This window comes from Murinocardiopsis flavida, from assembly GCF_003014485.1.
GTDB lineage: Bacteria > Actinomycetota > Actinomycetes > Streptosporangiales > Streptosporangiaceae > Murinocardiopsis > Murinocardiopsis flavida.
This window is the reverse complement of record NZ_PYGA01000005.1, coordinates 1-57,289: the sequence shown is the minus strand read 5'-3', so window position 1 is coordinate 57,289 and position 57,289 is coordinate 1. Positions and strand designations below refer to the sequence as shown.

Sequence of the window (57,289 nt, the reverse complement as noted above, 5' to 3'; positions counted from 1 at the left end):
TCTCGCGGCCCGACGACCGGTCGGACGCGGGGGGTGTGGCGGCGCTCGCGCCGCTCCCGCTCGCCAGCATCCGGTACGTGACCACCGAGGCGCCGAGCAGGATCAGCACGGTGGCGACCGCCAGGGTGACGAGCAGCGTCGTGCGGCGGCGGCGGAACCCCTTTGGCGCCGCGGGCGGTGCCCCCGCCGGGGACGCCGCGGGCGCCGCGGGCACCGCGGCGGCGGGAGCCGGTGCCGCGGGCGGCGCCGGCGATGCCGAACCGGTCAGGTCCCGCAGCCACTGGGCCGCGGGCGGCCGCGCGGCGGGGTCGTCGCCGAACATCGCCAGCAGCCGCGCGTGCCGTTCGGGGGCAGCACCGTCGACCGGCGGCAGCGCGGCGAACCGCTCGCGCAGCCCGGCGGCATCGGGCGGCGGCTCCTGGCCGGTGAGCGCGAAGAAGCAGGTGGCGCCGAACGCGTAGCGGTCGCTGCCGGCGGAGTACCCGTGCTCGGCGACCTCCGGCGCGACATAGCCCGACGTCAGCCACCGGCCGGGGGGCAGCGCGGGGTCCTGCCGCGGGCCGAGGCCGAAGTCGACCGGGACGCCGTCGGACTGCGGCAGGGCCATGACGGTGCCGGGGGACAGGGAGCCGACGACCACCGTGCGCCCGTCAGGGTGGGCCTGCCCGCTGTGCAGGGCGTCGAGCGCCGCCGCGACACCGCGCATCGGGTCGAGTGCCGTGCGCATGTCCTGCACGGGGCCGCGCATCAGTTCGGCGCGCCAGGCGCGCAGGCCGACACCGCCCGGGTACTCGGCCACCAGGACCAGCGCGCGCTGCGGGGCGGCGCCGGGCGGCGCGACCTCGGCGGTGAACCGCTCCAGGAACCCGGCCACGCCGCTGCTCGCGCCGCGCACCTGGTCGGCGGGCGCGCCCGCCGGTGCGGCGTCGGCGGCGGGGACCACGCGGATCAGCACGGCCTCGACGGCGTCGGCCACCTGCTGCTCGGCGAGGAGCAGCGGGGATTCGTCGGGGGTGCTCAGCAACCGCACGGGTCGGTAGCGGTCGGGGGCGGATTCCGGGCCCAGCGGGGGGTGGGGATGCACGTCGCACACTCGTCGTCTCAGTCGGGCAGGGGCCCGCGGCGTCGCAGGGCGTGTCTCGCGGAGCAGTCCGGCACGCCCTAAGGGGCGGGCCCACTCTAGGGCCCCGGCCCGCCGTGCGGCACGCGCCGTCCGCCTTCAACGCCGGCACCTGGCAGGATGGCGCGGGTGACCGACTCAGCGACCCCCGGCGACGCCCGCCTGCTCACCCCCGCCGACGTGCGCGTCCTGGCCGGCCGCCTGGGCGTGCGCCCGACCAAGGTCCTCGGCCAGAACTTCGTGGTCGACGCGGGGACCGTGCGCCGCATCGTGCGCGCCTCGCAGGTCGGCGCCGAGGACGTCGTCGTGGAGGTGGGCCCCGGCCTGGGCTCCCTCACCTTGGCGCTGCTGCCGCACGTCGGCCACGTCACCGCCGTGGAGATCGACCCCGTGCTCGCCGAGGCGCTGCCCCGCACGGTCGCCGAGCACGCCCCCGCGGTGGCGGACCGGTTGTCGGTCGTCACGGCCGACGCCGTGCGCATCCCCGGACTCCCGGGCCCCGCCCCCACCGCCCTCGTCGCGAACCTGCCCTACAACGTGGCCGTGCCCATGCTGCTGCACCTGCTGGAGCTGCTGCCGTCGCTGCGCAGCGGGCTGGTCATGGTGCAGGCGGAGGTGGCCGACCGGTTGGCGGCCGGGCCGGGCGGGCGCACCTACGGCGCGCCGTCGGCGAAGGCCGCCTGGTACGCCGATGTGCGCCGCGCCGGTGCCATCGGCCGCAACGTGTTCTGGCCGGCGCCCAACGTCGACTCCGGGCTGGTGCGGTTCGTGCGCCGCGACGCCCCGGTGTCGACGGCGCCGCGCGAGGCGGTGTTCGCTGCGGTCGACGCCGCGTTCGCGCAGCGGCGCAAGACCCTGCGCGCCGCACTGGCGTCGTGGGCGGGGTCGGCGCCCGCCGCCGAGGCGGCGCTGCGCGCGGCGGGGGTGGACCCCTCGGCGCGCGGCGAGGCGCTGGGCATCGCCGAATTCGCCCGAATCGCCGAGAACCGCCCCGAATCCTGAGGGGGCGGCCCAAGCCACGGCGAGCGCCCCGCGCGGCGCCCTGCGAGCGGCTGAGGGCCGTCCGGGGCGCGTCCTACGCCGGGCGGCCGCCCTGGGACCGGGTCCCGTTCCCGCGGAGGGGCACCTCAAGGCCCTCGCTGGAGTCGGTGCCGCGGAGGATGAGGGTCGCGGGGTCGAGGCCGTCGAGCACCATGAAGACGAGTTCGCCCTCGACGCTCCGGCCGGCCTCGATGGTCTCGAACAGCCGCTCCGGGCGGCCGCTGACGGGTTCGAGCGGCATGTTCGGCGAACCGCCGCTGGAGTCGCGCAGCGCCTGCCACTGGGGGTCGATGCGGGTGGTGTCGTCCGAGGTGTTGCGCGCCTCGACCCGGAAGGTGCAGAACCTGCCGTTCTCGGGCTGGGCGACGCGGTCCTCGTCGGTGCCGCGGCAGTCGTAGCCGTGCACGACGAAGAAGATCGGGCCGTCCTTGCCGCCGCCCACCGCGTCGGCGGGGACCTCGGGCCCGGCCTTGGGGGCCTCGCCGCCCTTCTCGCCGGTGTCGGCCTCGCTGCTGCCGCTGGTGATCCCCGCGACGCCGCCGGGCCCCATGTAGTTCAGCACCCCGTACAGCACGAGGAGCAGCACGATGGCGGCGACCACCGCGGCGGCCAGCCATTTGAGGCGCCGTTTCGCCGTGGGCTGCACAGGGGCGTGCGGCGGCGGCGGGACCGGGGGGACGTAGGGCTGCGCCTGCGGCCGCGCGCCGGTGGGCGCCTGGACCGGGGGCGCGTTGGGGCCGGGCACCCGCGGGATGGGGCCGGTGTGCGCCGGGTTCGGGGGGACGGCGGCGAATTGGCCGGTCTGGTGCACCGGCCGCTGCATCGGCTGGCTCTGCAACGCCGGGTTGGGCATGGGCGGGCCCGGGGGCGGCGGCGCGGCCTGCTGGTGCGGCTGCCCCGGGTAATGCTGCTGGTTGGGCGGCGGGTGCGGCGGCCCGACGGGCGGAACGGGCTGCGGGCCGGGGCGGTGCAGCCCCGAACCGGTCTGGTTGGGGTTGGGCTGATTGGGGTTGGGCTGGTTGGGCGGCGGGCCCTGCGGGTGCGGACCCTGCGGCGGGCCCTGGGGGTGGCCCTGCGGCGGCATGGGCGGCATCGGGGGCAGGTTGGGCCGCCACGACCGGTACAGCGCGCTGCTCACCATGTCGTGGGCGTCGCTGGCCTCGGGGCCGCCCCCGGCGAGTTCGAGCAGCAGGTCCTGGGCGTTGGGCCGGCGCTCGCGCTCCTTGGTGAGGGCCTTGGGGACGAGCCGGTCGAGCGGGCTGTCGAGCCCGCTGATCTGCGGCTCGGCGAACAGCACCCGCTTGCCCAGCGTCATCGCGTCGCCGTTGCCGAACGGGTGCGCGCCGGTGCCGGCGAACGCGACCAGGCAGCCCCACGCGAAGATGTCTGCGGCGGGGGTGACCTTCTCCTCGAGGAGCTGCTCGGGCGCCATCCAGCCGGGGCTGCCCATGACGATGCCGGTCTGGGTGTGGTTGGTGGCGGTGTTCATCGCACGGGCGATGCCGAAGTCGATGACCCGCGGCCCGGAGATCGACAGGATGACGTTCGCGGGCTTGAGGTCGCGGTGCACCAGGCCGGCCTTGTGGATGGCCGCGAGGGCCGCCGCGACACCGAGCGCGAAGCCGTGCAGGGTGCTGGAGTCGAGCGGGCCGTTCTTGGCGATGTGCTCGGCGAGCCCGGTGCCGGCGATGTACTCGGTGACCATGTACGGCCGGTTCTCGAATGTGCCGTGGTCGAGGACCTTCGCCGTGCAGAACGAGGCGACCCTGCGGGCGTTCTCCATCTCGTCGTGGAACCGCGCCCGGGTGGCCTCGTCGAACGCGAGCTCCGGGCGGATGACCTTGATCGCCACTTGGGCGTTCTTCTCGGGGGAGCGGCCAAGGTAGACCGTCCCCATCCCCCCGCTGCCAAGGCGTCCGGACAGCACATAGGGACCGATGGACGCCGGGTCACCGGCGTTCAGCGGTTCGAGATCCTTCGGGAGCCCATCCGACGGCAAGCGACCCTCCCCGACGGTTACCAAACTCCGCCTGGCCCCAAAGGTAGCGGGCATTGCGCCCCGATACCCACCCGCGCAGGCCAGTGGAGCCGTAGGGAGTTTCCGGTGGATGCGTGCGGAGCGGCCGTGCGCACGGACCGGCGCCGCGGTCCGGGGGCGGCGCGGCCGCACGGAGTCCGTTGCGAGGCCGCGCGGGAACCGCCGGGCGGGAGGGGGAACGGCCGTGGGCGGCCCGGCCCCCCGCGCGTCTGTGGGTTCACTGGTGGAGTGCTTCCTTTACGATCTAGGACTCGTGACCGCTATGACCACCGTGACCGTCCGTGTGCCCGCGAAGGTGAACCTCCAGTTGGCGGTGGGTCCTCCGCGAGCGGACGGATTCCACGGGCTGGTCAATGTCTTCCACGCCGTCTCGCTCTACGACGAGGTTACCGTCACGACCGACCTCGGTGCAGAACCGCATGCGCAGCGACGCCCCCTTGTGACCCTCAGTGTGGCGGGCGATTCCGCCGAGCACGCCGCCCGCGTCCCCCTCGACGGCAGCAACCTCGCCGCGCGCGCCGCCCACCTGGTGGCGCGGCGGAGCGGCGCGTCCCACCCCGTCCGCATCCACCTGGACAAGGCCATCCCCGTCGCCGGGGGCATGGCCGGCGGCAGCGCCGACGCCGCCGCGGCCCTGGTCGCCTGCGACGCGCTGTGGGGTGCCGGGTTGGGCCGCGCCGCGCTCATGGAGCTGGGGGCCGAACTCGGCAGCGACGTCTGCTTCCCGCTCCTGGGCGCGACCGCCGTCGGCACCGGCCGCGGCGAGCGGCTCGACCCGCTGGACTGCCGCGGCCGCTTCCACTGGGTGTTCGCGCTCGCCGACGGGGGGCTGCCGACCGGGTCGGTGTTCGCCGAGTACGACAGGATCCGGCCGGACGCGCCCGACCCCGCGCTGGACCCCGCCCTCGTCCGGGCGCTGGCCGAGGGCGACGCCCGCGCGCTCGGCGCGGCACTCGGCAACGACCTGGAGCCTGCCGCGCTGTCGCTCCGCCCCGGCCTGCGGCACACGCTCGACGCCGGCCGCGGCGCGGGCGCGCTGGGCGCCATCGTGTCGGGTTCGGGGCCGACCTGCGCGTTCCTCGCCGCCGACGAGGGGGCCGCCGAGAAGATCGCCGCTGTTGTCGCGGCGTCGGGCGCCTGCGCGCGCACCGTGCGGGCCCACGGCGAGGTGCCCGGGGCCGCGATCGTCGCGGGGCACTGAGCGGGGCGGGGGCGCGGCGTCACATGCCGCCCTCGCTCGCCGGGCGCAGCATCGCGGACCCGGGGCCGTAGGCGGCCATGGCGTCGTCGTCGTTCTGGAGCCCGCAGGACTTCAGCGACAGGCAGCCGCAGCCGATGCAGGAGGTCAGCCGGTCGCGCAGGCGCTGGAGGGCGTCGATGCGGGTGTCGAGCTCCATCCGCCAGTCGTCGGAGAGCCGTGTCCAGTCGGCGACGGTGGGGGTGCGCCCGTCGGGCAGCTCGCTCAGCGCCTCGTGGATGTGGTTGAGGGTGAGGCCGACCCGCTGCGCCGCGCTGATGAACGCCAGGCGCCGCAGGGTGGCGCGGTGGTAGCGGCGCTGGTTGCCGGCCGTCCGTTCGGAGTGGATGAGCCCGCGGTCCTCGTAGAAGCGCAGCGTGCTGTGCGGGACCCCGCTGCGCTCGGCGAGCTGGCCGATGGTCAGCCGGACCGGAAGGTGACTCATATCACTTCTCGCTCTCCGTTGCGTCCTCGGTATTGACCTCAAGTTAACTAGAAGTATCAGGGTGGCGCCATGACCACCGCCACATTCTCCCGGTACGCCGACCTCCCGGCGCTCATCGGGCTCATGACCGGCGACCGGAAGCACCAGGCCGCGTCGGCGTCGACACTCGACGTCCTCTGGGTGCTCTACGACCAGGTCCTCGACGTCGCACCCGGCCGTACCGACGACCCCGACCGCGACCGGTTCCTGCTCTCGAAGGGCCACGGTCCGGCCGCCTACTACGCGGTCCTCGCCGCCAAAGGCTTCATCGGCGTCCGATCGCTGCGCGACTGGGCCGCGTTCGACTCCTCGCTCGGCCACCACCCCGACCGTGCCCTCATCCCCGGTGTGGAGATCGCCAGCGGATCACTCGGCCACGGCCTCGGACTCGGCCTGGGCACCGCCCTCGGGCTGCGCGCGCAGGGCCGCACCGCACCCCGCACCGTGGTGCTCGTCGGCGACGCGGAACTCGACGAGGGCAGCAACCACGAGGCCATCGCCGTCGCGGGCCGGCTCGGGCTGGAACGCCTCACCGCCGTCGTCATCGACAACCAGTCGGCCACCCACGGGTGGCCCGGCGGGATCGCCGACCGCTTCACCCGCGAAGGCTGGGCCGCCCGCACCGTCGACGGGCGCGACCACCGCGCGCTCGCCGAGGCGTTCGGCGCACCCCACGCCGGCCGCCCGCTCGCCGTCGTCGCCGCCGTCGCACCCCGATGAACACCCGATGAACAGGAGCCCCGCGATGACACTCGCCGCAGGCGAGATCCCCGCCGCAGTGACGGCCCAGCCGATGCGCGACGCGTTCGCCGCGACCGTCACCCAGGCCATGGCGGACGACCCCCGGATCGCGGTCCTGCTCGCCGACATCTCCGCCGACCGGTTCGCCGAGGCTGCGGCCCGCCACCCCGGCCGGGTCGTCAACGTGGGGATCCGCGAACAGCTCCTCATCGGCGCCGCCGGCGGATTCGCCCTCACCGGGATGCGGCCCGTCGTGCACACCTACGCGCCGTTCCTGATCGAGCGCCCGTTCGAACAGATCAAGCTCGACCTCGGCCACCAGGGCGTCGGCGCCGTCCTGGTCGGCATCGGCGCGTCCTACGACGGCGCCGAAATGGGCCGCACCCACATGGCGCCCGGCGACGTCGCCCTGCTCGACACCCTGCCCGGCTGGACCGTGCACGTCCCCGGCCACGCAGCGGAGGTCCCCAAGCTGCTGCGCCCCGCGCTCGCCGGCGACGGCCGCGTGTACGTGCGACTCACCGAGCGCGGCAACGCCGCGGCCCGCCCGGTCGGCGAAGGCCTCGTCGTCGTGCGCGCCGGCTCGGCGCGCTCGCTCGGCACCGTCGTCGCCGTCGGCCCCATGCTGGACCGCGTGCTCGCGGCGACGGCAGGGCTCGACGTCACCGTCTGCTACGCGGCGACCGTCCGCCCGTTCGACCGCGCCGGCCTCAACCGGGTCGCGGCCGCCGCCGGCCACCCCGACGTGCTGATGGTCGAGCCCTACCTCGAGGGCACGTCGAGCCGCGAGGTCGCCGAGGCGCTCGCGGACCGCCGGCACCGCCAGGCGTCCCTGGGCGTGGCCCGCGACAACGAGGTGCGCGGCTACGGCACCCCCGCCGACCACGACCGCGCACACGGCCTCGACACGGCGGCGATCGCCCGCTCCGCACGGGAGTTCTTCCTCACCTGACCCCCCTCACCTGCCCCCCTCACCCGACCCCCTCAACTGCCCCCGGAACCGCCGCGGCCCCCTGCCGTCGCCGGGCCCACCGCGCGGCCCGGCGGCGCCAGGGGGCCGCGGCGCGTTCGCCGCACTGCCCGCCGCCCAGCACAATGGGAGGCAGCATGAATCTCATCAATCTTCAGGACGTCTCCCTCGCGTACGGGCCGCTGGTGCTGCTCGACGACGTGTCGCTCGGCATCGACGAAGGCGACCGGATCGGCGTCGTCGGCCGCAACGGCGGCGGCAAGTCCACCCTCGTCTCCCTCATCGCCGCGCGCACCGAGCCCGACACCGGGCGGGTCATCCACAACCGCGGCCTGCGCGTCGGCTTCCTGCACCAGCGCGACACCTTCCCCGGCTCCACCGTCGGCGAGTTCGTGCTCGGCGAACGCGCCGAGCACGAGTGGGCCGGCGACGCCCGCGTGCGCGACGTGCTGCGCGGCCTCCTCAGCGGCTGGGACCTCGACTCCGCCATGGCGAACCTGTCGGGCGGCGAACGGCGCCGCGCCGCCCTCGCCCGGCTGCTCATCGAGACCCACGACCTGATCGTGCTCGACGAGCCCACCAACCACCTCGACATCGAGGGCATCGCGTGGCTCGCCCAGCACGTCACGGGGCGCAGGGAGGCCCTCGTCGTCGTCACCCACGACCGCTGGTTCCTCGACGCCGTCACCAACCGCACCTGGGAGGTCGTCGACGGCCGGGTCGAGCGCTACGAAGGCGGCTACGCGGCCTACGTCCTCGCGAAGGCCGAACGCCAGCGCCTCGCCGCCGCCGCCGAGGAACGCCGCCAGAACCTCATGCGCAAGGAACTCGCCTGGCTGCGCCGCGGCCCGCCCGCCCGCACCTCCAAGCCCAAGTTCCGCATCGACGCCGCCAACGAGCTCATCGCCGACGAACCGCCGGTGCGCGACTCCGTGGAGCTGGTGCGCTTCGCCAGCTCCCGGCTGGGCAAGACCGTCATCGACATCAAGGACGCCACCCTCAAGGGCGGCGAGCACACCCTCCTCGACGACCTCACCTGGCAGCTCGGCCCCGGCGAGCGCGTCGGCCTGGTGGGGGTGAACGGCTCGGGCAAGACCACCCTGCTGCGGCTGCTCGCAGGCGAGAGCGAGCCGTCGGCCGGCTTCGTCCGGCACGGCAAGACCGTCAAACTCGCGCACCTGTCGCAGAACATCACCGAACTCGACTCCGCGCGCCGCCCACTGGAGGCGGTCACGGAGGTCCGCGAGCACATCACCCTGGGCAAGCGCGAGTTCACCGCCGGCCAGATGCTGGAGCGGTTCGGCTTCCGCGGCGAACGCCAGTGGACGCCCATCGGCGACCTGTCCGGCGGCGAACGGCGGCGGCTGCAACTGCTGCGGCTGCTCATGGCCGAGCCCAACGTCCTGCTCCTCGACGAACCGACCAACGACCTCGACATCGAGACCCTCACCGAACTGGAGGACCTCCTCGACGGCTGGCCCGGGTCGCTGGTGCTGGTCAGCCACGACCGCTACTTCCTGGAGCGGGTCTGCGACCGGGTCCTCGCGCTGCTCGGCGACCGCCGCCTCGCGTTCCTGCCCGGCGGCGTCGACGAGTTCCTCGCCCGCCGCGCCCAGACCCCCGACGCCCGCGTGCCCGAGGGGCGCAGCGAACAGCGCGCCGCCGAGGACACCGGCGCGGCGCGGCCCGCGGCGCTCTCCGCCGCCGAGCGGCGCACCGCGCAGAAGGACATGCAGCGCGTCGAACGGCGCATCGACCGCATCACCGCGCGGGAGGCCGAGCTGCACGAACTCATGGCGCAGGCCGCCGACGACTACACGCGGCTGGCCGACCTCGACGCCGAGCTCAAGGCGCTCACCGCCGAGAAGGACGAACTGGAGGAGGCGTGGCTCGCCGCGGCGGAGCGGATCGGCGACTGAGCGGGGCGGTCAGCGCCGGACCTCCGCCTCGAACACCCCGGCGATCTCGCGCGCGCCCGCGGCGTTCGTGTGGATGTCGGGGCCCTGCGCGACATCGCACATCCAGGTGAAGTCGCAGATCTTGGCGACGTTCGCGGGCACGTCGCCCTCGCTGCCCGCCGGCACGTCGAAGTTCCCGGAGTCGAACGCCGCGGAGACGTCGGCGACGTCGATGTCCTGCGCCCCGTAGGCCTTGGTGAGGGTGCTGTTCAGGTCGGTCAGCACCCCGTCGGCGTAGCGCGCCAGGTCCTCGCTGGTGCCCCCGCCCCCTTCCAGCGCCTGGTTCACGTCCTCCAGCAGCAGCGCGGCGAGGAACGGGTTGTAGTAGGTCATGCCGATGATCTGGACGTCGTCGCCCGCCGCGGACCGCAGCCGCTCCGCGATCGCGGGCAGCTCCTCCTCGGCGCGCTCCAGGCCCTCCTGGACGCAGGACCGGTCGATGTCGGTGGCGACCTCGCCGTTGTCGTCGTAGGCGCAGCCGGTGAAGTTGTTCCCGCCGATGTCGACCGTCACCAGGTCCACCCGGCCCCGGTTCTCGCGCAGGAACTTCTCGGCCTCGGCGAGCTGGGACCCCGCCGGGTACTCGCAGCCCTGCATGCCGCCGCGGGCGAACGTCGAGGTGTCCTCGCCGCCGCAGCCCATGCGCTCGTGCCGCAGCGCGGAGTCGCGGTCGTTCAGGCTCCGGTACAGCGCGTCGGTGTAGCCCTCCTTGGTCTCGCCGAACCCGCCCTTCCCATCGGGCTGCACGCCCACGGAGAGGGAGTCGCCGAGCGACACGTAGAAGCTCTTCTCGGGCTTGGCCTGCTCCGGCCCGTCGCCGGAGCAGCCGGCCGCGGCGACCGCGGTCAGCACCGCAGCGGTAACGGCCAGTCCCTCGCGCACCATCGGCGTCCGTCCTCTCCTCGCCCCGGCCTGCCCAAGGGCTCCGCCGACCGACGGGCGGACCCTAGAAGAAGGACGGTACCCGCGCCGGGCGGTACCCGCGCCGGACGGTACCCGCGCCGGGCGCCGCGCCCGAACAATCCGGTTCCCACGCGAACCCCCGGCCGCTAGGTTCTCCCCATGCCCCTCATCAGCCATGACACCGCCGGGGACGGCCCCGCTGTCCTGCTGCTGCACGCCGGGGTCGCCGACCGCGGGATGTGGGACGCCCAGCGCCCCCTCCTCGCGAAGACCCACCGCGTGATCCGGGTGGACCTCCGCGGCTACGGCGACTCCCCGCTCCCGCCGCACCCCTACGACCACGTCGAGGACGCCGTCGCGGTCCTCGACGCGCTCGGCGTGCCGAGCGCCGCCGTGGTCGGGGCGTCCTTCGGCGGCCGCATCGCCCAGGACCTCGCCCTGCGCCACCCTCACCGCGTCGAACGGCTGGTGCTGCTCAACCCGGCGAGCACGCTGCTCGAAGCCGACGACGAACTCGGCGCCTTCGAGGAGCGCGAAGAGGCCCTGCTCGACGCGGGCGACCTCGACGGCGCGACCGCGCTCAACGTCGCCACCTGGTGCGGCCCCGACGCCGACGGCGCGGCCCGCGCGCACCTCGCCGCCATGCAGCGCCGCGCGTTCGACATGCAGACGGCGGCCGAGGACCTGGAGGTCGACGAACCGGGCGACCCGGCCGGAATCCGGGCCCCCACCCTGGTGGTCGCGGGCGGCCACGACCTCCGCGCCTTCCATGCCTGCGCACTCGCGCTCCAGCGCGCCATCCCCGGCGCCGAGTACCGCAACCTGCCATGGGCCGGCCACCTCCCCGCCCTGGAGCGTCCGGACGAACTCGGCGCGCTGCTCAGCGAGGCGCTGCGGCCCCGCTGACCGGCGCTCAGACGCGGGGGCCCCGGGCCGGGTCGTCCATCGGGGCGAGCAGCGACCGGAGCAGCGCCGCGAGCGCCGCGCGGTCGTCGGCGGCCATGGCGCCCAGGATCGTCTCCTCGTAGCTGAGCAGCGCCGCCAGCGCCGCGTCGACCCGTTCGCGGCCGGCCTCGGTGAGGCGGACCAGGACCCCGCGCTTGTCGGTCGGGTCGGGGAAGCGGCGGACCATCCCGGCCTCGGCCAGGCGGTCGATGCGGTTCGTCATGGTGCCCGACGTGACCAGGGTGGCGCGCAGCAGCCGCCCCGGCGTCATCTCATAGGGCGCACCGGAACGGCGGAGCTCGGCCAGGACGTCGAACTCCCAGGGCTCCAGCGCGTGGGCGGTGAACACCGCGCGCCGCGCGCGGTCGAGATGGCGTGTCAGGCGCGCCACCCTGCTGAACACCTGAAGGGGCTCGACGTCGAGGTCGGGGCGTTCCGCTCGCCACGCCTCGACCAGCCCGTCGACCTCATCGTGCATACGGGCGAGTATATCTCTTGACATCGAGATAAATCAGTGCCCGGCGGACGTCAATCCTTCGAGCGCCGCTTCTGCGCCGACTCCAACCGCGGCTTCCCATCGAGATTCGAGAGGCCGTTCCACGCCAGGTTCACCAGGTGCGCCGCCACCACCTCGCGCTTGGGCTTGCGCACCTCCAACCACCACTGGCCGGTCAGCGCAACCATGCCGACCAGCGACTGGGCGTACATCGGGGCCAGCTTCGGATCGTAGCCGCGCGCGCGGAACTCCTCACCGAGCACATGCTCGACCTGGGTCGCGATATCGCTGATCAGGCTCGCGAAACTGCCCGTACCCGACGCCGCGTGGGAATCGCGCGCCAGGATCCGGAAACCGTCGCTGCTCTCCTCCACATACCGCAGCAGCGCCAGCGCGGCCTGCTCCAACTTCACCCGGGGATGGTCGCCGGTCAACCCCTCGGCGACCATCCCCAGCAGCTTCTGCATCTCGCGGTCGACCACGACCGCGTAGACGCCCTCCTTGCCGCCGAAGTGCTCATAGACCACCGGCTTGGACACACCGGCCCGCGCGGCGATCTCCTCGACCGACGCCCCATCGAAGCCGCGCTCGGCGAACAGTTCCCGACCGATCCCGAGAAGCTGCTCTCTGCGCTCTTTGCCGGTCATGCGCTTCCGGCGCGACCGGGGTTTCTGCTCACTCACGGCTTCCATGATGGCCAATCGGACTAGGCGGCGACGCGCTTGGCTTCCAGACGTTCCTTGTTGGGCCACCGGACCTTGGTGGCCCACCCCAGCTTCTCGAACATCCAGATGATGCGCGCGGAAATATCGATCTGGCCCTTGAGGACACCGTGGCGCGCGCAGGTGGGGTCGGCGTGGTGCAGGTTGTGCCACGACTCGCCGAAGGAGGGGATGGCGAGCCACCACACGTTCCGGGAGCGGTCGCGGACCTCGAAGTTCTCCTCGCCGATGGTGTGGCAGATGGAGTTGATCGACCAGGTCACGTGATGCAGCAGGGCGACGCGGATGAGGCTCGCCCAGAAGAACGCCGTGATCGCGCCCCACCAGGACATGGTGGCCAGCCCGCCGATGGCGGCCGGGGCGAACAGCGAGAACAGCACCAGCGGGAGGAACAGCCTGTCGACCTTGACGATGTCCTTGTCCTTGAGCAGGTCCGGGGTGAACCGCTTGGGCGAGGTCTTCTCCTCGCTCAGGAACATCCAGGCCATGTGCGCGTAGAACAGGCCCTTGGCGACCGAGCGCCAGTCGTCGCCGAAGCGCCACGGCGAATGGGGGTCGCCCTCGGCGTCGGCGTACTTGTGGTGGCGGCGGTGGTCGGCCACCCACTTGATGACGCTGCCCTCGATGGCGAGGCTGCCCGCGACGGCCAGCGCGATGCGCAGCGGCCGCTTCGCCTTGAAGGAGCCGTGGGTGAAGTGCCGGTGGAAGCCCACCGTGATGCCGAGCCCGCTGACGAGGTAGAACACCGCGCCGATGGCGAGGTCGATCCAGCTCAGGCCCCAGCCCCACGCGAAGGGCACGGCCGCGACCAGGGCGATCAAAGGCACGAAGACGAAGAAGAAGACCGTGACACGCTGGGCCTTGCTCGTACCTTCGGGGTCGAGTTCGGGCTCGGGCGCGCGGCGCGCCGCCTCCGGAGCCATCTCGGGTACTGCGGTCATCTACCAACCCTTGCTCATGACGGCCGTGTGTCGAAACAGGAAGTGTGCGCAGGCGAGTCGTTTTCGACCCGCGCAACCCGGCCGACCGGCGGTCGCCTTGACTGATACCTACGTAAACGTAACCTACGCGTCCGTAGGTTAGGCAAGCCCATGCCGGTCACGGATCCGCCGATGCCGAGTCGCACGATCGCCGCAAGCCCGCCCGGCGCCGGGATCCGCGTTCGGCGGAGGGGGTCGGTGTGACGAAAAAGTGAGACTTATATTACTTCGACACACCCGGTCTGTGGATAACTCGAACATGAGATCGAAAAATATACTGCTTCCTCGATGCTTGGGAGATGGACGAGAACCCCGACGCCCCCTCCCGCACCGTCGAGTCCCTGCGCCCCCGCGCCATCGCAATGCGCGAGCAGGGCTTCAGCAACCCCGAGATCCGCTCGGCCTTGGGCCTGAGCGGTTAGGACCTCACCAAGCTCTTCGCCGGACACGTCGACCCCAAACACGAGAACCTCGCCAAGCGCGCGAAGCCGGCGGCCCGCGAGCGCGCCCGCGAACTGCGCGCCCGGGACTGGAGCTACGACGCCATCGCCCGCGAGCTGAACGTTTCCAAGAGCAGCCTCTCCCTGTGGCTGCGCGACCTCCCCAAACCCGCCCGGGCCTACCCGGGCCCGCCGCCCGAGGGGCGCGACATGAGCCAGAAGGACTGGGAAGCGCACTGCGCCTCCCACGCGGCGGCCTACTGGCGGCGCAGGTCCATGGAGACCCGCCGCGAGCTCGCCGACATCGGAGACGAGGTCGGCGAGCTGTCCGATCGCGAGTTGTTTCTCATCGGCGCGATGATCTACTGGTGCGAAGGCGCGAAGAGCAAGCCATGGCGGCGTCAATCACGGGCGATCCTGATCAACAGCGATCCGGATCTGATCCGCCTTTACCTGCGGTTCCTTTCCTCCTGCGGGTGGAGTACCGATCGGCTGTCGTTCCGGATCAGCATCCACGAGAGTGCGGACGTCGCCGCCGCGACGCGCTATTGGGCTGAGGTGGTCGATGTCGCGGTGAACCGATTCCAGAAGCCGACACTGAAGACGCACAAACCGGCGACCAGGCGGAAGAACGTGGGCGACCACTACCACGGCTGCCTCGTCGTCACTGCTCGTCAGAGCTCTGCGCTGTACCGCCAGATCGAAGGCCACGCCCAGGCCATCATGTGCGGCCCCGACCGCGCCCGGGTGGACCTGCTCATGGGGCGCAAGCTCAACCAAACCCGTTGAACTGCGCCGCGTCGGATGCGGTCGGCCCGCGTGTCGCGCGTGCGTGCGTTTCGGCGGCCGGCCCGGCCCAATCGAGTGTGCTCCGCACGCTGCCAGGCGCTATCGTGGATCTTCCTCGCTGCTCGCGAGTCATCCTCCTCGGATGACCTGCGCTGGAGCGTCGGTCCCGGGTGGTGTAATCGGTAGCACGGGGTATTTTGGGTGCCTTCAAGTTCGGGTTCGAGTCCTGACCCGGGAGCCAGGTCATAGGGGTTCGAGTCGTTTGCGGCTCGGACCCCGTCCGTGTTTCGGCCGCATTGGCCGCAGCCTCCCCGACACTGCGCCGCCCCTCGACCGCCGCCGCATCTGCGCGCCGCGGGCCGCATGTATCCTGCCCATGTCGGCGTCGCGTCGTGCCTGCTCGGGTGCCATACGCGCCATCCGCGGCCCCGTCGATACCATCGGGCCGATGCGGCGGTGCGCCCCCACCGCGCCGAACCGGCCGTTCATCCGCCAGCGAATCACGAGGAGTCTCCGCCTGTGAGCGCGAGCCGCCCGGCAGCCGTCATCGTCCTCGCCGCGGGCGAGGGCACCCGAATGAAGTCCCGCCTCCCCAAGGTCCTGCACGAGCTGTGCGGCCGGAGCATGCTGGGCCACGTCCTCGCGGCGGCGGCCGAGTTGGACCCCGAGCGCACCGTGGTCGTCGTCGGACACGGCCGCGACCAGGTCACCGAACACCTCAAACACGCGGCCCCCGGGGTCGGCACCGCCGTCCAGGACGTGCAGAACGGCACCGGCCACGCGGTCCGCATGGCCGTCGAGGCGCTGCGCGGCCAGGGCGTGGCGCTGTCGGGCACCGTCGTCCTCGCCTACGGCGACACCCCGCTCCTGACCGGTGCGACCCTCACCGACCTGGTCGCCGCGCACGAGCGCGCCGGCAACGCCGTCACGGTGCTGTCGGCGCGGGTGCCCGACCCCGACGGCTACGGCAGGGTGGTGCGCGGCGACGACGGCGGGTTCACCGCCATCGTCGAGCACGCCGACGCCGACGCCGACCAGCGCGCCGTCGACGAGATCAACTCCGGCATGTACGCCTTCGACGGCGCCCTGCTCAGCGACGTCGTCACGCGGCTGTCCACCGACAACGCCAAGGGCGAGGAGTACATCACCGACGCCGCGGCGATCCTGCGCGGCGACGGCCACCGGGTCGACGCCGCCGTCGCGCGCGACTGGGTGGAGATCCAGGGCGTGAACGACCGCGTGCAGCTCGCCGAGGCCCGCCGGCTGCTCAACGACCGCCTGCTGACCCGCCTCATGCGCGACGGGGTCACGGTCGTCGACCCGGCGACCACCTGGGTCGACGCCGAGGTGCGGGTCGGCCGCGACTCCGTGGTCGAGCCGCAGACCCAGCTCCAGGGCCGGACCGCCATCGGCGAGGGCGCGCACATCGGGCCCGCCACGGTGCTCAGCGACACCGTCGTCGGCGACGACGCCACCGTCTCCCACACCGTCGCCAAGGAGGCGTCGGTCGAGGAGGGGGCGACCGTCGGCCCGTACGCCTACCTGCGCCCCGGCGCCTCGGTGGGGCCCAAGGCGAAGGTCGGCACCTACGTCGAGGTGAAGAACGCCACCGTGGGCGAAGGGTCGAAGGTCCCCCACCTCACCTACGTCGGCGACGCCGACATCGGCGTGGGGGTGAACATCGGCGCCTCGTCGGTGTTCGTCAACTACGACGGTGTCTCCAAGAGCCGCACCACCATCGGCGACCACGCCAGGACCGGCAGCGACAACATGTTCGTCGCGCCGGTCGAGGTCGGCCCCGGCGCCTACACGGGCGCGGGGACCGTGGTCCGCTCGGACGTCCCGCCCGGTGCGCTCGCGGTCTCGTCCGGCGGGCAGCGCAACATCGAGGGCTGGGTCATGCGGAAGCGCCCGGGGTCGGCGGCCGACGAGGCCGCGCAGCGGGCGAACGCCTCAGGGCGGAACAACGATCAGTGACTGTGGGGGATCAGAAGTTGACGGGCATGAAGGCCGCGGGACAGAAGAAGCTCATGCTGTTCTCGGGGCGAACGCACCCGGATCTGGCAGAGGAGGTCGCCGCCCAGCTCGACATCGAGGTGGTGCCGACCAAGTTCCAGGAGTTCGCGAACGGTGAGATCTTCGTCCGCTATCTGGAATCGGTGCGGGGGAGCGACGCGTTCGTGCTGCAATGCCACTCCAACCCGATCAACGAGTCGATCATGGAGCAGCTGATCATGGTCGACGCGTTGAAGCGCGCGTCGGCCAAGCGCATCACGGTGGTGACCCCGTTCCTGGGGTACGCCCGCCAGGACAAGAAGCACCGCGGCCGCGAGCCCATTTCGGCGCGGCTGATGACCGACCTGTTCCACACCGCGGGCGCCAACCGCCTGATGGCGGTCGACCTGCACACGGACCAGATCCAGGGCTTCTTCGACGGTCCCGTCGACCACCTGTTCGCGCTGCCGATCCTGGCCGACTACATCGCCTCCGAGGTGGCTTCGGAGAGCGCGACCGTGGTGTCGCCCGACGCCGGCCGGGTCCGCACCGCCGACCGCTGGGCCGACCGCCTGGGGCTGCCGCTGGCGATCATCCACAAGCGGCGCGACCCCGAGGTCGCCAACGAGGTGAAGGTGCACGAGGTCGTGGGAGAGGTCGACGGCCGCACCTGCATCCTCGTCGACGACATGATCGACACCGGCGGGACCATCGTGAAGGCCGCCGACGCGCTCTTCGAGCAGGGCGCCGCGCGGGTCGTCGTCGCGGCGACCCACGGCGTGCTGTCGGGCCCGGCGGCGGAGCGGTTGCAGAACTCCCGCATCTCCGAGGTGGTCATCACCAACTCGCTGCCGGTGCCGAAGGAGCGGCAGTTCGAGAAGTTGACCCAGTTGTCGATCGCGCCACTGGTGGCGCGGGCGATCAACGAGGTTTTCAGCGACGGTTCGGTCACGAGCCTGTTCGAGGACGCCTAGACTGCGTTGCGGCAGGGCGCCCCGGCCCGGGGCGCTCGTGTCGGCACGTGATCCGTGGTGGTCATGGGACCCTTCGGAAGGTGCCGTTGCGGGGGTGCTCCGGCGCTCCACGCACGGCCTTCCGACCGGCCGGGGCCGCGGTAGGCCGCCCCGGCTCTGCCCGGTCGTGTTCGGAGCCGTCATCGGAGCCGGTAGGATCGCCTGAGTGTCCCGCGTCCGCGGGGCCCGTCCCTGCGGGTGTGTGAGCTCGCTTCCAACGTGGCGCGGCGCGGTCGTGTTCCCCGTTTTCGGCGGGGGTTCCCCCGCAAACGCGGGAGTGGTTCCAACTATCAAGTCGTGTTCCCCGTGCATGCGGGGACGATCCCGAGGAGTTTTGTCGTGTCCGAGGTACGCATCGCTGCCGAACCGCGCACCGAGTTCGGTAAGGGCGCCGCTCGCCGCGCTCGCCGCGCGGGTAAGGTGCCGGCCGTCCTCTACGGCCACGGGACCGACCCGCGCCACATCACGCTGCCGGGTCACGACCTGATGCTCGCCCTGAAGACCCCGAACGTGCTGCTGCGCCTCGACGGTGTCGAGGGCGCCGACAACCTGGTGCTGCCGAAGGCGGTGCAGCGCGACGCCATCAAGGGCTTCCTTGAGCACGTCGACCTGCTGGTGGTGAAGAAGGGCGAGAAGGTCACCGTCGAGATCGCGGTGACCCTCGTGGGCGAGATCGCGCCGGGCGGGGTCCTGAACCAGGAGCTCGTGCAGGTCGAGGTCGAGACCGAGGCGACCCACATCCCCGATGGCGTCGAGTTCTCCATCGAGGGCATGGAGACCGGTGCGCACGTCACCGCCGCCGACCTGAAGCTGCCGAACGGCGTCGAGCTGATCTCCGACCCCGAGACCCTGGTCCTCACGGTCGCCGCCGAGCGCACCGACGAGGAGCTGGAGGCCGAGACCACCAGCGACACCGAGGCTCCGGCCGAGCCTGAGGCCGTCGAAGGCGGCGAGGAGAAGGCCGAAGCGGCCGCCGAGTAGGGCGTCGCCGACTCCGACGGGATCTGTTCGTGATGCGCGGTCTCTTTCAGCGATTGCTGGGAGGCCGCGCGTCGTCGTTCCCGGGCGCGGATCCGGGGCATGAGGGGACAGGGAGCACGTCGGTGGATGCGCAGCGGTGGCTGGTGGTCGGGTTGGGCAACCCGGGGCCGAAGTACGCCGGGAACCGGCACAATGTCGGTTTCCTCGTGGTGGACGCGCTGGCCGAGCGGGAGCGCGAGCGTTTCAAGGCGCACAAGGCGCACGCCGAGGTGGCGGAGACCCGCGTCGCGGGGGTGCCGGTGGTGCTGGCGAAGCCGCGCACGTACATGAACCTGTCGGGCGGCCCGGTGGCGGGCCTGTCCTCGTTCTACAAGGTGCCGGTCGAACGTGTGCTGGTGGTGCACGACGAGTTGGACATCGAGTTCGGCGCGCTGAAGTTGAAGCGGGGCGGCGGGCCGGGCGGGCACAACGGCCTGCGGTCGGTGTCGGCGTCGTTGTCGTCCCCGGAGTACGTGCGGGTGCGCGTGGGGATCGGCCGCCCGCCCGGCCGCATGGACGCGGCGACCTATGTGCTGCGGGACTTCTCGGCCGCGGAGCGCAAGGAGTTGGACGTGGCGGTCGAGCGAGCCGCCGACGCGGTGGAGACCGTGCTCCGCGACGGTCTGGAGAAGGCGCAGAACGTCTATCACACGGCGCGGTAGCGGGGTCGGGGTTCGAAAGGGGCCGGGCCCCTTGGGCGGTACCGCACACGGCGCGGTAGCGGGGTCGGGGTTCGAAAGGGGCCGGGCCCCTTGGGCGGTACCGCACACGGCGCGCTGACGGGCCGGCACCAAGACAAAGGACACGCGCGCCCGGGTGAGCGGGTGCTCCGCCGTCATGTTCATTACGATGGACACTGGACGCCGCGGGGCCTCGCCATGCGACCGCGGCGGGCACGGCCCACGTGCCGTCCGCAGTGCTGCGGTCTCCGACAATTGGCGGGATTGTGGCAGGTCGGCGTTGTCGGCAGGTGACTCGTCGGCGGAATCGGGCCGCCTCGATCCGCGCGACGTGGAAAACTGGTCGTCGACCCCCGGCGGCCGAGTTCTGTGCGGAGCATGGTCAGCGGTGATCCATAGGGCGGGAGCATACTGAGTCCGGTGAGCACCATCCGAAACGATCATGAAGTGGCGCGCGATCTCGCCATAGAGGCCGGTCAGCAGCTCCTGCGGTTGCGTGTGCGCAGCGGCTTCGAGGAGCCGGAGGTGCTGCGCACCCTGGGCGACCGGGTCGCGCACGAGTTCCTGTTCTCCGCGCTGGGCCGGTTGCGGCCCAGCGATTCCGTGCTGTCGGAGGAGGGCCGGGACGACCCCGCGCGGCTGTCGGCGCGCCGCGTGTGGATCATCGATCCGCTCGACGGCACCAGGGAGTTCTCGGAGGAGGGCCGCACCGATTGGGCGGTGCACGTGGCCCTGTGGGAGAACGGTGTGCTCGCCGCCGGGGCGGTATCGCTGCCGGCGATGGGCAGCACGCTGTCGACGGTCGATCCGCCGTGGTTTCCCGAGGAGCGCCCGGCCGGCCAGCGGCTGCGCATCACCACGAGCAGGACGCGCCCCCCGGAGTTCGTTCAGCGCATGGGCACCCAGTTGGGCGCGGAGATCATGCCCATGGGTTCGGCCGGCGCCAAGATCTGCGCGGTGCTGCTGGGTATGGCCGACCTCTATGTGCACGCGGGCGGGCAGTTCGAGTGGGACAGTGCGGCGCCGGTCGCCGTGGCGCGGGCCGCGGGGATGCACACGTCGCGGATCGACGGCGCCGAGCTGACCTACAACGAGAGCGACCCGACCCTTCCGGATATCCTTGTTTGTCGACCGGAATTGTCGGCGACCTTGTTGGCCAGTATCCGCGACGTCGCGGACCTCGACAGTGCGGATCCACACGCGGGCGGGTAATGGCGCCCCCCGCTCAGCAGTACGAGCGTGAGGCGATATTCATGGCACAGGCCGGGCAGCGCACACCGCAGGGGCGGTACCAGCTCTCGCAGTTGGACTTCCTGGAGTCCGAGGCGATCTTCGTCATGCGGGAGGTCGCCGCCGAGTTCGAGCGGCCCGTTCTGCTCTTCTCCGGCGGCAAGGACTCCATCGTCATGCTGCGCCTGGCCGAGAAGGCGTTCTGGCCGGCGCCGATCCCGTTCCCGGTCATGCATGTCGACACCGGGCACAACTTCCCGGAGGTCATGGAGTTCCGCGACCGCAGGGTGGCCGAGGCGGGGGTGCGCCTGGTGGTGGCCTCCGTCCAGGAGCAGATCGACGCGGGCAAGGTCACCGAGACCACCGGGCGCTGGGCGAGCCGGAACCGCTTGCAGACCGCGGCGCTGCTGGAGGCGGTCGAGGAGCACGGGTTCACCGCGGCGTTCGGCGGTGCGCGGCGCGACGAGGAGAAGGCGCGCGCGAAGGAGCGCATGTTCTCCTTCCGCGACGAGTTCGGCCAGTGGGACCCCAAGAACCAGCGGCCCGAGCTGTGGAACACCTTCAACACCCGTATCAACCAGGGCGAGCACATCCGGGTGTTCCCGTTGTCGAATTGGACGGAGCTGGACGTTTGGGGCTACATCGCCCGCGAGCGCCTGGAGCTCCCGTCCATCTACTTCTCGCATGAGCGCCGGGTGTTCGAGCGCGACGGGATCCTGCTCGCCGACAACGCGTTCGTGACGCGCGACGACGACGAGGAGCTGTTCGAGGCGACCGTGCGCTACCGCACGGTGGGCGACATGACCTGCACGGGGGCGGTGCGCTCCGCGGCCGTCGCGCTGGACGAGGTGATGGCGGAGATCGCGGCGACCCGGATCACCGAGCGGGGCCAGACCCGCGCCGACGACCGCACCAGCGAAGCCGCCATGGAGGACCGCAAGCGCGAGGGGTACTTCTAAGGGCGGGTGCCCCGGCACCGCCGCCGTGTCCCCGCCCCGCCGTACCCCCCTGCCAGTCCCCGCCCCGCCCTCGACCGTTTTGGATACGCCAGCAATGACAACAGACATCCTGCGCTTCGCCACGGCCGGCTCCGTCGACGACGGAAAGAGCACGCTGATCGGCCGGCTGCTGTACGACTCGAAGTCCATTTTCGAAGACCAGCTCGACGCGGTCGAGCGGACCAGCCGCACCCGCGGCGAGGAGCAGACCAACCTGGCGCTGCTCACCGACGGCCTGCGGGCGGAGCGCGAGCAGGGCATCACCATCGATGTGGCGTACCGGTACTTCGCGACGCCGCGGCGCACCTTCATCATCGCCGACACCCCGGGCCACATCCAGTACACGCGCAACATGGTCACCGGGGCCTCGACCTCCGACCTCGCCGTCATCCTGGTCGACGCCCGCAAGGGGCTCCAGGAGCAGAGCCGCCGCCACGCGTTCCTCGCCACCCTGCTCCAGGTGCCGCACCTGGTGCTGGCCGTGAACAAGATGGACCTGGTCGACTACTCGCAGGAGCGCTTCGAGGAGATCAAGCGGGAGTTCTCGGCGTTCGCGACGAAGCTCGACGTCCCCGACCTGACGTTCATCCCGCTGTCGGCACTGCTCGGCGACAACGTGGTCGACCGCTCGATGAACATGCCGTGGTACGACGGCCCGTCGCTGCTGCACCACCTGGAGAACGTGCACATCGCCTCCGACCGCAACCTGATCGACGTGCGGTTCCCCGTGCAGTACGTGGTGCGGCCGAACAAGGCCGACGACCCGGAGCTGCACGACTACCGCGGCTATGCCGGGCAGGTCGCCGGTGGCGTGCTGAAGCCGGGTGACGAGGTCGTGCACCTGCCGTCGGGGCTGACCACCCACATCTCGCGCATCAGCACGGCGGACGGCGACGTCGCCGAGGCGTTCCCTCCGATGTCGGTCACCCTGCAACTCGCCGACGACCTCGACATCTCGCGCGGCGACATGATCTCCCGGCCCAACAACAGGCCCGTGGTCACCCAGGACCTGGAGGCGATGGTGTGCTGGATGTCGGAGAGCCGCACGCTGACCCCGCGCAGCAGGCTCGTCGTCAAGCACACGACGCGGACCGCGAAGGTGGTGGTGCGCGACCTCCGGTACCGGCTGGACGTCAACACGCTGCACCGCGACGAGGAGGCGGACGCGCTCGCGCTGAACGAGATCGGCCGGGTGTGCCTGCGGGTCACCCAGCCGCTCTTCGTCGACGAGTACAAGCGGAACCGGTTCACGGGCGGGTTCGTGCTCATCGACGAGCACACCAACACCACGGTGGGCGCGGGGATGGTCGTCGGCGCCGAGTAGCAGTGGGCGGTCACGGCCCTCTGCCGATCCGGTGCAGTGTGCGCAGCACGGTCCCGGCGGGCACCCCGCAGGCGACGGCGAGCGCCAGGTAGCCGCGCCCTTCGAAGGGGCGGCGGCGCAGTGCGGCGACCGCCCATTCGAGCGCGGGCGCGCGGCGGCCCGACGCCGCTTCGGCGAACGCGATCCGGCCGGCGATGCGGGCGTGCCCGGCGGGCACCAGCCGGAACTCGGGGTATTCCGACAGCAGCCAGCGCAGCGCGATGGACACCGATCTCCACCGCCCGTCGCCGTGCGGGTGGCGGTGCCGCAGCACGCGGACGGCCGCCACCGGGATGTTGCGCACCGGCGCGCGCTGGGCGAGTCGGAGCAGCAGCTCGTAGTCGTGCCCGTAGCTGCCCGGGATCTCCTCGCTGACCAGCCCGCAGCCGTGGACGAGCGCGTCGCGGCGGAGCAGGAACGTCGAGGGGTGCAGCGGGGTGGTGTTGGAGCGGAGCAGGTCGCCGAAGCCGACGGTGGTGCGGTTCAGGACCCGCGGCGTTGTGCCGCCTTGGTGGACCGCGGTGATGCCGCAGCTCACGAGTTCTGTGTCGGGTTCGGCGCGCATGACCTCGACCTGGGCGCGGAGCTTCTGGGGCAGCCATTCGTCGTCGTCGTCGCAGAACGCGACGAGTTCGGTGTCGGCGGCGAGGACCCCGGTGTTGCGGGCGCCGGCCAGCCCGGGGGACAGGGTGTTGCGCAGGACGAGGACGGGGCGGTCGCCGTTGTCGTCGGACAGGGTGTGGTCGGGTTCCTCGTGGTCGTGGACGACGAGGGTGGTGATCCGGCCGGGGTAGTCCTGCACGGTGATGCCGCGCAGCGCGGTGCGCAGCAGGTCGGGGCGGCCCCGGGTGGGGACGACCACGGTCACCTCGGGCCAGGGCGGGCCGAAGGACCCGGCGGGCGGCAGCGGGCGCTGTGCGGTGCTGCGGGCGCGCGGGGCGGCGTGCAGGTCGGTGAGGTCGACGGCGCGGCGTACCGCGGCGCCGGGGTCGGGGACGCCGCCGACGCGGAACCCGCCGGGCCGGGTGAGGGCGGTGTCGAGGGTCGCGGCGAATTGCTGGGAGCTGGCGCAGGAGCGGACGACGCCGGCGTCGTCGAGCCGGGTGACGAAGCGGAGCTGGTGGTCGTCGACGTGCTCGCCGAGTTCGGGGTCGCGGGCGACGGCGATCGGCAGCCGCCCGGCCCGGCGCGCCGCGGTGATGGAGGCGTGGCCGCCGTGGGTGACCACGGCGGCCGCCTCGTCCATGAGGGCCGCGAGGCGGTCGCGGTCGAGGTAGGCGGCCGCTTCGGCCGACACCGGCGGCCGGGTGCGGCCGTGCTGGATGAGGACGCGGACGCGGGGGTGCCGGCGCGCGTAGTGGTCGGCCCAGTCGACCAGCCGTCCGAACGGGTGGTGGTTGGTCCCGATGGTCACGAGGACCAGGGGGCGGTCGTCAGGGGCCGGTGCGCCGTTCGGTTCGGTCACAGGAGCAGCCCAACGGGTGTGGCGGGGCGGGCCTGGGAAGCGGACATGCGCCCATGGTCGCATAACTTACTGTAGTTTTACGATTACTTTTAGTGTTGATCTCGTCTCCGCCCTACCGCCCGGCCGCCTCGCGGGCCGCCCGCTCCTCCAGCCCGGCGATCGCGGGCAGCATCCAGTCGTCCACCGCGGCGCCCCTGCCGCCGCCCTCGGCCTGCCGGTCGTGCAGGAACCGGGTCGCCAGGTCGATGAGGTACAGCGCCATGACGGTCGACACCGACTCGTGGCGCGGGCCGACCCGGCCGAGCATGGGGTCGCGCAGCAGCCGCGCGCCGCTGTCGAGCCAGCGGTGCACGCCGGTGTCCACGCCGGCCTGGACGGCCTCGTTCAGTTCGTAGTGCAGCGCGTCGAACCCGACGGGCACGTCGAAGGTCAGCCGCTCCCAGTCCCAGACGAACGCGCGCCGCGGCGTACTCGCGATGTTCCACCGCGTGAGGTCGCCGTGCCAGGCGCCGAACGGCATCTGGACGTCGGGCAGCCGGTGCAGGGCCGTGCGCAGCGCGGCCGCCTCGGGACGCGCGCCCAGGGCGGCGACGCGGTCCCGCAGCGACTCCCGGTAGCGGCTGCCCGCCAGCGGGCGGCGGGTCACGGCGTCGATGCCGCAGATCTGGGTGACGCAGCGCAGCAGCTGGTGCCGGGTCGGCCGGTCGGTCTGGCCGCCGACGGGCAGCGCCTCCTGGACGAGCATGGGGCGCCCGTTCCAGTCGCCGGCGTGCAGCAGCCGGGGGACGGTCATGTGCGGCAGGTTCGCGTCGGTGAGCCGCCGCAGCGCCCGTGTCTCGGCCAGGACGAGGCGCGTCGTGAGGTCGTTCACGCCGATCTTGGCGTAGCCGATGATGCGCCCGGCCGGGGTGAGCAGCAGCAGGACCGGTTTGCGGTTGGCGCGCGGCGGCCCGACGTGGATGGCGATGATCACGTCGCGGTCGAGCGCCGCCGACAGCTCGCGCTCGATGGTCGGGCCGGCGGCGACGTGCAGCCGGTCGCGGAGCACCAATGGGGCGAAGCCGCTGGCGAACGCGGTGGTCAGGACCGCGGTCCGCATGCGTTCCCGCAGCGAGTGGTGCTGGGCGAACGCGGAGATGCCGCGGATCGCCGCGTACCGGTTGGTCGCGGGGAGGATGACGCGCGGGTTGCGGGCCGACGGCACCGGCAGGTATTCGCGGATCTCGGCGCGGGGGCGCGGCGCGGCCGTCCGGGTCAGGGCCGCGGTGTCGCCGCCCCGGCCGAGCAGCCCGCCGCACGGCCACAGCACTTCTGCGAGATCCGTCAGGTAGCTGGTCTCTCCGTTCAACACGTGACACCCCCCGGAGTCCGACCGCCCCCTGGCGCCGGCGGCCGCGGCGTGCCCGGCCCGAACGCGGGCGGGACCGGCGCGGTGCCGGGAACAACGAAGGGTGCGGGCGTGCCGCGCCTCTGCGGCGCCGCGGCGGCGGCGCCCCAAGGTCCGCGGGTGGTGGCGTCCATCCGGCACGGTCCTTTCGGCGATTACCACAAAGCGTAAGTTCTAAAACACTAACCGTAATCGATCTTGTCGTCCGGAAGTTTTACCGGAACCATGAATTTCGGCCCGGATGTTGGGCGTTACGAGGGAAACCCTTTCCCGCCGCTCGGGCGTGGCGCGCGGCGCACCCCGAAACGCCGTTCCCCGCCGGGCACGGCGGCCCGGCGGGGAACGGCGCCACCGGGGTCAGTCCTTCGGGACGGCCTTCGCCTTGCCGGGTTCGAACACCGCCTCGACCAATTCGGCGGCCCAGGTCAGCAGTTCGAGGTCGCGCAGCGGCCGGCCGCCCAGCCCGCCGGCCTTCGGCGCGGGCACCAGCAGGGTCTTCGCGGTCTCCTTCAGGATGGACTTCGGGTACATCCGCCGCACCCGGAGCTGCTGCGACTCGCGCAGCTCCACCGGCGCGAACTTGATCTGGGCGCCCTGGAGGACGACGTCGGTCAGCCCCGCGCTCTTGGCGAGCACCCGGAACCGGGCGACGGCGAGCAGGTTGTCGACCGGCTGCGGGGGCTCGCCGTAGCGGTCGGCGAGCTCCTCGCGCACCGCCGCGATATCGGCGTCGCCCGTGACACCGGCGATGCGGCGGTACGCCTCGAGCCGCAGCCGCTCGCCGGGGACGTAGTCGTGCGGGATGTGGGCGTCGATGGGCAGCTCGACCTTTGTCTCGGTCTCGGGCTCGCCGCCCTCGCCGCCCCGCAGCTCGCGCACCGCCTCGCCGACCATGCGGACGTAGAGGTCGAACCCGACCCCGGCGATGCTCCCGGACTGCTCGGCCCCCAGGATGTTGCCCGCGCCGCGGATCTCCAGGTCCTTCATCGCGACGTACATGCCGGCGCCGGTCTCGGTGTGCTGGGCGACGGTCGCCAGGCGCTCGTGCGCGGTCTCGCTGAGCGGCTTCTCCGGCGGGTACAGGAAGTAGGCGTAGGCGCGTTCGCGCCCGCGCCCCACCCGGCCGCGCAACTGGTGCAGCTGCGACAGGCCGTAGGTGTCGGCGCGGTCGACGATCAGCGTGTTGGCGTTGGGGACGTCGAGCCCCGACTCCACGATGGTGGTCGACACCAGGACGTCGAAGTTCTTCTCCCAGAAGTCGACCATGACCTTTTCGAGCTGCTGCTCGTTCATCTGGCCGTGGGCGTAGGCGACCCGCGCCTCGGGCACCAGGCGGCTGATCGACGCCGCCACCCGCTCGATCGACGCGACCCGGTTGTGCACGAAGAACACCTGGCCCTCGCGCATCATCTCGCGCCTGATGGCGGCGGTGATCTGCTTCTCGTCGTAGGGGCCGACGAAGGTCAGGACGGGGTGGCGCTCCTCGGGCGGGGTGAGGATGGTGGTCATCTCGCGGATGCCGGTGAGGCCCATCTCCAGCGTGCGCGGGATCGGGGTCGCCGACATCGCGAGGACGTCGACCTGCGTGCGCAGCCGCTTCAACGACTCCTTGTGCTCGACCCCGAACCGCTGCTCCTCGTCGATGATCACCAGGCCGAGGTTCTTGAACTTGGTCTCGGTCGACAGCAGCCGGTGGGTGCCGATGACGATGTCGACCTCGCCGCGGCGCATCCCCTCGCGGGTGGCCTCGACCTCGGCGTCGGTCTGGAACCGCGACAGCGGCTTCACCGACACCGGGAAGGCGGCGTAGCGCTCGCTGAACGTCGACAGGTGCTGCTGCACCAGCAGCGTGGTGGGCACCAGCACCGCCACCTGCTTGCCGTCCTGCACCGCCTTGAACGCGGCGCGCACCGCCACCTCGGTCTTGCCGTAGCCGACGTCGCCGCAGATGAGCCGGTCCATCGGCACCGGCTTCTCCATGTCGGACTTCACCTCGTCGATGGCGGCGAGCTGATCGGGGGTCTCGACGTAGGGGAACGCGTCCTCCAGCTCCCGCTGCCACGGGGAGTCGGGGGCGTAGGCGTGGCCGGGCGACGCCTGCCGCGCGGAGTACAGCCGGATGAGGTCGCCGGCGATCTCGCGGACGATCTTGCGGGCGCGGTTCTTGGTCTTGGTCCACTCGGCGCCGCCCATCTTGGACAGCGAGGGCGCCTCGCCGCCGACGTAGCGGGTGACCTCGTCGAGCTGGTCGGTGGGCACGAACAGGCGGTCGCCCGGCTGCCCGCGCTTCGACGCCGCGTACTCGATGACCAGGTACTCGCGGGTGGCGCCCTGGATGCTGCGGCTCACCATCTCGATGTAGCGGCCGACACCGTGCTGCTCGTGGACGACGTAGTCGCCGGACTTCAACTGGAGCGGGTCGATGGCGCCGCGTCTGCGGCTGGGCATCTTCCGCATGTCCTTGGTGGAGGACTTCTGCCCGGCGAGGTCGGTCTCGGTGAGGACGACGGTGCGCACCGCGCGCCAGACGAAACCGTGCTCGATAAGCCCGGTCGACACGGTGGCGACGGCGGTCGGGGGCGCGGTGGGGATGTCCTCGGCCAGCCGCCCGCCGAGCCCGGCGTCGCGCAGCATGGCGACCAGCCGCTCGGCCGGGCCGTGGCCCTGGGTCAGCAGCACGACCCGCCATTCGTCGTGCAGCCACGACTTGACGTCGGCGATGGCGCGCTCGGTGTCGCCCCGGTACTCGTCGGCGGCGCTCGCCCCGATGAGGACGGAGTCGTCGTCCTCGTCGACCCCGGCGTCGAAGGGGGTGATGCTCCACCAGGGCAGGCCGAGGCGGTCGGCGTCGGAGCGGACTTCGGCGATGGACTTGTAGGCGGACGCGCCGAGGTCGATGGGCGCCTCGCCGCCGGACGCGGCGTTGATCCAGGAGGCGTCGAGGAACTCCTGGCTGGTCGCCGCGAGCTCCTGGGCGCGGGCGCGGATGCGCTCGGGGTCGCAGCCGATGATGTGCGCGCCCTTGGGCAGGTGGTCGAACAGCAGCTCCATGTCCTCGGCGAGGACGGGCGCGAACGCCTCCATGCCTTCGACGGTGATGCCGTCGGCCAGCTTGCCGAGGAGGTCGGCCAGCGAGGGGTGCTGCTCGGCGAGCGCGCGCGCCCGCTCGCGGACCGCGGGGGTGAGCAGCAGTTCGCGGCAGGGCGGGGCGAACAGGCCGTCGGCCGCTGCGGAGCCGGCGGTGTTGGCCGACCCCTTGTCGATGGACCGCTGGTCGGCGACCTGGAAGTAGCGGATCTCGTCGACTTCGTCGCCCCAGAACTCCAAGCGGAGGGGGTGCTCCTCGGTCGGCGGGAAGACGTCGAGGATGCCGCCGCGCACGGCGAGGTCGCCGCGCTTCTCGACCAGGTCGACCCGCGCGTAGCCGCCGTTGACCAGCGACGCCACGACGTCGTCGAGGGAGGCTTCGTCGCCGGGGCGGATGCGGACCGGGGCGAGGTCGCCGAGGCCCGCGACGAGCGGCTGGAGCACGCTGCGCACGGGCGCCACGACCACGCGCAGCGGGGTGGTGAGCGGGTCTGCGGGATCGGGGTGGGTGAGCCGTCGCAGGACGGCGAGGCGCTGGCCGACGGTGTCGGAGCGCGGCGACAGGCGCTCGTGCGGCAGGGTCTCCCACGCGGGGAACAGCGCGACGGAGTCCTCGGGGAGCAGGCAGCTCAGTGCCTCGGTGAGGTCGGCGGCCTCGCGCTCGGTCGCGGTGATGGCCAGAACGGGGCGGTCGGCGCCCACTGGAGCCTCGGCCGCCGTCGCGGCGACAAGGAACGGCCGCAGGGCCGTGGGCGCGACGAAGTCGAGGCGGGGGTCGTTGCCGCCTCGGGCGGTTTCGATCGCGTTAGCGAGTGCCGGATCGTCGGCGACGACGGCGAGAAGTCCAGAAAGGCTCATGTCACCAAGTTGGGGCGTGTGAGAGTGGAAGCGGCGGTGCGGCAGCGCGTGAAGTGCGGGACGGCCGGTGATATCCCCACCCACCAGACTACGCGGCGCCGGACCTCGGCGGCATCCGGATCGGCGGCTTTGGGGTCGGGTTGCGCCGGCCGCGGCGCGGATGCCCTTCGGGCACTGCGTTCGCAGCAGTGGACACCACCACCAACACACGGACCGGCCGCTGGCTTCCCGCCGCCGCACGGACGGCCCGCCCCCGCCCCCGTCCCTGGGCGGCCGCGGCCGCCCGGGCGTCAGCCCAGTGGCGCGCTGTGCCAGCGCCAACGGGTGCGGCGCGGCCGCCCCGGGAGTTCGGCGCGCCCGGTGGCCCACAGCAGGGTCGGCCAGGGGCCGGTGCCGGATGCGGCGTCGGGGTCGGATCCGTTGTCGGATGCAACATCGGGGAACAGCCGGGTGAGGACGCGGGCGCACAGGTCGGCGGGCGGCGCCCAGTCCAGGCCGAGGCCCTCCGCGAGGTCACCGGTGTGGACCAGGGTCTCCACGACCCCCATGGCGGCGAAACCCGCCGGGTCGGACACCCCGAAGCTGTGGTGGGCGCGGACCTCCGGCGGGGTCGTGCGCACCATGGCGACGAGCAGCGCGCCGCTCGCCTCCAGCGTCTGGAGCAGCCCAGCGGGCCCGGCGGCGCGGTCGGCGTGGACGGCGTTCTCGGGCCCGCCCGGGCGGCGGCTCTCCCAGTGGAACGGGACCTCGGCGTCCAACGGGGGAGTCCGCGGGCCCAGCTGGACGGCGTACGCGAAGAGGTCGTCGACGAGGTGCTCGGCGGTCTCCCGGCAGTCCCACTCCAGCGGCCCAGCCTTGCGGTCCCACGCCGCTGCGGGCGCCCGGCCGAGGGTCTCGACCGCGAGCCGTACGGCGAGGGCGACGTCGTCCGCTGTGACGGCCCGCGGTCCTGCATCGTCTCGTTGCGGCATGCGGCGAACCGTAGCGCGTCCGACCCACCCCGGCCACACGTTTCGGCCGCCGTCGGCGGCCCCGCGGAGACGCACACACCGCGGCGCGCACCGCCGCCGACGCGGGCGGCGGTGCGCGCCGCGGCGGCCGGTTGTGGCCGCATTGCGGGGGCTCCGGGTGGAACGAGGGGGGCTTTGATGCGCATTTGGCATCGACCCTGCGATCGTTGGACCCATGAACAATGCGCACTGGCCGCACCAGGGTCCTCCGCCACCGCAATGGGCGGAGTACGGCCAGCCGCCCCCCGGGCAGGCCCCGCCGCCGTGGCCGCCCCCGTACCCGTATCCGGCACCGGGCCTGGGTCGCGCGCCCGCGGGGACGCCGTTCCACCGGCTGGACCGCACCGAGCGCCGCCGCTGGTGGCGGCCGCCGCTCGCCCTGCTCCTCGGGGCGTTCTGCTTCGTCCTGGGCGGCGTCGTGCTGGTGCTGGCCGGGATCGTCGCCAACGCCGTGCTCGGCCTGGAGACCACGGGCACCCGGATCATCGGCGAACCCCTCGCCGACACCTCGCTGAACCTCCTCAGCATCGCGATCATGACCCCGTGCGCGATGCTCGCCACCTGGCTGCTGCTGCGCCGCAGGGTGGGCACGCTGTCCTCGGTCGAGGGGCACCTGCGCTGGCGCTGGCTGCTGCTGTGCGCCGTGGTCGCCGCGGTGTGCGTCGGCCTTGCGATCGGCGTGCTGAGCGTGCTGCAAACCGTGCTCACCCCCGAAGAGCCGTTGTTCGGCGAGTTCGTCGGCTGGTCGTACTTCCTGACCACCCTCGCGGTGCTGATCGTCGTGGTCCCGTTGCAGTCCTCGGCCGAGGAGTACGCGCTGCGGGGCTTCCTCATGCAGCTCGTCGGGTCCTACGGTGCCGCTGCGGGAGAGCGCAACGGCGGTTCCCTGCTGAACCGGTTCCTGCGGACCCCGATCCTCGCGATCCTCGTGAGCGGCCTGGTGTTCGCCTCGCTGCACGCCTACGACTCCTGGGCGCTGGCCGACGTCGCCCTGTTCGGGCTGGTCGCGGCATGGCTCACCTGGTACACGGGCGGGCTGGAGGCCGCCATCGCCCTGCACGTGCTCAACAACACCCTGCTGTTCGCGCTGGGCAGCGCCGACGGCTCGGCGCTGGACGCCGACGTCGCCACCGGCTCGGGCGACTGGATCCAGCTCGCCGTGTCGGTGCCGCAGTTGGGCCTGTTCATCGGGCTGGTGGTGTGGTTGGCCCGGCGCAAGGGCGTCCGACGCACGGTGCCTGAGGGATTCGGGCCGCCGGAGCCCGCCGCGGTGGGGCCCGCGGGCGCGCCGCAGTACCCGTACGACCCCATGTGGGCCGTCGCGCAGCAGCCCGTTCCCGGCGACCCGGCCGGCACCTGGGCGCGGCCGCCGGCGCACGCGCCGTACCACGGGCCGCAGTACGGGCCGCAGTACGGGACGGCGCAGCCCGGGTACCCGCCGCCGGACGGCGGAGTGCCCCCGGACCGGGACCCGTGGCCGGGCCCGCCGCCGGACGTCCCGCCGGACGCGGGCCCCGATGCGGGGTCGCCCTCCGACGGGGGGGAGCCCCGCGCCTCCGGCGGACGGCCCGGCTTCATGCCCCCGCTGTAGCCGCCCGTCCGCGCGTCCGGAGGGAAGGACCCGCGTCCCGCGGGGATCCGGCGGCAACGGGCCTCGCGGTCGAGGTGCGGCCCGTCTGCCGGGCGGCCTTGCCGCAGCGCCGCGTGCGGGTGTGCGGTGGGGACGAGCAGCGCCGACGGCGGCGGGTGGCCGGGGTGGGTGGTCATCCCGTTTCGGGTGGACTGTCGGCTTTTCCGGAAGCCTCCGTGAAGTATTCTCCACTCCACGCCCGAAGTGGAGAATACTTCACGGAGGCCGGTCGCCGGGGTGAACGCGACGCGGTGGCACCGCGCGGACGACCGCCGACCGGACCCCACCGCCGCCCTTGGTGCCGCTTTTTTCCACCGCGCCCCCGACGCGTTCCCGCCAGGGCCGACCCACCGCCGTTGGTGCCGCTCTTCCCGCAGACACCGCTGTGCGGCACTGCGACAAGGCCGCCCCGCAGACGGACCGACCCCGAGAAGCCGAAACTCCACCTGAGCCAACGGCCCCGTTCCACAGGATCAGCGGGGCGACGGCCGCGGGGTCCGGGACCCGCGGCGCGGCGGCGCGGGGCGGCGGCCAATACCCTGGGTCCGCAGCCGAGCGCCCGGCGACCAGGGAGGAACCGCTATGTCAGGCCATCCGCCGGCCCTCACACCCGGGCCGGAGGCCATGGCGTTCCTGGAGCTGATCCGCAGCGGTGCGCTGCCGATCCAGGGCTTCATGACCGCGGCCGAGGCGGCTTCGGTGCGCGAGCGCGGCGTGCTCCCCGACGGGACCCCGTGGCCCGTGCCGGTGGTCCTGCCGGTGCCGGAGTCCGCTGCGGGGGCCGCGTCGCTGCTGCTCACCGACCCCGAAGGCGCCCCGCTCGCGGTGCTCGACGCGACCGGGGGCTGGCGGGCCGAGGGCCGCGACCACCTCGCCGGGACGCTCCGCCCGCAGGCGGCGCCCCGCTACGGTGCGCTGCGCCGGCTGCGGTCCGCACCCGCCGAGATCCGCACGCGCCGGGCCGAGGCGGGGACCGCCGGCGGGCCGCTGCTCGCCGTCCTCACCGGCCGCCCGCTGCACCACCGCGCGCTCGCCCAGATCCGGGCGGCCGTCCGGGCGGCCGGGGCCGCGGAGCTGCTCGTCCTGGTCGACACGCCCGCCGACAGCGAGGGCGCGGCCCCGGCCGTCGCCGCCGCACTGGCGGCCCTGCCCGTGCCCGCCCACCTGGTCGTCCTCACGCTGCCCGGCGGCACCGCGGGCGCCCCCGTCCCGGCCGACCGCCGCGACGCCCTGGCGGCGCACGTCGCGGCTGCGTACGGCGCCGACCGCCTGCTGGTCGCCGCCGGGCCGGGGGAGGAGCGCCCGCCGGTCGGCGGCGCGCCGATCCCGGTCCTGCGCCAGCCGGTGTGGGCGCTCGACACCGGCACGGGCGCGTGGGCGCCGGCGGCGGAGATCGAACCGGCGCGCCGCAGGGCCGAGCCCGACGACGCGGCGACCGCGGCGATGCTCGACCGCGGCGAGCCGCTGCCGGAGTGGTTCAGCCCCCGCGAGGTCGCCGCCGAACTCGCCCGGGCCCGGCCGCCGCGGTCCCGCCGCGGCCTCACCCTGTTCTTCACCGGCCTGTCGGGGTCGGGCAAGTCCACCGTCGCGCGCGGCGTCGCCGAGCAGGTCGGCGCGGCCGGCCGCACGGTCACCCTGCTCGACGGCGACGTCGTGCGGCGGCTGCTCTCGGCGGGGCTGACCTTCTCGCGCGCCGACCGCGACCTCAACATCCGGCGTATCGGCTACGTCGCCGCGGAGGTCGCCCGGCACGGCGGGGTGGCGGTGTGCGCGCCCATCGCGCCGTACGCGGCGACGCGCGCCGAGGTCCGCGCCATGGCCGAGGCGACCGGCGACTTCTTCCTCGTGCACGTCGCCACCCCGTTGGAGGTGTGCGAGGAGCGCGACCGCAAGGGCCTGTACGCCAAGGCCCGAGCGGGCGAGATCCCGGAGTTCACCGGGATATCCGACCCCTACGAGGCCCCGGAAGACGCCGACCTGGTGATCGACACCACCGGGGTGGCCGAGTCCGACTCGGTCGCCGCGGTCGTGGCGGCCCTGCGCGCGGACGGCCGGCTGCCCGCAGCACCACGGAGGGACACATGAGCGAGCCCCGCCCCGGACACCGCCTGCTCGACCTGGTGGAGGTCATGGACACGCTGCGCCGCGACTGCCCGTGGGACGCAGCCCAGACCCACGAGTCGCTGGCGAAGTACCTCATCGAGGAGGCGTACGAGACGCTGGAGACCATCGAGGGCGGCGACCTCGCGCTGCTCCGCGACGAACTGGGCGACGTCCTGTTGCAGGTGGTCTTCCACGCCAGGGTCGCCCAGGACCGCGGCGCCGACGGGTTCACGGTCGACGACGTCGCCGACGCCATCATCGGCAAGCTCACCCGCCGCCACCCGCACGTCTTCGCCGGCACGCCGGTCGACGGCGCCGACGACGTGCGCGCCAACTGGGAGACGATCAAGGCCGCCGAGCGGGCCGCGAAGGGCGAGGCCGACGCGTCGGTCCTGGAAGGGGTGCCGTTCGGCCAGCCGGCCGCCCTGCTCGCCTACGAGTTGCAGAAGCGGGCGGTGCGCAACGGGCTGCCGGCCGAGCTCATCGGCGACGACGGCGGGGACGGCGGCGCGCTGTTCGCCGCCGTCGACGCCGGGCGCCGCGGCGACGCCGACCCGGAGATGGACCTCCGCGCCGCCGCCCGCCGGTTCGACGCCCGGGTGCGCGCCGCCGAGTCCAAGGCGCGGGCCGACGGGCACGACCCCCGTTCCCTCACCCCGGAGCAGTGGCGGGGGTACTGGGACTGAGCGCCGCCGCTCAGTAGGCGGGCAGGTCGATCGCGTTGGCCGCGCTGTGGACCTTGTCGATCAGCCCGCCGAACCGCGCGGCGATGGGCGCGGCGCGGAAGGCCTGGTTGCGCAGCCACACGCCGGCGGGGGTGCGCGGGGCGAGGACCTTCAGCCCGTCGCCCGCGATGTCCTGGTTGGCGCGCACGAAGCCGCGCATCCGCGCCTCGTAGCGGGGGAACGCGGCGGTGTGGTCGCCGCCCGCCGCCTTGAGCTCTCCGGCGAGGACGTAGGCGCCGACGATGGCGAGGCTGGTGCCCTGCCCCGACATCGGGGAGGGGCCGTACCCGGCGTCGCCGACCAGCGCCACGCGGCCGGCGGTCCAGCGGTCCATGCGGATCTGGGAGACGGTGTCGAAGTAGAAGTCCTCGGCCGTGCGCATGCGCCGCAGCAGCTCCGGTGCCTCCCAGCCCGCGCCGGCGAAGACCGCTTCGAGGATGCGCTTCTGCTGGTCCTCGTCGCGGTGGTCGTGGCCGAGGGACTCCTCGGCGCGGAACAGGAACAGGCCCATGGCCGTGGTGTTGCCGCGCGCCGCGTACATGCCCATGAGGCGGCCGGGGGTGTTGCGGATCTCCGCCCAGTGGTCGAGGCCGCGGTAGTTGTCGGTCGTGAAGATGGCGACGTAGGCGCCGAGGTCGCGGCGGTAGCGGTGCTCGGGGCCGAACGCGAGCGACCGGGTGGCGGAGTGCAGGCCGTCGGCGCCGACGACGATGTCGAAAGTGCGCGGCGCCGCGTTCTCGAAGGTCACCTTCGCGCCGTCGGGCCCCTGGTCGATGGCTGTGATGGTGTCGTCGAAGAGGTACTCGGTGTTGTCGGCCGCCGCCTGGTACAGCGTGGCGCACAGGTCGTCGCGCATGATCTCGATGCCGGGCGAGGCGGCGGGCGCCTGGTCGAATGTCGGCCCGGTGATGTCGATGCGGCGGTCCCTGCGGCCGTGGACGACGGTCATGCCCTGTTGGCGGGTGCGCTGTTCCCGGATCTGCTCGCGCACGCCCATGCGCTGGGCGACGTCGAGGGCCGCGCCGCGGACGTCGATGGCGTAGCCGCCGGGCCGCAGGGCGGGGCTGCGCTCCACAACGGTGACGGCGTAGCCGTGGCGGCCGAGCCAGTAGGCGAGTGCGGGGCCGGCGATGCTGGCGCCGGAGACGAGGACGGTGGGCGGTCTGCTGCTCATGGCGTGTCCCGAGGGGTCCCGTGGATATGGACTTACTTGCCGCACGGTAAGCAACGCACTTGCCTGCCGTCAAGTAGGTAAGGTCGGATACGCTCGCCCCGGACCGCGATGTCCGACCGATGGGCGCGGCAGGGCCACAGGTGGGAGCGCAGATGGCACGGACCGACACCCGCGAGCGGATCCGCTCGGTGGCGCTGGAACTCTTCGCGCAGAACGGGTTCGAGTCCACCAGCCTGCGCGAGATCGCCGAGCGGCTGGGCATCACCAAGGCGGCCCTGTACTACCACTTCCCGTCGAAGAACGACCTGCTCGCCGAGTTGGTGCTGCCCCTGACCGACGACATGGCGGCCATGCTGAGCCGGGTCGAGGCGGCGGGCACCCCGGCGCGCACCGTGATCGAGGAGACCTTCGACCTCTTCCACCGGCACCGGCCGCTGTTCCAGGCCGTGGTCAACGACTTCGCCGCGCTCGGGCGCACCGGGGTCGTGCCCCTGCTCCTGGACTGGCGGACCCGCGTCGTCGCGCTGCTCACCGGGCCCGACCCGAGCCCCGAGGAGCAGGCGCGGGTGCTGGTCGCGCTCGGCGGCTTGCAGGACAGCGCGGTGATGCTGCCCGGCATCCCGGTCGAGCGGTACCGCGCCGCCGCCATCGACGCCTCCTGCCGCGCCCTCGGCGGCTGACCCGCGCCGGGTCGCCGCCCGGCCCTCGACCGGCCCCCGCCCGGCTCCGCAGGGCGCGTCCCGGCGCGTCACCGCAGCGCGATCTCCTGGGTCAGGCCCTCGCTCTGGAGGGTCGGGCGCGCGGGGCGCCGCGCGGTGTCGCTCATCCGCAGCCACAGCCCGACGATGATCCAGTTCGACAGCAGCGCCGACCCGCCGGCCGACAGCAGCGGGGTGGTCATGCCGGTCAGCGGGATCAGCCGGGTCACACCGCCCAGCACGACGAAGGTCTGGAAGGCCAGCAGGAACGCGAACCCCGACGCCATCATCTTGACGGCGGGATCGCGCGACGCGAGCGCCACCCGGTAGCCCCGTTCGACCAGCAGGGCCAGCAGGACGACCACGGCGCTGAGCCCGGCGAGGCCGAGCTTCTCCCCGATGGAGACCAGGATGTAGTCGCTGTCGGCGGCGAAGATCCGGGCGGAGCGCCCCTCGACGAAGCCGGTGCCGGTGATGCCGCCGTCGGCGAGCGCGAACAGGCCCTGGACGACCTGGTGGCTGCCGTCGGGGGAGCGGTACACCTCGGGGTCGAACGGCGCGAGCCAGATGTCGACCCGCTGCCGGACGTGCCAGAAGACGGTCGAGGCGATGGTCGCGCCGATGGCGAACAGGACGAGGCCGATCGCCACCCACGACTTGCGCTGGGTCGCGACGTAGAGCATCGACAGGAACAGGGCGAACAGCAGCAGCGACGTGCCCAGGTCCTTGGTGCCGACCAGCAGCAGGATCGCGGCGAGCCAGGCCGAGACGACCGGCCCGGTGTCGCGGAGCCGCGGGATGCTGAAGACCTTCACCCGGCCGATCGTCACCCTGCGCACGGCCACCGACAGCACTTCGCGCTTGTTCACCAGGTAGGAGGCGAGGAAGACGACGCCGGTGATCTTGGCGAACTCCGAGGGCTGGACCGTGAGCCCGCCGATCCCGATCCAGCGCCGCGCCCCGTAGATCTCCAGGCCGATCACCGGCGCGATGGGGATGGCGATCAGCACGATCGCGGCGACCGCCATGAGGTAGGGGTAGCGCTGGAGGCGCCGCGGATCGCGGACGGCCGCCAGAACGGCGACGGCGGCGAGGATCCCGAGGGCCGACCAGAGGAGCTGCTTGAGCGGGGACCCGTTGCCGCCGTTGTTCTGGTGCAGGGCCCAGATCACGGTCAGCCCGATCCCGTTCAGCAGGACCGCGACCGGCAGGATGAGCGGGTCGGCCCACGGGGCGGCGCGGCGCAGGACGCCGTGCGCCGCGAACGCCAGAGTGCCGAGGACCACCACGATGGCCGCCAATGCCGGCGGCACCGACCCCTTCGACTCCAGCCCGGCGGCAGCGGCGCCGACCACCAGCACGAACAGGGCCGCGACGAGCAGGCCGAGTTCGGTGTTGCGCCGTCTGGGCGGCTCCGGGGTGGTCATCGCCCTCCAATATCCGCGACTCACCCCCGTATCTGACCGAACGGCGCGCTGCTACTCCATTCGGGCCCGACGGCTCGCGCGGTACGGCGACCGGCCGCCGAACGCCCCCGAACAGCAGCGGTCCGCGGCCGGATGTGGCCGCGGACCGCCAGGATACGGGTCGCCGGGATCACTCCCTGGCTTCGACGGGCTCCTCGGCGTCGGGGGGTGTGCCGGCGGCGAGTTCGCGCTCCAGGCGGCGGTCCGCCAGGTGCGCGCGCACCGACCAGGCGACGGCCCCGATCCAGACCAGGGCGAGGGCGATGTAGGCGGCGGTCTGTGCGCCGCCGGAGGCGTCGATCCACTCGCTGCGCAGGATGGTGCGCATGTTGGTGAAGACGATGACGCCGCCGACGAGCGAGCCGAGGACCCGCGGCGGCACGTGCCGGACGATCCAGGCGGCGATCGGCGCGGCGATCACCCCGCCGAGCAGCAGGACGCCGACCCACGCGAAGTTGATGTTCTCGTGGCCGAGGCCGTAGAGGAAGCCCAGGCTCGCGGCGACCGCGACGATGAACTCGCTGGTGTCGATGGAGCCGATCACCTTGCGCGGTTCGATGCGCCCACTGGCGAGCAGGGCGGGCGTGCCCACGGGCCCCCACCCGCCGCCGCCGGTGGCGTCGACGAAGCCGCCGAACAGGCCGACCGGCGTGAGGAACCGCTTGCGCAGCGGCTTGCCGAGGTTGCCGCGGGGGGTGCCCCACGCGGTGAAGCGGACGAGGATGTAGATGCCGAGCGCCAGGAGCAGGCCCGACATCACCGGTTCGGCGGCCTCGGTGGAGAGCCGGCTCAGGAAGGTCGCCCCGGCGAAGGAGCCGATGGCACCGGGGATGGCGATCCGGCGGACCACCTTCCAGTCGACGTTGCCGAGTTTCCAGTGGGAGATGCCGGACGCGAGGGTGGTGCCGATCTCCGCGAGGTGCACGGTCGCCGAGGCCGCCGCCGGGTTGGTGCCGATGACCAGCAGCAGTGTTGTCAGCGTGACGCCGTAGGCCATGCCGAGGCTGCCGTCGACCAGCTGGGCGAGGAGCCCGGCGACGGCGAGGAGGATCAGGGTCTGCATGAGGCGCTGCTGCCTTCCCATAATTTCTACTGCTTAGATGGGAATAGTAGGTGATCGCGCGGTGGCTGCCAATGCCCTCACCGGATTTCCTACTCGAAAAGTGGGAAATTGGAGCGGGGGGTGGCGGCGACACGCCGCGCCGGGCCCGCGCCGCGCCCCGCCCGCGCCGCCGGTGCGCGGCCGAAACGCCGCCGACAGCGCGCGCGGACCGCACCGGATCCCGGGTAGGGGAGAGACGCCGCAAGGGCCGGTCGGTAGGCTCTGCCATGGTCCGCGGAGCGGGGAAGACCGCATGTCGGCCACCCGGCGCCGCCACGTGCGCCGAACGCGGTCGGCGCGGGCGCGCGGGCCGCGAACAGACGCGAGGAACTTAGGAGTACTACGTTGTCGTCGATCGAGGCAGTGCAGGCGCGGGAGATTCTCGACTCCCGCGGTAACCCGACAGTCGAGGTCGAGGTCCTGCTCGACGACGGGACCACCGCGCGCGCGGCGGTCCCCAGCGGCGCGTCGACCGGGCAGTTCGAGGCCGTGGAGCTGCGCGACGGCGGCGACCGCTACCTCGGCAAGGGCGTCGAGAAGGCCGTCGCGTTCGTCAACGACGAGGTCGCCGACGAACTCCTCGGCTACGGGCCCGAGGAGCAGCGGCTCATCGACCGCGCCCTCATCGACCTGGACGGCACCCCCACCAAGTCGCGGATCGGTGCCAACACGATCCTCGGCGCGTCCCTTGCCGTCACCAAGGCCGCCGCCGAGGCCGCCGACCTCCCGCTGTTCCGCTACATCGGCGGTCCGAACGCGCACGTCCTGCCCGTGCCGATGATGAACATCCTCAACGGCGGCGCGCACGCCGACACCAACGTCGACATCCAGGAGTTCATGATCGCGCCCATCGGCGCGCCGACCTTCCGCGAGGCGGTCCGCTGGGGCGCCGAGGTGTACCACGCGCTGAAGTCCGTGCTGAAGGCGCACAAGCTCGCCACGGGCGTGGGCGACGAAGGCGGCTTCGCGCCGAACCTGGAGAGCAACCGCGCGGCGCTCGACCTCATCCTGGAGGCCGTGCGGAAGGCCGGCTACGAGCCCGGCCGCGACATCGCGCTCGCGCTCGACGTCGCCGCCAGCGAGTTCTACAAGGACGGCGGCTACCAGTTCGAGGGCACGACCCGCACCTCCGAGGAGATGGCCGCCTACTACACCGGCCTGCTCGACGACTACCCGCTGGTGTCCATCGAGGACCCGCTCGACGAAGAGGACTGGGCCGGCTGGCAGCGGCTCACCGCGTCGGTGGGCGCCCGCGTGCAGCTCGTCGGCGACGACCTGTTCGTCACCAACCCCGAGCGGCTCCAGCGCGGCATCAGCGAGGGCGCGGCCAACTCGCTGCTGGTCAAGGTCAACCAGATCGGCACGCTCACCGAGACCCTCGACGCCGTCGGCCTCGCCCAGCGCAGCGGCTACACCGCCATGATCAGCCACCGGTCGGGCGAGACCGAGGACACCACCATCGCCGACATCGCGGTCGCCACCAACGCCGGGCAGATCAAGACGGGCGCCCCCGCGCGCAGCGAGCGGGTCGCCAAGTACAACCAGCTGCTGCGCATCGAGGAGGAGCTCGACGACGCCGCCGTGTACGCCGGCGCTTCGGCCTTCCCCCGCTTCACCCCGGAGGGCTAGGCTCCCAGGTCATGGCCCCGAAGTCCGAGAAGCCGAAGAGGCCCCGCCGCGAGTCGGCGGGGCCCGCCGGTGCGGCGCGCGGCCGCCCCGCCCTCACCAGCAGGGCCGCGATCCTCGCCCTCGTCGTGTGCGTGATCGCGCTGAGCCTGGCGTACCCGCTGCGCGAGTACATCGCCCAGCGCGCCGAGATCACCGAGCTGCGCGAGGAGAACGCGCGCACCAAGGAGAACGTCGCCGAGCTCGACCGGCGCCACGACGAGCTCCAGCAGCGCCCCTACATCGAGCAGGAGGCGCGCACCCGGCTGCACTACCAGTACCCCGACGAGAAGGCGTACGTCGTCGTCGGCGACGAGGACGAGGACACCGGGGTGAAGCGCGCGCCGAAGTCCGCCGACCCGTGGTTCACGCAGCTGTGGAAGTCGGTGCAGGAGGCCGACCAGGCCGAACCGAAGAGCGAGAAGATCCCCGAGGCCCAGCCGCCGTCCCAATGAGCCCGGCCCGATGAGCCCGGCCCAATGAGCCCGGCCCGATGACCCCGGCCCTTGATCGGCGGCCCTGATCCGGCCCCGGTCGGCGGCCCCTGATCGGCGGCTTCCGGCGCGCGGCGGGGAACCGGGGCCCGGCAGCGGCCGATATCCTGGCGACCGAGATGACTTCCGCCGATCACACCGCCCCTCCGGGGCCGTTCACCAGTGCCGACGCCGTCGCCGTCGAACGCCAGCTCGGCCGGCCGCCGCGCGGGGTGCGCGGGGTCGCGCACCGCTGCCCGTGCGGCAACCCCGATGTGGTGCGCACCGCGCCCCGACTCCCCGACGGCACCCCGTTCCCCACGCTGTACTACCTGACCTGCCCGCGCGCCGCCTCCGCCATCGGGACCCTCGAGGCCGACGGCGTCATGCGCACGATGCAGGCGCGCCTCGCCGAGGACCCCGAGCTGCGCGCGGTCTACGAGCGCGCGCACGCGTCCTACCGCGCCGAGCGCGACGACCTCGCCCGCGCCGACGGCGTCGACCCGCTGCCCGCCACCACCCAGACCGCGGGCGGCATGCCCGAGCGGGTGAAGTGCCTGCACGCGCTCGTCGCCCACGAACTCGCCGCGCCGGGCGGCAACCCGTTCGGCCGCGAAGCCCTCGACGCCCTGCCCGACTGGTGGGCCGAGGGCCCGTGCGTGCACGCCGACCCCGACGACGCCCCGCCGTCCGATCCGCAGGCCGGCACGCCGACTGCAACGCCGACCGACCACCCCACCGGCCACCCCACCGACCACCCCACCGGTCACCGCACCGACCACCCCACCGAGGACCGCACATGAGCCCCACAGCAGACCCCACGGCCACCGGAGCCGCGCACCGCGGCGCGGACGGCGGGCGGCGGTGAGCGGGGCCATGCACACCGTCGCCGCGATCGACTGCGGCACGAACTCCATCCGGCTGCTCATCAGCGCCGTCGTCGCCGACGGCGGCGAGGACGTCCAGCTCCTGGACCTCGTGCGGCGCATGGAGATCGTCCGGCTGGGCCAGGGGGTCGACCGCACCGGCCGCTTCGACCCCGAGGCGCTGGAGCGGACCTTCGAGGCGCTGCGCGGCTACGCGGAGCTCATGGAGTCCCACGGCGTGGAGTTCGGCCCCGCCACCGTCCGCATGGCCGCCACCAGCGCCACCCGCGACGCCGCCAACCGGCAGGAGTTCGTCGACGGGGTGCGCGCGATCATCGGGGTCGAGCCCGAGGTCATCACCGGTGACGAAGAGGCCGCGCTGTCGTTCATCGGGGCGACCGCCGAACTGGAGGCCGACGGCGACGCCGCGTTCCCCGGCCCGTTCCTGGTGGTCGACATCGGCGGCGGCTCCACCGAGTTCGTCATCGGGCACGACGGCACCGGCGCGGAGTCTCCGGTGCGGGCGGCCCGCTCGGTCGACATCGGCTGCGTGCGGATGACCGAGCGCCACCTCGCCGACGACCCGCCCACCGCCGCCCAGATCGACGCCGCCACCGCCGACATCGACGCCGCGCTGGAGCAGGCCGCTGCGGTGGTCCCGCTGAAGCAGGCCGGCACCGTGGTGTGCGTCGCCGGCACCGCGACCACCGTCGCCGGGATCGAACTCGACCTGCCCGAGTACGACCCCGAGCGCATCCACCACGCCCGGGTGTCGGCGGAGCGGACCCACGCGATCGCGCGGGAGCTGCTGGCCATGTCGCACGACGAGCGCGCGGCGATCGGGGTCATGCACCCGGGCCGGGTCGACGTCATCGGCGCCGGCGCGCTCATCCTCGACCGGGTCATCGACCGGGTCGGGGCCGCCGGGTTCCTCGCAGGTGAGCACGACATCCTCGACGGTCTGGCGTGGAGCCTGAGCCTCGCCGATACCACGTGAGTCCGATCACCCCGCACAGGGTCCGTTAACGCGTTCACAACCCCTTTGACCTGCAAGTTTATGCAAATTTTCGGTCGCGGGGCGGTACAAAGCTATCGACGCCCGGCCTTCCCTGTCGCGAAGTGCTTGTGAAAGAATGCACAAGCAGGCGAGGGGCGGGACGAATCCCCGCTCGCAGGAAAGGAAGCATCTTCTTCCGGCTGAACTCGGCCTCCCCGATTCCAGTCGGACAAGATCGCTCGATCTTGCCGCCAACGGTGGCGGCGAGTATTCGGTACCAAGGGGCGGAAGAGACGATGACGGAGAGCAGGAACTACCGGTTGGTTCCCGGCGGAGGCGACGAGAAGGTTCCGCACGTGCTCATCGTGGGCGGCGGATACCTGGGCATGTACACCGCCCGCCGGCTGGAGCGCAAGCTCGGCCCCGGCGAGGCGAGCATCACCGTTGTGGACCCCAACTCCTACATGACCTACCAGCCGTTCCTGCCCGAGACCGCTGCGGGCAGCATCTCCCCGCGCAACGTCGTCGTCCCGCTGCGCAAGGTCTTCAAGCGCACCAGGGTCCTCAACGGCCGGGTCATCCGGATCGACCACGCCGGGCGCGCGGTCGACTTCGAGCCGAACGTGGGCGAGCCCCGCCGCATCGACTACGACGTCATCGTCATGGCGGCCGGAGCGGTCTCGCGCACCCTGCCCGTCCCCGGCCTCGCCGAGTGGGGCATCGGCATCAAGACCGTCGAAGAGGCCGCCTACCTGCGCAACCACGTGCTGGAGCAGCTCAACATCGCCGACTCCACCAGCGACCCCGCCGTGCGGCGCAAGGCGCTGAACTTCGTGTTCGTCGGCGGCGGGTTCGCCGGTGCCGAGGCGGTCGCCGAACTGGAGGACCTCGCGCGCGACGCCACGCGCATCTACCCCTCCATCGGAATGGACGACCTGCACTTCTACCTGGTCGAGGCCGCCGACAAGATCCTCCCGGAGGTCGGCGCCGACGTCGGCCAGAAGGCGCTGTCGCAGCTCCGCCAGCGCGGTATCGACGTCCGGCTGAGCACCCGCCTGGAGTCGGCCGTCGACCAGCACATGGTGCTCAGCGACGGCACCGAGTTCGAGGCCGGCACCCTGGTGTGGACCGCCGGTGTGAAGCCGAGCCCGGTCGTGCAGGCCGGCGACCTGCCGCTCGGGCCCAAGGGGCACGTCGACACCAACGAGTACCTCATGGTGAACGGGGTCGAGAACGCGTTCGCCGGCGGCGACAACGCCCAGGTCCCCGACGGCGACGGCGGGTTCTACCCGCCCAACGCGCAGAACGCGGTGCGCCAGGCGCCGGTCCTCGCCGACAACGTCGCCGCCGTCCTGCGCGGCGGCACCCCCGCGCCCTACCGGCACCAGAACCTGGGCGCGGTCGCGGGCCTCGGCCTGCACAAGGGGGCGGCCCAGATGTTCGGCCGGATCAAGCTCACCGGGCGGCTCGCGTGGTGGGCCCACCGCGGGTACCACCTGTTCGCGGTCCCCACCTTCAACCGCAAGCTGCGGGTGCTCGCCGACTGGACGCTCGGCCTGTTCCTCCGCCGCGACCTCGCCTCGATGCCGGAGATGGCGGCGCCGCGCCAGGCGTTCGAGCACGCGAGCAAGCCCCAGATCGAGAACGGTCAGCTCCTGCGCCGAGTGAGCTGAACACCGGGCCCCGCACGACCGAAACGGCCGCCTCCTGCGCAGGAGGCGGCCGTTGCATTGCCCAATCGCCGGAAACCGGTGCGAACGCGGCGAATTCGGTCGGGGCCGGTATGATGAACGGGCCCTCGTAGCCCAATGGTAGAGGCAGGCCCCCTAAAAGGGTCACAAGTGTCGGTTCGAGTCCGACCGGGGGCACCTCTGAATCGATGCTGTCGCCACAGCGGACGGACTGCCGTCGCGATTGCGAAGCATCCGGCGGCGTGCGCACCACGCTGCGGAATTCGCTCCAGACGTGTACCCGGTCGGTGACCGAGCTGTGGCCGGGCTCTGGCGGTCGAAGGGCACCGTGGTGCTTCGCATCCGCGACGGCGGCCTTGTCCTGCGAGGGCGGCCTCGCGCGGCAGCCCCCTCAAGCGAGGGCCTCTTCACGCGCCGGGCGCCGGGTGCCTTGGTCCGATCGGACAACGATGTCGCCGAACTGTAGTGACATGGAACAGGCCACGAGGGCGGGTGTGGGCGTACGGTGCGGGGATACCGTGTGGCGGCTGGCACCGGAGTCCTTCCGTAGCACCGCACTCGGCGGGCTGGCCGGTGACCCCCGAAAAAGAACCGGACCGCCCGCGCCCCCCGTATCCGCACACGTGACAGGAAACGACATGGCAACCGGTCAGCATAATCTCAGCCCCGGAAGGGGCGTGTTCCGGCGAAAGCCGTTCGACGGTGTGGAGGAGGTACCCGAGGGCGGCGGCCTCGCCAAGTCCCTCGGCCTGTGGCAGCTCACCGCCATCGGCGTCGGCGCGATCATCGGCGCCGGCGTCTTCTCGCTCGCCGGCGCGGTCGCAAGGGACGGTGCAGGGCCGGCGGTCATGTTCTCGTTCCTGATCGCCGGTGTCGCGAGCGCCGCCGCGGCATTCTCCTACGCCGAGTTCGCCGGCCTCATCCCGCGGGCCGGGTCGGCCTACACCTACGGGTACATGGTGCTCGGCGAGATCATCGGCTGGTTCATCGGCTGGGACCTGCTGCTCGAATACGTGGCGATCGTCTCGGTGGTCGCCATCGGGATATCCGGCTACTTCGACTTCTTCCTGAACGGGATCGGACTGAACCTCCCGCTGTGGATGTCGGGGGCGCCCGGCACCGAGCCGGAAGGGGTCGCCGACGGCAGCTACAAGGTGAACCTGTTCGCTGTCCTGCTGTGTCTCGGTATCGCGTTCCTGCTGACCCGCGGCATGAAGAACGCCGCCCGGTTCGAGACCGTCTTCGTGGCGATGAAGCTCACGATCGTGCTGGTCATCATCCTCGTCGGCGTGTTCTACGTCGACACGGCGAACTACAACCCGTTCTTCCCCGGCGGGGTGGCCGGCACCATGGGGGGCGCGGCGCTGGTCTTCTTCGCCGTGTTCGGCTACGACGCGATGAGCACGGCGGCCGAGGAGTCCAAGGACGCCCAGCGGCACATGCCGAAGGCGATCATCTACTCGCTGCTCATCTCGATGGTGCTGTACGTCCTCGCCTCGCTCGTGCTGACGGGCATGCAGAACTACACCGAGATCGACCCCACCGCGGGCTTCTCCGCCGCATTCGGCGCGGTCGGGCTGGGCTGGCTGGCCAACCTCATCGCCATCGGCGCCGTGCTGAGCATCCTCACCGTCATGTTCACGTTCATGATGGGCGCGACCCGGGTCTGGTTCGCGATGAGCCGCGACGGGCTGCTGCCGAAGTGGTTCGCCAAGACCGACGCCAAGCACAGCGTCCCGGTCCGGGTCACCTGGATCGCGGGCATCGTCTCGGCCGTGCTGGCCGGGTTCATCGACATCGTCTCGGTGGCCGAGCTGACCAACATCGGCATCCTGTCGGCGTTCATCGTGGTCTGCATCGCCGTGATCGTGCTGCGCTACAAGCGCCCGGACCTGCCCCGCACCTTCCGCACGCCGGGCATGCCCGTGGTGCCCATCATCGGCGTGGTGTTCAGCCTGTGGCTGATCTACTTCCTCGAGTGGCACACCTGGGCGCGGTTCGGCGTCTGGCTGCTGCTCGGGCTGATCATCTACTTCGCGTACTCCTACCGCAAGTCCAACCTGAACCGGGTGGGCAGCACCGCGGCCCTGGACTCCTTCGCGGCAGGAGGCACCGCGGGCCCGCCCGCCGACGCGCCCTCCGCGCCTCCCGCGCCCCCTGCGCCGGACGAGGACGGGCCGCGCGGCGACGGCCCGCCGCCGGGCTCCGGCGGCTGAGCGAGCGCTGACCCCGCCCCGTGACGGGGCGGGGTCAGCGCTGTTCGAGCAGCAGTTGCAGGTGCGTGAACAGCCGCTGGTTGGGGTCGGCGAAGTCCACCCCGCTGATCGCCTCGGCGCGGCGCACCCGGTAGCGCAGCGTGTTGGGGTGGACGTGCAGGAGCGCCGCCGCCTTGCGGACGTCGCCGAACGCGTCCAGGTACGCCAGCAGCGACGGCACCAGTTCCGACCCGTGCTCCTTGTCGTGGTCGGCGAGCAGCGCGGTACGCGGGTCGCGGAGCTCGGGGCTGCCGCGCAGCAGTTCCAGGGTCTCGCTGATCAGCACCCGGCCGCGCACGTCGGTCATCGACGCCACCCGCATGTCGAGCCCGCGCCGCATGGCGGCCAGCACCCGGTCGGCCTCCACCCGCGCACTCGGCACGTCGGCGAGGGCCTGCACCGGCGGCCCGATCGCCGCCTGCACGCTGATGCCCAGCGTGGCCTGCGCCGCCGTCACGATGCGGTGCGCCAGCGCCGCGACGGTGCCCTCGGCGCCGCGCAGGGGCACGGACGGGAGGAGGGTGTACACCCGGCCGTGCAGGACCGTCACGAGCGCCTTGCGGCGGTACGCGGCGGTGTGCACCGACACCAGCCCCGCGAGCCGGCGCCGCCGCAGTTCCACCTCGTTGCGGTCCTCGCTGCGGTCCTCATTGCGGTCCTCGGCGGGGTCGGCCGCGTCCGCAGGGCCGGCCGGCGGCGGACCGGGCACCGGGGCGAACACCGCCACCAGCACGGGGTTGTGGCGGTCGACCTCGACGGTGTCGGCGAGGACGGCGGCCTCGACCCGCCCCTCCAGCAGCCCGGCGAGGAGGTCCTCGCGCAGCCGCAGCCCGGCCGTCATCTCGGTGCGGCGCCGCATGATGTGCAGTGCCGCGACTCGGGCGGCCCCGAGGAGCGCGTCCCCGGCCCCTTCCGCGAACGGCCGGGTGCCCTCCTGCACCCAGATCGCGCCCAGCGGGCGCGATCCCGCCCTGATCCCGACGGCGAGGCGGCGCCGGATCCCGAGGTCCGGGTGCTCGTCGATGTGCACGACCTCCTCCCCGGCGCGCAGCTTGGTGAAGACCCCCCACTCGCGCAGCAGCGCCAGGTAGGACTCGGGGCCCTTGCGGCCGAGCACCGACAGCCTGCGGAGTTCGTCCACCTCCCGGTCGCCGCCGCTGGAGTACGCCAGGACGCGGCTCGCCGGGTCCTCGATGCTGACGAGCCCGCCGGTCAGCGACGCGACGGTCTGCGCGAGCGCGAACAGGTCGCCGGCGGTGTCGCCGAGGTCGCCGCGGGTGGAGAGCCGCGCCTCGTCCACCACGCTCTGGCACAGCGACTGCAACTGCTCCCAGCGGACCTCGGGGGCCACCGACAGCAGGGCGACGCCGGTGTCGCCCGCGACACCGCGCAGATGCCGGGTCTCCTCGGGGCTCGACGTCTTGACCGCGACGGCGGCCGCGCCGTTGCGCGCCGCGGCGCGGACGAGGTGCGACGCCCCGCGGCCCCGCACACCGATCAGCAGCACAAGGTCGCCCGTGTGGGTCTCGGTGTCGTCCTCGGGGTCGGCGATCACCACGTTCGCGACCGGCGATTCGAGTCCTGACGGCGCGGCGAGCAGTTCGACGAGGGGGTCGCCGACGGCGAGCAGCAGCCGCCGCAGCGGCACCCCCGCCGCGGCGGGGTCGGCGTCCGTCGGCTCGGCCGCGGGCGGTACGGGTGCGGGCCGCGGCCCGCTGGCGGTGTCTTGTTCCATCGGACAACCGACATTGTCAAAAAGTGGGCGTCTCCACAAGCCGTACCGGCCCGTACGCGCATAGCGTTTGTGCAGTTCAACGATGACGAATTGCAGAGGGAGGTCGCGCATGGACGCCGTGACGAACGTGCCCGCACCGGTGAATGAGCCCGTCCTCACGTACGCGCCCGGCAGCGCGGAACGTGCCGAGCTGACGAGCAGGCTCACCGAGCTCGCCAAGGAGCGCGTCGAACTCACCATGACCATCGGCGGCGAGCGGCGCATGGGCGGCGGGAGCCGCATCGACGCCGTCCAGCCGCACGACCACGCCCGCGTCATCGGCACCATGGGCAACGCGACGCACGAGGACGCCCGCGCCGCCATCGCCGCGGCGAAGGCGGCCGCCCCCGCGTGGCGGGCGCTGCCGTTCGACGAGCGCGCCGCGATCATCCTGCGCGCGGCCGACCTCCTCTCCGGCCCCTGGCGGCAGACCATCAACGCCGCCACCATGCTCGGCCAGTCCAAGACCGCCATCCAGGCCGAGATCGACGCCGTGTGCGAACTCGCCGACTTCTGGCGGTTCAACGTGCACTACGCGCGCCAGCTGATGGCGCAGCAGCCGCACAGCCCCGCCGGGCAGTGGAACCGCATGGAGCAGCGCCCCCTCGAGGGCTTCGTCTACGCCATCACCCCGTTCAACTTCACGGCGATCGCGGGGAACCTGCCCACCGCGCCCGCGCTCATGGGCAACGTCGTCGTGTGGAAGCCGTCGCCGACCCAGCAGTTCGCCGCGCACCTGACCATGCAGCTGCTGGAGGCGGCGGGGCTGCCGCCCGGCGTCATCAACATGGTCACCGGCGACGGCATCGCGGTGTCGGAGGTGGCGCTGGAGGACCGCGACCTCGCGGGCGTGCACTTCACCGGCTCCACCCGCACCTTCCAGCACCTGTGGCGCACCGTCGGCGAGAACATCGCCACGTACCGGTCCTACCCGCGGATCGTCGGCGAGACCGGCGGCAAGGACTTCGTCGTCGCCCACCACACCGCCGACCCCGACGTCGTGCGCACCGCGCTGGTGCGGGGCGCGTTCGAGTACCAGGGGCAGAAGTGCTCCGCGGCGTCGCGCGCGTTCGTCGCCCGCTCGGTGTGGGACCGGATCCAGGACGACCTGGTCGCCGAGATCGAGGCGCTGAAGGCCGGCGACGTCACCGACCTCGGCAACTTCATGGGCGCGGTCATCGACCGGAAGTCCTTCGACAAGCTCGCCAAGGTCCTCGACCAGGCCCGCGCCGACGACACGATCGAGGTCCTCGCCGGAGGGGTCGCCGACGACTCGGTGGGCTACTTCGTGCGGCCGACCCTGCTCCTCGGCTCCGACCCCGCCAACGACGTCTTCCGCACCGAGTACTTCGGCCCGATCCTCGCCGTCCACGTCTACGAGGACGGCGACTACGACCGCATCCTGAAGGTCGTGGACGAAGGGTCCGACTACGCGCTGACCGGCGCCGTCATCGCGCGCGACCGCGACGCAGTCGGCAGGGCGCACGAGGTGCTGCGCTTCGCCGCCGGCAACTTCTACGTCAACGACAAGCCCACCGGATCCGTCGTCGGCCAGCAGCCGTTCGGCGGGGCCCGCGCCTCGGGCACCAACGACAAGGCGGGATCGGCGCAGAACCTGGCCCGGTGGGCCAGCCCGCGTGCGATCAAGGAGACGTTCGTGGCGCCCACGGCCTCCGCGCACCCGCACCAGGGCTGAGCGCGCCCCGCCGGGCGTCTCATCAGGGGCCTGCGGGCCGGCCGTCCTCCGGTCCGCCGCCCCGGCCCCTCACCACCGCGAACACGAGGTCGACCATGCTTCGGACTCCCTTGCTCATGGCCGCGCGCTCCAGCGTGTGCCGAACCGTCGTGGAGGCCGCCCCGGGAACCGGGGCGCTCGTCTCCCGCTACGTCGCCGGCACCACCCAGGAACGCGCGATGCCGGTCGTCGGCGCGCTGGTCGCCGACCGCTACGTCACGCTCGACCACCTGGGGGAGGACGTCGGCGACGCCGCCCAGGCGCAGACCACCGTCGACGCGTACACGCGGCTGCTCGCCGACCTCGCCGACGCCGGTCACGCCGAGCGCGCCGAGGTGTCGGTGAAGCTCTCGGCGGTCGGCCAGTTCCTCCCCGGCGACGGCGAGAAGATCGCACTGGAGAACGCCAGGGAGATCTGCCGGGCGGCCGAGGCCGCGGGGACGACGGTCACCCTCGACATGGAGGACCACACCACCACCGACTCGACCCTGGGGATCCTGCGGGAGCTGCGGGTCGACTTCCCGTGGGTGGGCGCCGTCCTCCAGGCGTACCTGCGGCGCACCGAGGCGGACTGCCGCGACCTCGCCACGGCCGGCTCGCGGGTGCGGCTGTGCAAGGGCGCCTACGACGAGCCGGAGTCGGTGGCGTTCCGCGGCAAGCGCGAGGTGGACCTGTCGTACGTCCGGTGCCTGAAGGCGCTGATGGCAGGCGACGGCTACCCGATGGTCGCCTCGCACGACCCGCGGCTCATCGCGATCGCCGGGGTGCTCGCCGAGGACAACGGGCGCTCCGCCGACTCCTACGAGTACCAGATGCTGTACGGGATCCGCGCCGCCGAGCAGGTCCGCATCGCCGCCGACGGCAGGCGGCTGCGCGTCTACGTGCCCTACGGCGACCAGTGGTACGGCTACTTCATGCGGCGCCTCGCCGAGCGTCCGGCGAACGTCGCGTTCTTCCTCCGCTCGCTGGTCAGCAAGCGCTGAGCGGCGCCGCGCGAGCCCGGGAACCGGGCCCGCGCGGCAACGGGCAACGGGGTCAGAACGGCCGGTCGCCCACGATGGCGACGCGCTCCACGACGCGCGGGTGCGGGTGGTAGTCGTTCACCGCGTAGTGCTGCGTGGCGCGGTTGTCCCAGAACGCCACCGAGCCCTCGCGCCACGGGAACCGCACCTGGAACTCGGGCACGTGCGCCTGCTGGAACAGGAAGCGCAGGATCTCGTCGCTCTCCTCCTTCTCCAACCCGACGATGCGGGTGGTGAAGGAGACGTTGACGAAGAGCGTCTTGCGGCCCGTCTCGGGGTGGGTGCGCACAACGGGGTGCTCGACGGGCGGGAAGCGGTCCTGCCACTCCAGGAGCCGCTCCTCGTCGAGGAAGCGCGCGAACCCGGGGATGACGTCGTGCACCGCGGTGCGGCCCTCGATGCGCTCCTTGATGCGCGCCGGCAGGTTGTCGTAGGCGGCGGCCATGTCGGCCCACATCGTGTCGCCGCCCATGGGGGGCACCTCGACCAGGCGCAGGATGGCGCCCAGCGCGGGGGCCTCACGCCAGGTGACGTCGGTGTGCCAGACGTTCTCGTAGCTGACCGGCATGGCGCCCTTGGCGAAGCGGGCGATGAAGGCGTCGTCGCCCTGCTCGATGAACGGGTTGGTCTCCAGCTCGCCCCACATCCGGCCGATCTCCTGCTGGCGGTCGGAGTCGATGGCCTGGTCCCGGAAGAAGACGACCTTGAACTCCAGCAGCGCGCGGTTCAGTTCGGCGCGCAGTTCCGCGCTGATCTTGTCGCGCAGGTCCACGCCGTGGATCTCGGCGCCGATGAGCGGGCCGAGGGGGCGGACCTCGAAGAGCTCGTAGGGGCGCGGTTCGACGCCTTCGGGCAGGCGGCGCAGGACCCGTGGCCCTTCCACGACGGCGGTGTCGACGGCGGCGGCGTCGCGCAGCCGCGCTGCGGCGGCCTCGATGGTGGTGGTCATAATGCATCCCTTTCCGGTAGGAATATTCGGCAAACGGGGTCGGCGGATCGGTATGCGCCGGGTCGCCGGCCGCCGCTCGGATGCGCCGGACACGTGGCGTGTGAACGCCGGTGGGAGCGGTCGGCCGGGAGGCGGCGGGGACCGCGGGGAGAGGGAGTGGTGAAAAGGCTCGACCTCGTCCCGCGCTCAGCAGGAGCGCGGAGGGGAACCCAGGCGGCCGCGCATCAGGAGGATCCCCGACGTCCCGCGGCGCACCCCGACGACCGAAGCGGACCGCAGCGCGGCCTGGCGGTTCAGGGGGTGGGTGTCCATGCCTTTGAGAGTGGGGGATCCGATCATCCCCTGTCAACAGGTCCCGATCAGCACGCCCCGATCAGCACGTCCGACACGCCGCAGCGGGGGAACGCGCGGCGGCCCGGGTGCGTCGGTTCCTGTGAAGGACCAAGTGAGGACCAGTTAGGACCAGCGAAAACCAGTGAGGACCTTGGTGGGCGGCCTGGCGGACGGCCGATCGCGGCGGTGCCGGGAGATGAGTCCGGCTCGTGATTGAGTCGCGGGAACCAGTAGGAGACGCTGTGCGTTACCACCATCGTCAGGACAGTTACGCCCTGAAAGGCTCAGAGACACCATGCGGATGCGGAGTTCCAACCCCGTCTTGAAGCGGGCGATTGCACGGCAGGGGGGACCCGGCCAGTCCTACCAGGCGCCCTACGGCCAGGGAGCCCCGTACCAGCAGGGTTACGGGCAGCAGCCCTACGGCCAGTCCCCCTATGGCCAGTCCCCTTACGGTCAGACCCAGTACGGCCAGGACCCGTACAGCCAGCAGATGTACCCGCCGCAGATGGGCGCGCCCGCCGGCGGGCAGATGACCATCGACGACGTCGTGGTCCGCACCGCAATGACCTTGGGTGTGCTGATCCTCACCGCCGTCCCCACGTACTTCCTCACCTGGGGCGACCCCGGGTTGGGCATCGGCCTCACGATGATCGGCGCCATCGGCGGTCTGATCCTGGGCCTGATCATCGGCTTCAAGCAGTCCACCAGCGCCCCGCTGATCCTGATCTACGGCGCGCTTGAAGGGCTCTTCGTCGGCGGCATCAGCGCCGTGTTCGAACAGATGCTCCCCGGCAGGGTGGGCGGCACGCCCATGGGGTCGCTGGTCACCGGTGCGGTCTTCGGCACCATCTTCGCGTTCGCCACGGTGCTCGCGCTCTACAAGTTCAACATCATCCGGGTCACCGGCACGTTCATGAAGGTGGTCATCGGCGCGACCGTCGCGCTGGTCGCCTTCCTGCTGGTGAACTTCCTGCTCAGCTTCTTCATCGACGGCGGCCTTGGGCTGCGCGAGCCGTCGCCGCTCGGCATCGCCGTCAGCGCCATCGCCATCATCCTGGCTTGCGCCATGCTGCTCATCGAGTTCAAGCAGATCGACGACGCCCTCACCGCGGGTGTCGAGCGCAAGTTCGCGTGGCAGTGCGCCTTCGGGCTCACCATCACGCTCGTGTGGATCTACGTCGAGATCCTGCGCCTGCTGTGGATGATCCAGATGATCTTCAGCGGCGACTAGCCGCCACCGCAACGCACGAACGCGCCCCGCCCGGTCCGACCGGGCGGGGCGCGCTCCCTGTTGCTCGCGTACCTCTGGGGACAGTTGGCCGGAACGGCTCAGCGCCGCGGGAGCGGCACGGTCCGGTTGCGGCGGCGACGGTCGAACTCCTGGACGATGGCCTGGGCGTAGCCGTGGCTGAGGTTGTGCTCGTCAGCCAGCCAATTGGTGCGCTCTGAGCAGCGGGCCAGGCCCGGACCCTTTTCCAGCTGGTCGAACCACTCGTGGAGTTCGCGGCCTGTGACGGACGGGATTCTGGCGATAAGCAGCGCGTGAGTCTCCGGCGAGTGGGTTACCGACATTGGCACCTCCGAGAGTGAGCGGCACTTAACAGCGACAGTGCAACAGGATCTCGATTTGGACAAGGCCTGGAGCCGAGCTTTTGCACGACTTTCGCGGGAACAGAGTTCACCGTGCGGTCAACGAACCGGTGCCTTGATATCAAGCCAGGTGAAGCCGGGCATGGTAGGCCAAAGCAGGGCATTCGCGATGAATGCCCTGCTCTACGCGCATAACGCCGTCGGGGCCGCCTCGCGTCACGCCCGCGGGCAGGGGTTCGCCGCCGCCGCGGATGCGAAGCACCACGGTGCGGTTGGGGCGCCAGACCCCGGGCACAGGTTCGCCGCCCGCAGTGGGCGGGTCCGGCGAAGGTGACGGCGCTGTGCCCGGGGCCCTGGCGTCTTAGCTCAGGCGCTCGAACACGGCGGCCATGCCCTGCCCGCCGCCGACGCACATGGTCTCCAGGCCGAACGTCTTGTCGTGGAAGTCGAGCCCGTTCAGCAGCGTGGTCGTGATGCGCGCACCCGTCATGCCGAACGGGTGGCCGACCGCGATCGCCCCGCCGTTGATGTTGAGCCGCGCGTCGATGTCGATCCCGAGGTCATCGGCGGAGGGCAGCACCTGCGCCGCGAACGCCTCGTTGATCTCCACCAGGTCGATGTCGCTGATCGCCATGTTCGCGCGGGCCAGCGCCTGGCGCGACGCCTCGACCGGGCCCAGGCCCATGATCTCCGGGCTGAGGGCGCTCACCCCGGTGGAGACGATGCGCGCGAGCGGGGTGATGCCCAGTTCGGCGGCCTTGGCGTCGCTCATGATCACCACGGCGGCCGCGCCGTCGTTCAGCGGGCAGCAGTTGCCCGCGGTCACCGTCCCGTCGGGGCGGAACACCGGTTGCAGGGTGGACACCTTCTCGTAGCTGGTCCCGCGGCGGGGGCCGTCGTCGGCGCTGACGACGGTGCCGTCGGGCAGCGCGACGGGGGTGATCTCCCGATCCCAGAAGCCGTTGTCCAAGGACTTCTCGGCGAGGTTCTGCGACCGCACCCCGAACTCGTCCTGGCGCTGCCGCGAGATGCCGCGCGTCTGCACGACGTTCTCTGCGGTCTGGCCCATGGCGATGTAGACGTCGGGCAGCTCGTTGACGCCGCGCGGGTCGCGCCAGGTGTCGGCGCCGCCCTCGGCGCGCTTGGCCGTGCGCCCCTCGGCGTCGGCGAACTTCGGGTTCTTGGTGTCGGGCAGGGAGTCGCTGCTGCCCTTGACGAACCGGCTCACGGTCTCGACCCCGGCGGACACGAACACGTCGCCCTCGCCGGCCTTGATGGCGTGGTAGGCCATTCGGGTGGTCTGCAACGACGACGAGCAGTAGCGCGTGATGGTGGCGCCCGGCACGGTGTCGAGCCCGAGTTGCACGGCCACGACCCGGGCGAGGTTGTAGCCCTGCTCGCCGCCCGGCAGGCCGCAGCCCAGCAGCAGGTCGTCGATTGTTGCGGGGTCGAGCTCCGGCACCTTGGCGAGCGCGGCGCCGATGATCTGCGCGGTGAGGTCATCGGGGCGGATGTCCTTCAGCGACCCTTTGAAGGCGCGTCCGATCGGGGAGCGCGCGGTCGCGACGACGACGGCTTCAGGCATGCTCGCGGCCCTTCTCTGCTGGTCTTCCCGGACCGGCCGGCCCGTTTGTTACTCGTAAGTAAACCTGACGTGCCCCACACCCCGCCACCGAGGGCACCCCCGCCGTGTCGCCCCCAGGTCGGGACATTGCGGACCGCATCGCGGACCGCTCTCTACGAGCGCGTTGAGGACGCGGCCACGGGTGGCGGTGGACGGTCGCGGTCGCGGTCGGCGGTCGGGTGTCGAGGATGTGCCCTTGGCCGGTCGCGGGGAAGCCCGTTGCTTGGCGGCGACGGGCCCCTGAGCTGCACCGACGCGGAAACGGTCGCAGGTTGAACGGAACCGACCGAATCAACGGCCCCCGCCCATGGCGCCACAACAAGGGAAACGGCACCAGATTAGCCGAACTATACCTGGTCATCCCTGTAAGAAGAACATATACTGAACACATGTTCGAAAGCGAAGGATCCCAGGCGCCTCCCCCGGCTTCGGCCGGTGGGCTGG

46 protein-coding genes, 2 tRNA genes and 1 pseudogene (1 of these 49 cut by a window edge) are annotated in these 57,289 nt (G+C 72.4%); 30 read left to right on the top strand and 19 right to left on the bottom strand.

Annotated elements, in window-relative coordinates:
- Positions 1-1,084, bottom strand: the 5' portion of a protein-coding gene (locus CLV63_RS08930) for a thioredoxin domain-containing protein (RefSeq protein ID WP_146165533.1). Its footprint begins 770 nt before the window's first position; only the first 1,084 of its 1,854 coding nucleotides appear in the window; its start codon is at positions 1,082-1,084; its stop codon lies off the left edge, out of view.
- A gap of 165 nt (positions 1,085-1,249) precedes the next feature.
- On the opposite strand from CLV63_RS08930, the gene rsmA reads away from it, so the two are divergent.
- A complete protein-coding gene (gene rsmA / locus CLV63_RS08925) occupies positions 1,250-2,122 on the top strand; it encodes a 16S rRNA (adenine(1518)-N(6)/adenine(1519)-N(6))-dimethyltransferase RsmA (RefSeq protein WP_211301222.1) in 873 nt (290 codons plus the stop codon).
- A gap of 73 nt (positions 2,123-2,195) precedes the next feature.
- On the opposite strand, the gene CLV63_RS08920 is transcribed toward rsmA, so the two are convergent.
- Positions 2,196-4,160, bottom strand: a complete 1,965-nt coding sequence (locus CLV63_RS08920) for a serine/threonine-protein kinase (RefSeq protein ID WP_106582473.1) — start codon at positions 4,158-4,160, stop codon at positions 2,196-2,198.
- 301 nt (positions 4,161-4,461) lie between these two features.
- On the opposite strand from CLV63_RS08920, the gene CLV63_RS08915 reads away from it, so the two are divergent.
- Positions 4,462-5,400 carry a 4-(cytidine 5'-diphospho)-2-C-methyl-D-erythritol kinase gene (locus CLV63_RS08915; RefSeq protein WP_211301221.1) on the top strand — a complete coding sequence of 313 codons (939 nt, stop codon included), beginning with the start codon at positions 4,462-4,464 and terminating at the stop codon, positions 5,398-5,400.
- A 19-nt stretch (positions 5,401-5,419) separates the two neighbouring features.
- Here CLV63_RS08915 and soxR read toward each other — a convergent pair whose 3' ends face one another.
- Positions 5,420-5,881, bottom strand: a complete 462-nt coding sequence (gene soxR, locus CLV63_RS08910; RefSeq protein ID WP_106582471.1) for a redox-sensitive transcriptional activator SoxR — start codon at positions 5,879-5,881, stop codon at positions 5,420-5,422.
- A 69-nt stretch (positions 5,882-5,950) separates the two neighbouring features.
- On the opposite strand from soxR, the gene CLV63_RS08905 reads away from it, so the two are divergent.
- From CLV63_RS08905 to CLV63_RS08895, 3 genes are all read left to right on the top strand, one after another.
- Positions 5,951-6,640 (top strand): thiamine pyrophosphate-dependent enzyme, encoded by a 690-nt coding sequence (locus tag CLV63_RS08905; RefSeq protein WP_106582470.1) that lies wholly within the window; start codon positions 5,951-5,953, stop codon positions 6,638-6,640.
- Positions 6,641-6,713: 73 nt separating this feature from the next.
- Positions 6,714-7,613 (top strand): transketolase family protein, encoded by a 900-nt coding sequence (locus CLV63_RS08900; protein ID WP_106582679.1) that lies wholly within the window; start codon positions 6,714-6,716, stop codon positions 7,611-7,613.
- A gap of 155 nt (positions 7,614-7,768) precedes the next feature.
- The gene (locus CLV63_RS08895) at positions 7,769-9,550 is read left to right on the top strand and encodes an ABC-F family ATP-binding cassette domain-containing protein (protein WP_106582469.1); all 1,782 of its coding nucleotides are present in this window, start codon (positions 7,769-7,771) and stop codon (positions 9,548-9,550) included.
- 9 nt (positions 9,551-9,559) lie between these two features.
- On the opposite strand, the gene CLV63_RS08890 is transcribed toward CLV63_RS08895, so the two are convergent.
- Positions 9,560-10,474 (bottom strand): GDSL-type esterase/lipase family protein, encoded by a 915-nt coding sequence (locus CLV63_RS08890; RefSeq protein ID WP_106582468.1) that lies wholly within the window; start codon positions 10,472-10,474, stop codon positions 9,560-9,562.
- 177 nt (positions 10,475-10,651) lie between these two features.
- On the opposite strand from CLV63_RS08890, the gene CLV63_RS08885 reads away from it, so the two are divergent.
- Positions 10,652-11,398, top strand: coding sequence for an alpha/beta fold hydrolase (locus CLV63_RS08885; protein WP_106582467.1), 747 nt, complete (start codon positions 10,652-10,654; stop codon positions 11,396-11,398).
- 7 nt (positions 11,399-11,405) lie between these two features.
- On the opposite strand, the gene CLV63_RS08880 is transcribed toward CLV63_RS08885, so the two are convergent.
- Genes CLV63_RS08880 through CLV63_RS08870 form a run of 3 tightly spaced genes read right to left on the bottom strand, consistent with a single transcriptional unit; the run spans position 11,406 to position 13,596 of the window.
- Positions 11,406-11,915 (bottom strand): MarR family winged helix-turn-helix transcriptional regulator, encoded by a 510-nt coding sequence (locus CLV63_RS08880; RefSeq protein ID WP_106582466.1) that lies wholly within the window; start codon positions 11,913-11,915, stop codon positions 11,406-11,408.
- Between the two features lie 50 nt (positions 11,916-11,965).
- Positions 11,966-12,625: a TetR/AcrR family transcriptional regulator gene (locus tag CLV63_RS08875; protein ID WP_106582678.1), complete on the bottom strand. Its 660-nt coding sequence runs from the start codon at positions 12,623-12,625 to the stop codon at positions 11,966-11,968.
- Between the two features lie 14 nt (positions 12,626-12,639).
- A complete protein-coding gene (locus CLV63_RS08870) occupies positions 12,640-13,596 on the bottom strand; it encodes an acyl-CoA desaturase (RefSeq protein ID WP_106582465.1) in 957 nt (318 codons plus the stop codon).
- Between the two features lie 338 nt (positions 13,597-13,934).
- Between CLV63_RS08870 and CLV63_RS34990 the strand changes: the two genes are divergently transcribed.
- The 10 genes from CLV63_RS34990 to cysN all read left to right on the top strand — a co-directional run bounded on the left by CLV63_RS34990 (position 13,935) and on the right by cysN (position 23,124).
- Positions 13,935-14,057 carry a hypothetical protein gene (locus tag CLV63_RS34990; RefSeq protein WP_281260707.1) on the top strand — a complete coding sequence of 41 codons (123 nt, stop codon included), beginning with the start codon at positions 13,935-13,937 and terminating at the stop codon, positions 14,055-14,057.
- Between the two features lie 228 nt (positions 14,058-14,285).
- Positions 14,286-14,864, top strand: a complete 579-nt coding sequence (locus tag CLV63_RS08865) for a hypothetical protein (protein ID WP_211301220.1) — start codon at positions 14,286-14,288, stop codon at positions 14,862-14,864.
- Between the two features lie 164 nt (positions 14,865-15,028).
- Positions 15,029-15,105 (top strand) — tRNA-Gln (locus CLV63_RS08860).
- A gap of 278 nt (positions 15,106-15,383) precedes the next feature.
- The gene (gene glmU / locus CLV63_RS08855; protein ID WP_106582464.1) at positions 15,384-16,841 is read left to right on the top strand and encodes a bifunctional UDP-N-acetylglucosamine diphosphorylase/glucosamine-1-phosphate N-acetyltransferase GlmU; all 1,458 of its coding nucleotides are present in this window, start codon (positions 15,384-15,386) and stop codon (positions 16,839-16,841) included.
- Positions 16,842-16,858: 17 nt separating this feature from the next.
- Entirely contained in the window at positions 16,859-17,833 is a 975-nt protein-coding gene (locus CLV63_RS08850; RefSeq protein WP_106582677.1) for a ribose-phosphate diphosphokinase, read from the top strand.
- Between the two features lie 378 nt (positions 17,834-18,211).
- Positions 18,212-18,853, top strand: a complete 642-nt coding sequence (locus tag CLV63_RS08845; RefSeq protein WP_106582463.1) for a 50S ribosomal protein L25/general stress protein Ctc — start codon at positions 18,212-18,214, stop codon at positions 18,851-18,853.
- Between the two features lie 32 nt (positions 18,854-18,885).
- On the top strand, positions 18,886-19,554 hold the full coding sequence (gene pth / locus CLV63_RS08840; protein WP_106582462.1) for an aminoacyl-tRNA hydrolase: 669 nt from the start codon (positions 18,886-18,888) through the stop codon (positions 19,552-19,554).
- A gap of 438 nt (positions 19,555-19,992) precedes the next feature.
- Positions 19,993-20,784 (top strand): 3'(2'),5'-bisphosphate nucleotidase CysQ, encoded by a 792-nt coding sequence (locus CLV63_RS08835; RefSeq protein WP_106582461.1) that lies wholly within the window; start codon positions 19,993-19,995, stop codon positions 20,782-20,784.
- 41 nt (positions 20,785-20,825) lie between these two features.
- Positions 20,826-21,761, top strand: coding sequence for a sulfate adenylyltransferase subunit CysD (gene cysD / locus CLV63_RS08830; protein WP_106582460.1), 936 nt, complete (start codon positions 20,826-20,828; stop codon positions 21,759-21,761).
- Positions 21,762-21,855: 94 nt separating this feature from the next.
- Entirely contained in the window at positions 21,856-23,124 is a 1,269-nt protein-coding gene (gene cysN / locus CLV63_RS08825; RefSeq protein ID WP_106582459.1) for a sulfate adenylyltransferase subunit CysN, read from the top strand.
- Between the two features lie 10 nt (positions 23,125-23,134).
- On the opposite strand, the gene CLV63_RS08820 is transcribed toward cysN, so the two are convergent.
- The 4 genes from CLV63_RS08820 to CLV63_RS08805 form a co-directional block, all read right to left on the bottom strand.
- Complete coding sequence (locus CLV63_RS08820) at positions 23,135-24,628, bottom strand: glycosyltransferase (protein WP_245928670.1); 1,494 nt, start codon at positions 24,626-24,628, stop codon at positions 23,135-23,137.
- 112 nt (positions 24,629-24,740) lie between these two features.
- Entirely contained in the window at positions 24,741-25,976 is a 1,236-nt protein-coding gene (locus CLV63_RS08815; protein ID WP_106582676.1) for a phosphotransferase, read from the bottom strand.
- A 396-nt stretch (positions 25,977-26,372) separates the two neighbouring features.
- The gene (mfd, locus tag CLV63_RS08810) at positions 26,373-29,960 is read right to left on the bottom strand and encodes a transcription-repair coupling factor (protein ID WP_106582457.1); all 3,588 of its coding nucleotides are present in this window, start codon (positions 29,958-29,960) and stop codon (positions 26,373-26,375) included.
- A 290-nt stretch (positions 29,961-30,250) separates the two neighbouring features.
- Positions 30,251-30,931, bottom strand: coding sequence for a maleylpyruvate isomerase N-terminal domain-containing protein (locus CLV63_RS08805; RefSeq protein WP_106582456.1), 681 nt, complete (start codon positions 30,929-30,931; stop codon positions 30,251-30,253).
- Positions 30,932-31,145: 214 nt separating this feature from the next.
- Here CLV63_RS08805 and CLV63_RS08800 point away from each other — a divergent pair, with 214 nt between their 5' ends.
- The 3 genes from CLV63_RS08800 to CLV63_RS08790 all read left to right on the top strand — a co-directional run bounded on the left by CLV63_RS08800 (position 31,146) and on the right by CLV63_RS08790 (position 35,389).
- Positions 31,146-32,561: a CPBP family glutamic-type intramembrane protease gene (locus CLV63_RS08800; RefSeq protein ID WP_106582455.1), complete on the top strand. Its 1,416-nt coding sequence runs from the start codon at positions 31,146-31,148 to the stop codon at positions 32,559-32,561.
- 621 nt (positions 32,562-33,182) lie between these two features.
- Complete coding sequence (gene cysC / locus CLV63_RS08795; RefSeq protein WP_106582454.1) at positions 33,183-34,685, top strand: adenylyl-sulfate kinase; 1,503 nt, start codon at positions 33,183-33,185, stop codon at positions 34,683-34,685.
- Positions 34,682-35,389, top strand: a complete 708-nt coding sequence (locus tag CLV63_RS08790) for a MazG family protein (protein ID WP_106582453.1) — start codon at positions 34,682-34,684, stop codon at positions 35,387-35,389. The genes cysC and CLV63_RS08790 overlap by 4 nt, the downstream gene beginning before the upstream one ends.
- A 10-nt stretch (positions 35,390-35,399) precedes the next feature.
- On the opposite strand, the gene CLV63_RS08785 is transcribed toward CLV63_RS08790, so the two are convergent.
- Positions 35,400-36,602 (bottom strand): FAD-dependent monooxygenase, encoded by a 1,203-nt coding sequence (locus CLV63_RS08785; protein WP_106582452.1) that lies wholly within the window; start codon positions 36,600-36,602, stop codon positions 35,400-35,402.
- A gap of 152 nt (positions 36,603-36,754) precedes the next feature.
- Here CLV63_RS08785 and CLV63_RS08780 point away from each other — a divergent pair, with 152 nt between their 5' ends.
- On the top strand, positions 36,755-37,282 hold the full coding sequence (locus tag CLV63_RS08780) for a TetR/AcrR family transcriptional regulator (RefSeq protein ID WP_106582451.1): 528 nt from the start codon (positions 36,755-36,757) through the stop codon (positions 37,280-37,282).
- Between the two features lie 68 nt (positions 37,283-37,350).
- Here CLV63_RS08780 and CLV63_RS08775 read toward each other — a convergent pair whose 3' ends face one another.
- Together CLV63_RS08775 and CLV63_RS08770 are read right to left on the bottom strand one after the other, a co-directional pair.
- Positions 37,351-38,727, bottom strand: a complete 1,377-nt coding sequence (locus CLV63_RS08775) for an FtsW/RodA/SpoVE family cell cycle protein (RefSeq protein WP_106582450.1) — start codon at positions 38,725-38,727, stop codon at positions 37,351-37,353.
- A gap of 169 nt (positions 38,728-38,896) precedes the next feature.
- On the bottom strand, positions 38,897-39,829 hold the full coding sequence (locus CLV63_RS08770; RefSeq protein WP_106582449.1) for a sulfite exporter TauE/SafE family protein: 933 nt from the start codon (positions 39,827-39,829) through the stop codon (positions 38,897-38,899).
- 384 nt (positions 39,830-40,213) lie between these two features.
- Between CLV63_RS08770 and eno the strand changes: the two genes are divergently transcribed.
- From eno to CLV63_RS08735, 7 genes and pseudogenes are all read left to right on the top strand, one after another.
- Positions 40,214-41,497, top strand: a complete 1,284-nt coding sequence (gene eno / locus CLV63_RS08765; RefSeq protein ID WP_106582448.1) for a phosphopyruvate hydratase — start codon at positions 40,214-40,216, stop codon at positions 41,495-41,497.
- Between the two features lie 11 nt (positions 41,498-41,508).
- Positions 41,509-41,988, top strand: a complete 480-nt coding sequence (locus tag CLV63_RS08760; protein WP_106582447.1) for an FtsB family cell division protein — start codon at positions 41,509-41,511, stop codon at positions 41,986-41,988.
- Between the two features lie 158 nt (positions 41,989-42,146).
- Positions 42,147-42,701 (top strand): annotated as a pseudogene (locus tag CLV63_RS08755) (DUF501 domain-containing protein); the annotation flags it as partial.
- Positions 42,702-42,882: 181 nt separating this feature from the next.
- Positions 42,883-43,869, top strand: a complete 987-nt coding sequence (locus CLV63_RS08750) for a Ppx/GppA phosphatase family protein (protein WP_106582445.1) — start codon at positions 42,883-42,885, stop codon at positions 43,867-43,869.
- Between the two features lie 296 nt (positions 43,870-44,165).
- Positions 44,166-45,542, top strand: a complete 1,377-nt coding sequence (locus tag CLV63_RS08745) for an NAD(P)/FAD-dependent oxidoreductase (RefSeq protein ID WP_106582444.1) — start codon at positions 44,166-44,168, stop codon at positions 45,540-45,542.
- 121 nt (positions 45,543-45,663) lie between these two features.
- A tRNA-Leu gene (locus CLV63_RS08740) sits at positions 45,664-45,737 on the top strand.
- A 500-nt stretch (positions 45,738-46,237) separates the two neighbouring features.
- A complete protein-coding gene (locus tag CLV63_RS08735) occupies positions 46,238-47,776 on the top strand; it encodes an amino acid permease (RefSeq protein ID WP_245928669.1) in 1,539 nt (512 codons plus the stop codon).
- Between the two features lie 34 nt (positions 47,777-47,810).
- Here CLV63_RS08735 and CLV63_RS08730 read toward each other — a convergent pair whose 3' ends face one another.
- Positions 47,811-49,550: a PucR family transcriptional regulator gene (locus CLV63_RS08730; RefSeq protein ID WP_211301219.1), complete on the bottom strand. Its 1,740-nt coding sequence runs from the start codon at positions 49,548-49,550 to the stop codon at positions 47,811-47,813.
- A 109-nt stretch (positions 49,551-49,659) separates the two neighbouring features.
- On the opposite strand from CLV63_RS08730, the gene pruA reads away from it, so the two are divergent.
- On the top strand, positions 49,660-51,285 hold the full coding sequence (gene pruA, locus CLV63_RS08725) for an L-glutamate gamma-semialdehyde dehydrogenase (protein WP_106582442.1): 1,626 nt from the start codon (positions 49,660-49,662) through the stop codon (positions 51,283-51,285).
- A gap of 95 nt (positions 51,286-51,380) precedes the next feature.
- A complete protein-coding gene (locus tag CLV63_RS08720; RefSeq protein ID WP_106582441.1) occupies positions 51,381-52,307 on the top strand; it encodes a proline dehydrogenase family protein in 927 nt (308 codons plus the stop codon).
- A gap of 52 nt (positions 52,308-52,359) precedes the next feature.
- Here CLV63_RS08720 and CLV63_RS08715 read toward each other — a convergent pair whose 3' ends face one another.
- Positions 52,360-53,295, bottom strand: coding sequence for a TauD/TfdA dioxygenase family protein (locus CLV63_RS08715; RefSeq protein WP_106582440.1), 936 nt, complete (start codon positions 53,293-53,295; stop codon positions 52,360-52,362).
- Positions 53,296-53,481: 186 nt separating this feature from the next.
- A complete protein-coding gene (locus CLV63_RS34985; protein WP_281260706.1) occupies positions 53,482-53,607 on the bottom strand; it encodes a hypothetical protein in 126 nt (41 codons plus the stop codon).
- A 316-nt stretch (positions 53,608-53,923) separates the two neighbouring features.
- Here CLV63_RS34985 and CLV63_RS08710 point away from each other — a divergent pair, with 316 nt between their 5' ends.
- Positions 53,924-54,862 (top strand): Bax inhibitor-1/YccA family membrane protein, encoded by a 939-nt coding sequence (locus CLV63_RS08710; RefSeq protein ID WP_106582439.1) that lies wholly within the window; start codon positions 53,924-53,926, stop codon positions 54,860-54,862.
- Between the two features lie 98 nt (positions 54,863-54,960).
- On the opposite strand, the gene CLV63_RS08705 is transcribed toward CLV63_RS08710, so the two are convergent.
- Positions 54,961-55,203, bottom strand: a complete 243-nt coding sequence (locus CLV63_RS08705; RefSeq protein ID WP_106582438.1) for a DUF4287 domain-containing protein — start codon at positions 55,201-55,203, stop codon at positions 54,961-54,963.
- Positions 55,204-55,582: 379 nt separating this feature from the next.
- A complete protein-coding gene (locus tag CLV63_RS08700) occupies positions 55,583-56,806 on the bottom strand; it encodes an acetyl-CoA C-acetyltransferase (protein WP_106582437.1) in 1,224 nt (407 codons plus the stop codon).
- Positions 56,807-57,289: the final 483 nt, after the last annotated feature.

Excerpts from the sequence above, each read along its gene's own strand:
- CLV63_RS08700 (WP_106582437.1), bottom strand. The coding sequence starts at position 56,806 with ATGCCTGAAGCCGTCGTCGTCGCGACCGCGCGCTCCCCGATCGGACGC.
- CLV63_RS08885 (WP_106582467.1), top strand. The coding sequence starts at position 10,652 with ATGCCCCTCATCAGCCATGACACCGCCGGGGACGGCCCCGCTGTCCTG.
- CLV63_RS08890 (WP_106582468.1), bottom strand. The coding sequence starts at position 10,474 with ATGGTGCGCGAGGGACTGGCCGTTACCGCTGCGGTGCTGACCGCGGTC.
- soxR (WP_106582471.1), bottom strand. The coding sequence starts at position 5,881 with ATGAGTCACCTTCCGGTCCGGCTGACCATCGGCCAGCTCGCCGAGCGC.
- CLV63_RS08790 (WP_106582453.1), top strand. The coding sequence starts at position 34,682 with ATGAGCGAGCCCCGCCCCGGACACCGCCTGCTCGACCTGGTGGAGGTC.
- CLV63_RS08805 (WP_106582456.1), bottom strand. The coding sequence starts at position 30,931 with ATGCCGCAACGAGACGATGCAGGACCGCGGGCCGTCACAGCGGACGAC.
- CLV63_RS08900 (WP_106582679.1), top strand. The coding sequence starts at position 6,714 with ATGCGCGACGCGTTCGCCGCGACCGTCACCCAGGCCATGGCGGACGAC.
- cysC (WP_106582454.1), top strand. The coding sequence starts at position 33,183 with ATGTCAGGCCATCCGCCGGCCCTCACACCCGGGCCGGAGGCCATGGCG.
- CLV63_RS34985 (WP_281260706.1), bottom strand. The coding sequence starts at position 53,607 with ATGGACACCCACCCCCTGAACCGCCAGGCCGCGCTGCGGTCCGCTTCG.
- CLV63_RS08775 (WP_106582450.1), bottom strand. The coding sequence starts at position 38,727 with ATGACCACCCCGGAGCCGCCCAGACGGCGCAACACCGAACTCGGCCTG.
- CLV63_RS08770 (WP_106582449.1), bottom strand. The coding sequence starts at position 39,829 with ATGCAGACCCTGATCCTCCTCGCCGTCGCCGGGCTCCTCGCCCAGCTG.
- pruA (WP_106582442.1), top strand. The coding sequence starts at position 49,660 with ATGGACGCCGTGACGAACGTGCCCGCACCGGTGAATGAGCCCGTCCTC.
- CLV63_RS08710 (WP_106582439.1), top strand. The coding sequence starts at position 53,924 with ATGCGGATGCGGAGTTCCAACCCCGTCTTGAAGCGGGCGATTGCACGG.
- CLV63_RS08870 (WP_106582465.1), bottom strand. The coding sequence starts at position 13,596 with ATGACCGCAGTACCCGAGATGGCTCCGGAGGCGGCGCGCCGCGCGCCC.
- CLV63_RS08780 (WP_106582451.1), top strand. The coding sequence starts at position 36,755 with ATGGCACGGACCGACACCCGCGAGCGGATCCGCTCGGTGGCGCTGGAA.
- CLV63_RS08905 (WP_106582470.1), top strand. The coding sequence starts at position 5,951 with ATGACCACCGCCACATTCTCCCGGTACGCCGACCTCCCGGCGCTCATC.
- CLV63_RS08750 (WP_106582445.1), top strand. The coding sequence starts at position 42,883 with ATGCACACCGTCGCCGCGATCGACTGCGGCACGAACTCCATCCGGCTG.
- CLV63_RS08800 (WP_106582455.1), top strand. The coding sequence starts at position 31,146 with ATGAACAATGCGCACTGGCCGCACCAGGGTCCTCCGCCACCGCAATGG.
- CLV63_RS08865 (WP_211301220.1), top strand. The coding sequence starts at position 14,286 with ATGAGCCAGAAGGACTGGGAAGCGCACTGCGCCTCCCACGCGGCGGCC.
- CLV63_RS08715 (WP_106582440.1), bottom strand. The coding sequence starts at position 53,295 with ATGACCACCACCATCGAGGCCGCCGCAGCGCGGCTGCGCGACGCCGCC.
- mfd (WP_106582457.1), bottom strand. The coding sequence starts at position 29,960 with ATGAGCCTTTCTGGACTTCTCGCCGTCGTCGCCGACGATCCGGCACTC.
- cysD (WP_106582460.1), top strand. The coding sequence starts at position 20,826 with ATGGCACAGGCCGGGCAGCGCACACCGCAGGGGCGGTACCAGCTCTCG.
- CLV63_RS08720 (WP_106582441.1), top strand. The coding sequence starts at position 51,381 with ATGCTTCGGACTCCCTTGCTCATGGCCGCGCGCTCCAGCGTGTGCCGA.
- CLV63_RS08875 (WP_106582678.1), bottom strand. The coding sequence starts at position 12,625 with ATGGAAGCCGTGAGTGAGCAGAAACCCCGGTCGCGCCGGAAGCGCATG.
- pth (WP_106582462.1), top strand. The coding sequence starts at position 18,886 with ATGCGCGGTCTCTTTCAGCGATTGCTGGGAGGCCGCGCGTCGTCGTTC.
- CLV63_RS08895 (WP_106582469.1), top strand. The coding sequence starts at position 7,769 with ATGAATCTCATCAATCTTCAGGACGTCTCCCTCGCGTACGGGCCGCTG.
- CLV63_RS08705 (WP_106582438.1), bottom strand. The coding sequence starts at position 55,203 with ATGTCGGTAACCCACTCGCCGGAGACTCACGCGCTGCTTATCGCCAGA.
- cysN (WP_106582459.1), top strand. The coding sequence starts at position 21,856 with ATGACAACAGACATCCTGCGCTTCGCCACGGCCGGCTCCGTCGACGAC.
- CLV63_RS08745 (WP_106582444.1), top strand. The coding sequence starts at position 44,166 with ATGACGGAGAGCAGGAACTACCGGTTGGTTCCCGGCGGAGGCGACGAG.
- CLV63_RS08880 (WP_106582466.1), bottom strand. The coding sequence starts at position 11,915 with ATGCACGATGAGGTCGACGGGCTGGTCGAGGCGTGGCGAGCGGAACGC.
- CLV63_RS34990 (WP_281260707.1), top strand. The coding sequence starts at position 13,935 with ATGGACGAGAACCCCGACGCCCCCTCCCGCACCGTCGAGTCCCTGCGC.
- CLV63_RS08730 (WP_211301219.1), bottom strand. The coding sequence starts at position 49,550 with ATGGAACAAGACACCGCCAGCGGGCCGCGGCCCGCACCCGTACCGCCC.
- CLV63_RS08760 (WP_106582447.1), top strand. The coding sequence starts at position 41,509 with ATGGCCCCGAAGTCCGAGAAGCCGAAGAGGCCCCGCCGCGAGTCGGCG.
- CLV63_RS08915 (WP_211301221.1), top strand. The coding sequence starts at position 4,462 with ATGACCACCGTGACCGTCCGTGTGCCCGCGAAGGTGAACCTCCAGTTG.
- CLV63_RS08785 (WP_106582452.1), bottom strand. The coding sequence starts at position 36,602 with ATGAGCAGCAGACCGCCCACCGTCCTCGTCTCCGGCGCCAGCATCGCC.